The following is a 47041-nucleotide window of genomic DNA, read 5'->3' on the forward strand; positions in this document are numbered from 1 at the left end:
CAAGCCAACGCAGGGGGAAACACTACCGTAGCCGGGTGAAAGACTGAGCCATTATGAACATCATCCTGCTCCGCAACGTGTGAGGCAGCGGCATTGACCATCGTCGCAAGAAATGGACTAGAGCTATTGCGTGATATGAGTACCTCTGATGGGCCTAGATGCGTGCTATCAAAGCCCCCCATCTTTTGGGCGAATTGTGCAATGGTCTCAACAGGGCGCGAGCCCTTGCCTGCGATGGCAGAGCCAAACCAGTCAACCAGCAGGTCTTCAGCACGAGCAATCACCTCATTCGGAATGTCTTGTATCTTGAGATGAGCTGCAAAGCTAGCTAATTCTTTTGATAAGTGGGGTATCGACATAATGGACATCTACTCTGGTTAGGCTAATACTGCTATTGCTTGCATTGTGAGCCAGCCCTCGTGATCTTCCGCCCAGATCGAGATTGTTTTACCACTTGGATCTTTTTCCAAATCAGGCTTAGCGCTTACTTTGAAGATATTGATATCAAAAGTGGGGCGGATGGCGCGGAATTCAAAACGCTTGAGCTTGCAGTTGGGAATGCTTTGGCGAACGAGGTCAACCAATAAGGTGGCAATCAGTGGGCCATGAACAATTAATCCAGGGTAGCCTTCCACTTCAGTCACATATTTACGATCGTAGTGAATGCGATGGCCATTGAAGGTAAGTGCCGAGTAGCGGAATAAAAAAACATCATCTGGCGTAATAGTTTTAGACCATTTGGCATCACTTGGTGCCGGTATTGGTGCAACTGGCTTATCCTCAGGTCCGGGGGCGTCCCGATAAACAATGTCATGCTCTTCGACGAGTGCTAAACCATTTTGGTTAGATATCTCATGGCTGACTACAACAAAAATCAAATCTCCTGTGCGGCCAGCTTTATGAGTAACGGATTGAATTTTGGAAACACGTTTAATCTCATCTCCAACGGAGAGTGGCGCAAGCCATTGCACGCGACTACCAGCCCACATGCGACGGGGCAAAGGAACCGGAGGTAAAAAGCCGCCACGTTTAGGGTGGCCATCAGGACCAATTTCAGATTGGCGTGCATGCGGTAAAAAATAAAGCCAATGCCACAGTTCGGGCAGGAAACTGCCTTTGCTGGGATCAGGATCTGGCCGATCTAAAGTGGCTGCTAGCGCCTTGATTGGTGCTGCTGTAACAGTGTCTTCAAGAGACTCTGTTTTGCCGAGCCAATCTTGGAGGTGGGTGATGGTTTGGGCTTCGATTCGCATAACTTCCATTATGCCAAGCTTGAACTGCCTAGGTTCCGATCAGTGTTGAGCTGAGATACGCCAAGAGTCCAGCTAAAGCAGATCCTATTAAGACTGTGATCACCCCTTTTTGGTACTTGAAGAGAGCAAGTGCCGCCAATAAGCAAATCACCATAGAGATCCAGGAGATTGAACCTCCTAAGCCATGCGGAAGAAATACGTGATACGCAAAAAATAGGCCGAGATTGGCGATCACGCCAACAACTGCAGCCGTAATTGCAGTGAGGGGGGCGGTAAAACTGAGTTTGCCGTGAGTGGACTCAATAAAAGGGCCGCCAACCAGAATAAAAAAGAAGGATGGAATAAAGGTAAACCACGTGGCTACACATGCGCCAACCACACCAAACCAAAATGGATTGCTGTGACCAATTAAATGTTGAATGTGGCCAGCGAGATAGCCGACATAAGCCACGATCATGATCAGGGGGCCTGGAGTCGTTTCCCCCAAGGCAAGGCCATCCATCATCTGCCCTGCACTGAGCCATTGAAATTGATCAACCGCCCCTTGGTAAACGTAAGGTAGCACTGCGTATGCGCCGCCAAAGGTTAAAAAGGCTGCCTTTGTAAAGAACCAAGCGATTTGTGGATAGAGTGTTTTCCATCCAAAAAAGGTAGCGAGAGCTGTAATGGGAATCAGCCAGAAGACTGCGGCGACGACAGAATGCTGAATTGTTTTTTGAATGCTAAATTGTGCGTGCTCGGGTGTGGGTGTGTGGTCATCAATGATCGCCGGAAGATGTTGAGCGGCCCCATTTGAGCCGTGCCCCATTTTTTGTTGAAAATATTCTGGATATTTCTTGCCACCCCAAACACCAAGCAAAGCGGCGATGATAACAATGATAGGAAAAGCTAAATTCAAAATAAAGATTGCTAAAAATGACGCTAATGCAATCCATTGCAAAGCTTGGTTGTGAATGGTGCGCTTACCAATGCGAACAGCGGCATGCACAACAATGGCGGTTACAGCAGGCTTGATGCCAAAAAAGATTGCTGAGATCCAAGGAATTTGACCGAAAGTGAGATACACCCATGACAGGCCAATCAAAATAAATAGTGATGGCAGGATAAATAGTGTGCCGGCTAAAATCCCGCCCCAACTACGGTGCATTAACCAGCCAATATAGGTCACTAATTGCTGGGCTTCGGGTCCCGGTAGCAGCATGCAGTAGTTCAGGGCATGCAAAAAGCGCCGCTCAGAAATCCAGCGGCGCTTCTCGACTAATTCTTGATGCAGGACGGCAATTTGTCCTGCGGGGCCGCCAAAACTAATGAATCCTAATTTTGCCCAGAACTTTAAAGCTTCTGTCAGGCGAACTTGATTTGGTTTGGCCGACGCCTGACGCAAGTTATTCGCCCATGCCAACCGCAACTTGGCTAAAGCCATTGTCAACGTAAATAATTTCAGCGGTGATTGCGCTAGCTAGATCTGAAAGTAGGAATGAAGCTGCGTTACCCACCTCCTCGATCGTAACGTTACGACGCAATGGTGCAGTATTTTCGAAGCCACTTAAGAGCTTACTAAAGTCTTTAATGCCTGAAGCGGCTAAGGTCTTGATCGGTCCTGCAGAAATGCCATTAACCCGAATCCCCTTGGGCCCTAATGAGGTGGCGAGATAGCGCACAGAAGCTTCTAGTGAGGCTTTTGCAAGACCCATGGTGTTGTAGTGGGGCACCGTCCGCATGGCTCCAAGGTAGGTCAATGTTAATAAGGATGAGTTCTCCCTTAGCATTGGGAGGGCTGCCTTAGCCATTGCTGGGAAGCTATATGCTGAAATGTCGTGGGCGATGCGATATGCCTCGCGACTCAATCCGTCTAGGAAATCTCCCGCAATTGCCTCTCGTGGGGCAAAACCAATCGCATGGACTAGGCCATCCAGTTGCGGCCATATTTTGGCTAAATCCGTAAATACAGCCTCAATTTGCTCGTCACTACCGACATCACAGTCAAAAATGAGCTCGGAATTGAATTCCTTGGCGAAATCGGTGGTGCGCTCTTTAAAGCGTTCGCCCACGTAGGTAAAGGCTAATTCAGCCCCCTCACGATGGCAGGCTTTGGCTATGCCATACGCAATAGAGCGATTAGAAAGAAGGCCGGTAATCAGAATTTTTTTGCCGGAGAGAAAGCCCATGATGTGTCCTTTGCTTCAAATGTGGTTTGCTATCTACAATTGTTGCATATATGTTCATTCCCACCCCCTTCCGCCAAATCGCCCATTTTTTATTGCTAGCCCTGCTGGCTGGGGCTGGACTCAATACTGCACAGGCTGCACAGGGGATTTCTCAGTACGGTAAACCTAAATATCCCGACGGTTTTAGCCACTTCGACTATGTAAATCCTACGGCCCCGAGGGGTGGAACCCTTACTTTGCCCAATCCGGGACAAAGAACGAGCTTCGATAAATTTAACCCGTATACCCTGCGAGGCATTACAGCCCCGGGGATTGAGTTGATGTTTGAGTCTCTTGCTGAAGGCAGTGCCGATGAGGTTTCCAGTATTTATGGTTTGCTTGCTGAAGATATTCAGGTGGCGTCTGATCACAAGTCAGTCATTTTTCGGATTCGTGAGGGCGCGAAATTTTCCGATGGAACACCAGTTCTTGCGGCTGATGTTAAATATAGTTTTGATGTCCTGATGAGTGGCCAGGCACATCCCCGTTACAAAACCACTTTTGGCGATATCAAACAAGCTGTGGTCTTATCTGCTCGCGAGGTTCGTTTTGATTTTAAAAATACCAATACCGAGCTTCCTATTTTGGCTGGAACCTTGCCCATCTTTTCTCGCAACTGGGGTAAGAAGCCAGATGGTTCAATGACTCCGTTTAACCAGATGGCTTTCGAAACACCAATTGGTAGCGGCCCGTATTTAATTGAATCATTTAAAGCTGGTAAGTCCATCACCTTTAAAAGAAACCCGAATTACTGGGCTGATCATTTGGGCAAACCTTTAAATGTGCGTGTGGGTTTTTATAACTTTGATCGCGTACTTTATAAGCTGTATAGCGATGACGCAGTTCGTCTTGAGGCATTTAAGGCTGGTGAGTTTGATGCCTTGGTTGAGTATCGCGCCAAAATATGGGCTAAAGGTTATGTAGGTACAAAGTTCAATGACGGTACCTTGCTAAAGAAAGCGTTCCTGAATCACAATGGTGCTGGAATGCAAGGTTTTGCTATGAATCTGCGTCGCCCAATTTTTCGGGATCCGCGCGTACGACAAGCGTTGGGTTATGCACTCGATTTTGAGTGGCTAAATCGCCAAATCTTTTTTGACCAATATGGTCGCATTAATAGTTATTTTACAAATAGTGATTTAGGTGCAAACTTTGATGGACCTCGTAAGCCTACTGAAGCAGAGTTGAAATTATTAAGACCATTAAAGGCTAAATATCCTCAATGGGTGCCTGATGCAGTTTTTGATCCGATGCCGCCAGCGCCGTCTACTGCAACTCCAAGTAGTTTGCGTCAAAACTTACGCAAGGCGAGGGCTCTACTTGCGCAAGCGGGGTGGCAGTACCACGATGGGGCCTTGAGAAATATGAATGGTGAGGCATTCCGCTTCGAAATGGTTGAGGACGGACCATTTTTTTTAAGAGTCATTTCTGCTTACATTCGCAATCTAGAAAAGTTAGGAATTCAGGTGGATGTTAGAACAAGTGATTTCGCGCTCCATCAGAAGCGTATGAATGAATATGATTTTGATATGACTACCATCCGCTTCCCAGACTCTCAAAATCCTGGCAATGAGTTATATGATCGCTTTGGCAGTCAAGCTGCTAAGGAGAAGGGGTCTGATAATGTCATTGGCATTCAGTCTCCGGTAGTTGATGCTTTAGTTGATGAGATAACAAAAGCAAAAAATCGCGAGGAATTGCGGGCAGCTACAAGGTCTTTGGATCGAGTCTTGTGGAATAGTTATTTTGTTGTGCCGCAGTGGTACAACCCAACACATCGCGTTGCTTATCGTAAAGAGATGCGCTATCCCGAGCCGCCGATGTATTACTCAGCAGAGCCGTGGATTATGCAAAATTGGTGGAAAGAGGAGTCTCAATAATGCAAGGTCAAATGCGCTCTTACATCTTTAAGCGTTTGCTCTTAATGATTCCGACTTTGCTGGGTGTTTTAACACTGACTTTTGCCGTAGTGCAATTTGTGCCGGGTGGACCGGTGGAGCAGATGGTGCTTGAGTTAAAAGGCAAAGGAAATGCCTCAGTAGGAGGTACAGAGTCTTCTGGTGCTGGGGCGACGTATCGAGGACGGCAGGGGGTCGATGCACAACGCTTAGAGGAAGTTAAGGCGCTCTATGGCTTTGATAAGCCACCACTAGAGCGTTATTTCATGATGCTTGGGCGCTTTGCGACTTTCGATTTAGGTCAAAGTTATTACCAGCATGAAAGCGTATGGCATTTGGTGGTTTCTAAACTGCCAGTCTCGATCAGTATTGGCCTGTGGACCTTTTTTATTACATATTTAGTCTCTATACCGCTGGGAATCGCTAAGGCAGTGCGTGATGGTACTCGTTTCGACGCTGTAACGAGTAGCATGATTCTGGTGGGTTATGCCATCCCTGGCTTTGTCTTGGGCGTCCTGCTATTGGTGTTATTTGGGGGCGGTAGCTTCTTGCAAATTTTTCCTTTACGAGGACTTACTTCCGATAACTGGAGTGATCTCAGTTTGATGGGTAAGGTGATGGATTACTTATGGCACTTGGTTTTACCTATTACCGCATCTGTACTAGGTAGTTTTGCAGTCGTGACTATGCTCACAAAAAACTCTTTTTTGGAAGAGATTCGGAAGCAATATGTGTTAACCGCTAGGGCAAAAGGATTAACTGAGAAACAAGTACTTTGGAAACATGTATTCCGTAATGCGCTTTTACCTTTGGTTACTGGATTTCCATCGGCATTCATTGGCGCTTTTTTTACCGGTTCACTTTTGATTGAAACCCTATTTTCCTTAGATGGCTTGGGTTTGCTTTCTTATGAGTCAGTCATGCGTCGCGATTATCCAGTGGTGTTCGGTACTTTATATTTATTTACTTTAATTGGCCTATTCACGAAGTTAATTTCCGATCTTTGCTATGTTTATGTTGACCCCCGTATTCAGTTTGGTGCTGGGGGCGGTTCATGAGTCGTTGGCAACGTTTTCAATCGAGTCGGACTGGCTATCTAAGTTTATGGATCTTCATGACTTTATTTGGCTTAAGTATGTGCGCCGAATTGATTGCGAATGACAAGCCTTGGATTGTTCGGTACGAAGGCCATTTTTATTTCCCTATTATTCACAATCAAGCGGAAACCGTTTTTGGTGGAGACTTCGCGACCCCTACAGATTTTTTGGATCCCGATATCCGTCGCAACCTAACGAGTAATGGTAATTGGGCAATTTATCCCCCTATTGAATATAGCTACGAAACACTAAATTACTTTTCTCAAGTTCCCAATCCTGCGCCGCCATCTTGGGACAACTGGCTTGGTACCGATGATCGAGGGCGTGATGTTTTGGCGCGTTTGATTTACGGATTCCGTTTGTCTATCTTGTTTGGCCTGGCCCTGACTATTGTCGGCGTGAGTGTCGGCATTATTACTGGCTCATTGATGGGCTTCTTTGGCGGTAAGTTTGACCTGATATCGCAACGCTTGATTGAGATTTGGGCTGCTATGCCGGAGCTTTACCTCTTAATTATTTTTGCCTCCATCTTCAACCCTAGTATCTGGCTTTTAATTATTTTGCTGGCTGCTTTTGGGTGGATGGGTTTATCGGACTATGTTCGCGCTGAGTTTTTCCGTAATCGTGCCTTGGAGTATGTTCGAGCAGCCAGAGCGCTGGGCTTGACCAATGTGCAAATTATGCGTCGGCACATTCTGCCAAATAGCTTGACACCAGTGATTACCTTTTTACCTTTCCGCATGAGCGCAGCAATTCTTTCTTTGACGAGCTTGGATTTTTTGGGTCTTGGTGTGCCACCGGGAACGCCAAGCCTCGGGGAGTTGCTTTCACAGGGCAAGGGCAATTTAGATGCCTGGTGGATTTCGTTATCGACCTTTGTGGTGTTGGTTAGCACTTTGCTATTACTGACTTTTATGGGCGAAGCTTTGCGTGATGCGTTCGATTCTCGTAAATCAGGCCTGATGAGTGGGGGGCGCTCATGAGTTCATCACCTCAGTCCTTTAGCCCTTTGTTGCGCTATCAAGATTTCAGTATTTCTTTTGGATCTGGACGTCGAGAAAAATTTGCCGTTCATCATCTTGATTTGGAAATTGGTGTTGGCGAGCGCGTTGCCTTGGTTGGCGAATCAGGCTCTGGAAAAACCTTGACTGCACTCGCGCCTTTGCGGCTTGAACCAGAGGGTGCAAAGGTGACGGGTCAGATTTGGTGGGGCGGTAAAGAGGATGTGCAAAAGCAAACCTCTAGGGCGCCAGTTGACCTTCTTTCTTTGCCAATCGAAAACATTCGGGAGATACGGGGTCGTGAGATTGCTATGGTGTTTCAGGAGCCGATGACCGCGCTTAATCCTTTATTTACGGTGGGCAATCAAATTGTGGAAGCGGTACAGGTTTATCAACCCTTGATCTCTAAAGCAGATTCCATGGCGGCTGCCATTGAATTGCTCAAGAAGACCGGGATACCCGAACCAGAAACTCGTTTTCATTCTTATCCTCATCAACTCTCTGGTGGTCAAAGACAGCGCGCCATGATTGCGATGGCCTTGGCTTGTAAGCCGCGCCTTTTGATTGCTGATGAACCAACCACTGCATTAGATGTGAGTTTGCGTTTACAAATTTTGGATTTATTAAAAGAATTACAAGAGGAAGCTAAAGATGAGGGCGGCATGGGTATCTTGCTGATTACCCATGATCTCAATTTAGTAAAGCACTTTGCGCACCGAGTGGCTGTTCTAAATCAGGGCAACTTGATGGAGGTTGGTGCCACCAAGCAAGTCTTTGGGCACCCCGCAGATCCCTATACCCGCGCCTTAGTCAATAGTCAGCCTGTCCGTGAGATTGCCCCTGTGATGCCGCTGGCTCCCGTGCTACTTAAGGCTAATCAGTTGTCTGTTTCTTATCCAAACTCACAATCGACTTCTTGGTTTAAGAAGCAAGCCCGCCACCAAGTATTGCGTAAGGTGAGCTTTGAATTAAAGCAGGGTCAGACCATTGGAGTAATTGGTGAATCTGGCTCTGGAAAAACTACCTTAGGCATGGCTGTCCTTGGATTGCTTGGTGATTCGATGGCAGAGCTTACTGGTGAGGTCGATGTTCTAGGATATGCTTGGCAAGCATTGAAGTCTGTGGAGCGTCGTGCCCTGCGTTCGAGTTTGCAGGTGATATTTCAAGACCCGTTTGGTTCGCTTTCACCACGAATGAACGTTATGCAAATCATTTCAGAGGGTTTAGATGTGCACTTTCCTAAGCTATCTGTCGCAGAGCGTGAGTCCAGAGTATTGGATATGTTGAGAGAGGTCGGTTTAGATCGTACGGCGCTTTCTCGATATCCCCATGAATTTTCTGGTGGCCAGAGGCAGCGGATTGCAATTGCTCGTGCATTAATCTTGCGGCCCCAGATTTTGGTCTTAGATGAGCCAACCTCCGCTTTGGATGTTTCCATTCAAAAGCAAGTGCTGGCATTACTTAGCGAACTCCAGAAAAAGTACAACTTAGCTTATTTGCTGATTAGCCATGACTTGGCTGTAATTAGGGCAATGTCACACGAAGTAATGGTCCTCAAAGGCGGCAAGGTGGTGGAGTTTGGTGAAACTGAAGCCCTCATTCAAAATCCTCGGCAGGTATACACAAGAGAATTATTCACGGCTGCTGAGCTTACTTAAGAGCCAGATAGATGGTCTAAATTGGTGCATATGCCCATTATTGAGGCAAAAAAAATCTATTATAAACAAGATGTTAGCCCTAGAGTGAAGGCTTGGTTAATTAAAGGTTCTTTGTTAAACTAGTCCGATGTCACTCAAAAAAGCACCGCTCTCTTTGTTTCTGGCCACTTTTGTGCGCCTAGGCCTTGTTTTGAGTTTTGCTCTTTCATTCTCCATGGCGCAAGCTGTAGAGGGTTCAACAGAAACTGTGATTGAGGTTTCGAAGGACGCGCCCAAAGAGGGCATGTTTCAGGCGGGCAAGTCTTATTTTTCGCGTGTTTCAGATCGCTTGGTCGACTCTGTTTCCGGCAAATCTGAGGAGTTAATTAACCAGGCAATGCAAGTTATTGGCGTGCGTTACCGCTCGGATACTGAATTGCCGCAATCCGGCTTAGACGGCAGTAGTTTTGTTGGCTACGTGTTTAAAGACAAGTTAGGTTTTTTATTGCCACGTAAGTCGACTCAAATGAGCCGGGTTGGTAAGCCTATTAATCGTGAAGAGTTGCAACCAGGTGATTTAGTATTTTTTAACACCATGCGCTTAACCTTTTCGCATGTTGGCATCTACGTTGGCGATAACAAATTTATCCACTCCCCATCCAAAGGGGCAAATGTTCGTCTTGATGACCTCAGTAGTTTGTATTGGGATAAGCGCTTTGATGGCGCTCGTCGCTTAGATGGTACTGACAACCTTGGCGATCAAGAGCGCCAAGAGTTATTGGAAGAGGTCAAGAGCATTAAACGTAAGTCGCGCAGTCTTTAATTGCTAGTCTGCCTGATGATTCAATCATGGCATCATGTTTTCAAGCGAGTTCATGTTCTTTTAGCCACTCTTTGAGTGCTAAATCAATTCGTGTTTGCCACCCAGCCCCCGTAGCTTTAAATGAATCAATCACCTCGCTCGATAGACGAATAGTTGTTGAAATCTTTGTTGGTGATACTTGCGCTCCCCTAGGCTTTCGGGAGGCTAATTTTGTTTGTAAGGATTTTGGTAGGTCTGCAAACTTTTTAGCTGCCTTTAGCTCAGCAGCAGTCCATTCAAAATCTTCCTGATCAATCTTAGGCTTGCTGTGCATACTTTTTGATCTCTCGCTTATTTGCTTTTCTAAAACTAATGACTCGAATGCCCTTAGTGGTTTCTAAAAATACTAGAGCATGTAATCTCGTATTCAAGAAACCAATGGCGCGTCTGCGTAGTTCCCCATAGTTTTTTCGCACGTCAATTGAAAACTTCGCTGTTTCAAAATCGAACTCTGCCACTTCTTCAAATGAGATATTTCGTTCTTTAATGTTTTTTGCGTTTTTACTTTGGTCATAGGTAATCTCCATCTATCAAATTGTAACTACAATCTGATATAGCCAAATATACCATGTCCCCCTAAAGGTTGTGGGGGATAGAGTTTTTTATGGCTTAAGTTTTTCCTTGATGAGCGCCATTTGCGCTTGCGTGGCTGCTTCTCCCGCTAGGATTGCAGCGCTTCGAGATTTGAAGTCGCCGCTACTCATTTGTTTGAGCTGCGGCTGAATCACAATGTCAGCACTTCTCAGCTCATGCTCATTAATACTTCTTTGCATGATCGAGATAGTTTGCTGCAGGATTCCAAAAGTTCCGCTGGCATCTTGATGAACGGGTTCTGAAGAAATATTGACTGCAATAATGAAAGTGGCGCCCATCTGTCTTGCGTAATTGACAGGAACCGGTGCAACCAATCCGCCATCGACATATTCTTTGCCACTAATAACGGCTGGCTGAAAAACGCCGGGCACACTACAGGAGGCGCGAACTGCTAATCCAGTATTGCCAGTTCTAAATAAAACACCTTTGCCGGATTGGAGTTCAGTTGCGACGATTCCCAGGGGGATGCGCATCTGCTCAATCAATTTGTTTTGTACTTCACGGTTAACCATATTTTGCAGGGCGTCACCTTTAATGAGACCGCCAAAACGACCAGCAAATGGGAGGCCCCAATCAGCAATGGTGGCCTCATCCAAATTTAGGGCGAGTCTATTGAGATCATTTCCACTGGCACCAGAGGCCAATAGTGCTGCAATCACACTACCGGCGCTGCTGCCAACCACTATGTCTGGGCGAATACCTTGAGCTTCAAGCGTCTTAATCACGCCAATATGCGCAAATCCGCGAGCAGCCCCCGCTCCTAGAACAAGGCCGATAACAGGCTTTTGGCTGTTAAATACGCTGCAAGAGCTCAAGCTTGCGCTTCCTGCAATAGTTCCAAGACCAAGGCCAAAGCGTAGAAAACGACGCCTTTTTGCAGGATCGGTTGAGGATGTGAAGGTTTTTGGAGAAAATTGGTACATATAGCTATTGTATTGAGCCTACCTTATAATGGCTTAACGGTGAGCAAAGATAACTTTGTTTCAGCGCGGGCGGCTCTCCTAATTAGAATTCAAGAGATGAATTGCCCGTAGTAGCTAGATAACACCACAAACCCATTACTGAAATACATTATTAAAGTCTAATCAGGAAATTGCCTGATAGCCCGAATTTTATGGATGATCACCACAAGCGCGTAATTGAAACAGCTCTCCTGTGCGCGCAGGAACCACTCACTATTACTGATATCACTCGTTTATTTGCTGATGATGTTGTTAGTGCAGAAATAGACGATGTACTGCTAGACCTTCAACGGGAATGGCAAGACAAAGGGATGGAGTTAGTGCATATTGCAACCGGCTGGCGTTTTCAGAGTCGCTTGTCAATGCGCGAATACTTAGATCGTCTAACGCCAGAAAAGCCACCGAGATATTCTCGTGCGGTAATGGAGACCTTAGCAATTATTGCCTATCGTCAACCAGTCACCCGCGGCGAGATTGAAGAGATTCGCGGCGTTGCGGTTAGCAGTAATGTCATGAAGCAGCTGGAAGACCGCGGCTGGGTCGAGGTAATCGGTCACAAAGAAACCATTGGCCGTCCTGGTTTGTATGCCACTACCAAGCAGTTTTTAGATGACTTGAGTTTGACGAATTTACAAAGTTTGCCAATCTTAGAAGATTCAGCTCCGATGGCAGCTGCTGAACAGTTGGGGCAGGCTGTGATGGAATTTGATCCTACTGCTACTGTTGAGACAGTTGTTGAGCTTGATGAAAATGGCCAAGAGATTATCAAGATCGATTTTGAAACAGCAGAAGAAACAGCTGAAACAATGGAAGTAATACAAGAAGTTCCCCCTGAGTCTGAAGATAAAACAGACGAAACAAAATAATTATTAATGACAAGCTCTAACGAAAACGATTCATCCCCGGCAACTAATCCACCGGTAAACCCAGCAAATACTGAGTCAAATCCATCTAGCAGTGATGGTGCCCCCGCTCGGAATCGTGAGGGTGGCGAACGTCGTCCGCGCCGCTCAGGCACTGGCAAGCATCCTTTCAATAAGAAGCGCCCTTTTAATAAAGACAAGCCTCGAAGAGAGGGTGGCGATACCAATAGTCCGCGCGAAGGTAGCGGTAATCAATCAGCAAAATTAGCCCCCAATCCAGCAGAGGCTGAGGCTTTATTTGCTTCTGTGGTGTCGGGCGAGTTTGATGCCGCTTTAGATGCCCCCGAAGCGCTTGAAGCTAAAAATCCCGATGGTGTTAATGAAAGCGAAGTCTCTCATCAGACTGGTGCTGAGCGTCGCGCTCAGCGTGTGCGTCATGATGAGGATGCGGATATGCCAAGCGATGATGAGATGAGCAGTTTGCAGTTTGCAAACGTGGATGACTTGCCTCTAAGTTTGCGCGATGAAGTCTGGTCTGACTTAGATGGTTTGGATGATGATGCTGATGATGAAGACACGGTTAAGTTACACAAAGTATTAGCCGATGTTGGTATGGGTTCGCGGCGCGATATGGAAGATTTAATTATCCAAGGTCGTGTATCTGTAAATGGCTTGCCCGCACATATAGGCCAGCGTATTGGGCCTACAGATCAGGTGCGGATTAATGGTAAACAAGTCCATCGCAAGATTCAGACAAAGCCACCACGAGTAATCATGTATCACAAGCCTTCTGGTGAAATTGTTAGCCAGTCCGATCCCGAAGGTCGTCCAACGGTATTTGATCGTTTGCCTAAACCACGACAAGGTCGCTGGATTGCAGTTGGTCGCTTGGACTTCAATACGGAAGGCTTGCTGTTATTTACTACCTCAGGTGAACTGGCGAATCGTTTAATGCACCCCCGTTATGGTGTCGAGCGTGAATATGCTGTGCGCATTTTGGGCGAGTTAAGCCAAGAAAATACTGCCCAACTCAAGAGCGGTATTCAACTCGATGATGGCCAAGCTCGATTCCTGCGCTTAGCAATGGGTGGTGGCGATGGTGCGAATCGCTGGTATCAAGTTGCCTTGACTGAAGGGCGCAACCGCGAGGTACGCCGCATGTTTGAGGCTGTGGGTCACGTTGTTTCTCGCTTGATTCGTACCCGTTACGGTATGTTCTTGCTGCCTCCGCGTCTGCGTCGCGGCAAATGGGAGGAGGTTTCGCCTGATGGTGTTGCAAACCTCATGAAATCCGCAGGACTAAAGGTTCCTCAAGCTCAAGATAAGGGTCGACCAGGCGCAGGTGGGCATGGTCGTGATCGTCATGCTGGGGTTGCTGGAGGCGACTTCCAGCCAGATCCAATGCAAACTTCAGTGTCTTATTGGGGTTCCCGTGATGCTTTGACTATGGCCGATGGCCACAATGGTCTGACCCATCAAGGTAGGAGTGGCAAGTCAGCTGGTAGCGGTTCTACTGAAGGGCGCGGTTCTTTCCGCGGTCGAACTCAAGGCGGCAGACCAGGGCAAGGTGGCGGTCAAGGTGGGCAGGGTAGAAATGGGCAAAGCCGCAATAAGGGCGGGAAAGTCCATCATGGGCAGTCCGCTTTTGTAACTGCAAACCCTCAAAGTCCTGGTAACGGACCCAAACGGAGTGCACCGAAAGGGCGCAAACCGTTTAATAAGGGCCCCAGAAAGCCTCGGGATCCAAGCGAAAGCTTCTGATTTCTATCGATTTTTCTCTAAATCAGCTATAATTTTGGTCTTGCAGTAGCTTGCTGCTGTTTTTGTTGTTACCGACTGATGTTGCGATCAACGTAAGTCGGCCTGTTCTGAATTCGAGAATATGGGCTTTGAAGCCCATTTTTTTTTGCCAATTTGGCATGAGAGGTTGTCGTGAAAGATCAGCAGATTATTTCTGCAGAGCTGGAAAACTTAGGCTACGCGCTGGTGGATATCGAGCGTGAAGCAGGTGGTTTGCTACGCGTCACGATTGAAAATCTCGATTATGAGCGTTTGATTAATGTTGAGGATTGCGAAAAAGTCAGTCATCAATTGAGTTATACCTTGCCGGTTGAAAATATTCCTTACGAGCGTTTGGAGATTTCTTCGCCAGGTTTGGATCGTCCGGTGAAGTCTGCTGCTGATTTTGAGCGCTTCTCTGGAATGGAAGTAGATATGAAGTTGCGTGTTGCCGTTAATGGCCGTAAGAATTTTCGTGGTGTGTTGCAAGGTTTGCTGACTGGTGAATTGAATTCACCTGATGCGAAGTTTGGTTTGGTGTTTGAGGGTGCTGATGGTGCCGAGTCTCAATTGGAGTTTTCTTTAGCCGAGGTCGATAAGACTCGGTTGGTCCCTGTTATTGATTTCAAAGGAAGAAAGTCATGAGTCGAGAAGTTCTCATGTTGGCAGACGCCCTAGCGCGTGAAAAGAACGTTGATCAAGCCATTGTGTTCGAGGCGCTGGAGATGGCTTTGGCCTCTGCGACTAAGAAACGCTATACAACGGAAGATGTGGATATTCGCGTTTCAATCGATCGCGAGTCCGGTGAATATGAAACCTTCCGTCGTTGGCTGGTCGTGCCAGACGAAGCTGGCCTACAAGAGCCTGATAAAGAAATTTTACATTTTGAGGCTCTTGAACAGTTTCCAGATATGGAAGTTGGCGAATACATCGAAGAGCAGATTGAATCTTTAGCCTTTGGTCGCATTGGTGCGCAAGCAGCTAAGCAGGTGATTTTGCAGCGTATTCGTGATGCTGAGCGTGAGCAAATTTTGAACGACTACCTTGATCGTGGCGAAAAAGTTATGACTGGTACCGTTAAGCGCGCCGATAAGAACGGTCTCATTATTGAATCAGGTCGTGTTGAGGCGTTACTTCGCCGCGATCAAATGATTCCAAAAGAGAACTTGCGTTCAGGCGACCGTGTACGCGCCTATATTTTGAAGGTGGATCGTGAAGCACGCGGCCCACAAATCGAGCTTTCACGTACTTGCCCAGATTTCTTGATTAAGTTGTTTGAAAATGAAGTGCCTGAGATGGAGCAGGGCTTGTTAGAGATTAAGGGTGCAGCTCGTGATCCTGGTATCCGCGCCAAGATTGCTGTGGTTACTTATGACAAGCGTATTGATCCAATTGGAACTTGCGTAGGCGTACGAGGTACCCGTGTTACCGCAGTTCGCAACGAAGTGGCAGGCGAAGCGGTTGATATCGTATTGTGGTCTGAAGATCCAGCCCAGTTTGTGATCGGCGCTTTAGCGCCAGCACAAGTATCTTCTATCGTGGTTGATGAAGAGCGTCATGCGATGGATGTGGTGGTTGATGAAGAGAACTTGGCAATTGCAATTGGCCGAAGTGGACAAAACGTCCGCTTAGCGAGTGACTTGACTGGTTGGCAGATCAACATCATGACTCCTGAAGAGTCTGCTGAAAAAACTGAAAAAGAAGCTGCATCCGTGCGCCAGTTGTTTATGGACAAATTAGATGTGGATCAAGAAGTGGCTGATATTTTGATTGAAGAAGGTTTCAATACATTGGAAGAGGTTGCTTATGTGCCTCTATCTGAAATGTTGGAAATTGATTCATTCGATGAAGACACTGTAAATGAATTGCGTACTCGTGCGCGTGACTCTTTGCTGACTATGGAGTTGGCTAAAGAAGAGCGCGTTGGCGAGGTATCGCAAGACTTACGTTCCCTCGAAGGCATGACAACGGAATTGATTGCTAGGCTTGCTGACAATCAAGTTCACACCCGTGACGACCTTGCTGAATTGGCTGTTGATGAGCTAGTTGAGGCGACACAAATTGACGAAGAAACTGCGAAAACGCTCATCATGAAAGCGCGCGAACATTGGTTTACTTCATGAGAGGAAGTAGTGCATGGCAACAACAGTAAAAGTACTCGCTAAAGAATTAAAGCGTACCGCGCCAGACCTCCTAGAGCAGTTGAAGGCGGCAGGTATTGAAAAAGGTTCTGAGGACGATAACATTACCGAAAAGGACAAAACTGTCCTGCTTGAGCATTTGCAAAAAGAGCATGGTAATGCTGACGTAGGTAGTCGTAAAAAGATTACTTTAATCAAGCGTGAGAACTCTGAAATCCGTCAAGCAGACTCTGCTGGGCGTACTCGTACAGTTCAAGTTGAGGTTCGCAAGAAGCGCGTGTTAGTTAAGGCTGGAGATAAGCCTGTCCTAGAGCCTGAAGTCCAGACTCCGGTTGCAAAAGTTGAAACTAAAGACGCTCCTGCTAAGTCCATTCTTTCTGAAGAAGAATTAGAAAAACGCGCGGCGGAAGCGACTCGTCAGGCTGAATTATTGGCACGCCAAGAAGCTGAAATGAAGGCCGCTGAAGAAGTGCGCCAAAAAGAAGCTGCCGTTATAGTGGCGGAACCAGAAGGAAAACCCGATGACGCTCCCGATGCGGTTGCTATAGCTGCTGATAAAAAAGCGCAAACTGAAAAAGCATCTAAAGATTTAGCTGCTGCCAAAGAAAAAGAATTAGCAAATATTCGCGTACGTCGCGCTGCCGCTGAAGCTGAGGCATTGGCGATTCGCGACATGATGAGCGCACCAGCACGAGTGCTAAAGGCGCCAAGTGAGGTTGCTGCTGAAGAAGCTAAAAAAGGCACCCTGCACAAGCCTGCCAAGGTAGAAGGTGCGGACGATAAGAAGAAGGCTGTAGCCAAAGTTGGCGGTAAGACAATTAAGTCTGCTGAAACCTCATCTACCTGGCAAGAAGAAGGCGCCAAAAAACCAGGTGGTCTGAAGACCCGTGGTGATAGCTCTGGGGGTGTTGGTGGTTGGCGTTCAGGTGGTGGTCGTAGAAAGCAACGCCAAATTGCAGAAGCAAACGTTGATACCAACTTTCAAGTGCCAACAGAAAAAGTGGTTCACGATGTTCAGGTTCCAGAAACAATTACTGTTGCCGAGTTAGCGCATGCTATGGCCGTTAAGAGTGCTGAAGTGATTAAGCTCTTGATGGGTATGGGTCAGATGGTGACAATCAACCAAGTCCTTGACCAAGATACTGCAATGATCATTGTTGAGGAGATGGGTCACACAGCCCACGCTGCTAAGTTAGATGATCCTGATTTAGATCTCGGCACAGCTGGTCATGATGCTGAATTATTGCCGCGTCCACCAGTAGTGACCGTAATGGGTCACGTTGACCACGGTAAAACTTCCTTGCTCGATAAAATCCGCGCTGCAAAAGTTGCTACTGGTGAGGCTGGTGGCATTACTCAGCACATTGGTGCATACCACGTAGAAACACCACGTGGCATGATTACCTTCTTAGATACTCCGGGTCATGAGGCCTTTACGGCAATGCGCGCTCGTGGTGCTAAGGCAACGGATATCGTGATCTTGGTAGTTGCTGCGGATGATGGTGTGATGCCACAAACGAAGGAAGCAATCCACCATGCGGTAGCTGGTGGCGTGCCAATTGTTGTCGCTATTAATAAAATTGATAAACCAGAGGCTAATTCGGAGCGTGTTAAGACTGAATTAGTTGCCGAGCAAGTTGTTCCTGAAGAGTACGGCGGCGACGTGCCATTTATTCCAGTGTCAGCAAAAACTGGCGAAGGTATTGATGCTTTATTAGAGAACGTTCTTCTGCAAGCAGAAATTTTGGAGCTCAAAGCGCCTAAAGATGCTCCAGCACATGGCCTCGTGATTGAGGCTCGTTTGGACAAAGGCCGCGGCCCAGTTGCAACAGTGCTGGTTCAATCCGGTACGCTCAAGCGTGGCGATATGTTGTTGGCTGGCTCGACATATGGTCGTGTTCGCGCAATGTTGGATGAGAACGGTAAACCATGTAATGAGGCTGGCCCATCTATTCCGGTCGAGATTCAAGGTTTATCTGAAGTTCCCGCTGCGGGCGAGTCGGTACAGGTTGTTCCTGATGAACGTAAGGCTCGTGAGATTGCTCTTTTCCGTCAAGGCAAGTTCCGTGATGTGAAGTTGGCTAAACAGCAAGCATTCAAACTTGAAACCATGATGGAAAACATGGAAGAGGGTGCGATTGAAGCAAAACTGTTGCCGCTCATTATTAAGGCTGACGTTCAGGGTTCGCAGGAAGCCCTGTCACAATCCTTGCAAAAACTTTCGACTGCAGAGGTAAAGGTGCAGATCGTTCACGCAGCAGTAGGTGGTATTACTGAAACAGACGTGAATTTAGCGGTCGCTTCTAAGGCGGTCATTATTGGCTTCAACTCACGCGCAGATGCTGCGGCTCGTAAGTTGGCTGAAAATAATGGCGTTGACATTCGTTATCACAACATTATTTATGACGCAGTCGATGAAGTGAAATTAGCACTCAGCGGTATGCTAACACCAGACAAGAAAGAGGAAATCACCGGCATGGTTGAGATCCGTCAAGTCTTCTTGGTTTCTAAAGTTGGCGCAATTGCCGGTTGCTTAGTCGTTGATGGTGTCGTTAAACGGACTTCGAGTGTTCGTCTATTGCGTGACAATGTGGTTGTCTGGACGGGTGAGTTGGATTCTCTGAAACGCTTTAAAGACGACGCTAAAGAAGTTCGCGCGGGTGTTGAGTGCGGCTTGTCTTTGAAGGGCTATAACGATATTAAAGAGGGTGATCAGCTTGAAGTGTTCGAAGTAACTGAAGTGGCTCGCTCACTCTGAGTTAGTGTTGAATGCATAAAACCAGTCCACATCGCAACCAGCGTCTCGCCGATCAAATTCAGCGAGACCTGGCCGAACTGATTCCGCGTGAGTTACGTAGCCCAAGTTTGGGCTTGATTACCTTGCAAAGTATTGAGTTAACACCCGACCTTGCGCATGCCAAAGTGTTCTTTACTGTCTTAGGCGCTGAGCCTGAGCATGCTCTCAAGGCTTTACAAGAAAAAGCGGGTTATTTACATTCTTTGTTGTTTAAGCGTTTGCATATTCATACCGTTCCCACTTTGCATTTCCACTATGACAGCTCTGTCGAGCATGGTATTGAAATGTCTCGCTTGATTGATCAGGCTGTAGACAGTGATCGTAAAGACGAGAGCCAGTAACTTCATGTCTATACGGATCGATGGGGTTGTTTTATTGGATAAACCTGCTGGGATGAGTTCCCAGGGTGCGGTGACTGCTGTAAAGCGCGCCTTCAATGCGGATAAAGCAGGACATACTGGAACCCTGGACCCAATGGCTACTGGTTTGCTCCCCATTTGCTTGGGTGAGGCTACCAAATACTCACAAGATCTACTTGAGGCTGATAAGACATACATCGCCCAAGTGAGATTTGGCTCGCGCACCGATACTGGTGATGCCGAGGGTCTCGTGATTGAAGAGTTGCCTCTCCCTGTATTTGCCGATGAGACAGCAATTAGAATGGCTTTAAATGCATTGCTGCCAAAGTTTACCGGCCCCATTACTCAAGTGCCTCCAATGTATTCAGCACTCAAACGCGATGGCAAGCCTTTATACGAATATGCGCGAGCTGGTGTTGAGTTAGAGCGCACTCCGCGTAATATTACGATTCACGCTATTCGCTGGACGGATATCTGTTGGCCAGAAGCAACCCTAGAGGTGAGCTGTAGCAAGGGTACTTATATTCGTGTGATTGCCGAAGATCTTGGCAATGCGCTGGGTTGCGGGGCTCATTTAGTCGGCTTACGGCGCACCGAAGTAGGCCACTTAACCTTAGAGCAATCATTCACATTAGAATCTATTCAGCAAGGCTTGCAAGATAGCTCAAGCTATATCTTGCCAGTTGATGCTTTGCTGCAAACTTTGCCTCATTTGACGGTAGATGAGCAACAAGCCAAACGCTTGGAGATGGGGCAACGTGTCCCGCTTAATCTACCCTCTGTAGAAGCTTTGGTACGCATATATCGCGCTACCGCTGCTCCACATAATTTTATTGGTACTGCGGACTGGCGCTCTGGTGTGTTGCATCCTAAGCGGCTGATCTCTCAAACCAATTAAACCAATTTGACTTATTTATTGATTAACCTTATTTCAACTTCATTTCTAACTTCAGAAGCTTCACATGACTAAACGCGCACTTCGTAACATCGCCATCATCGCCCACGTTGACCACGGTAAAACAACGCTGGTTGACCAACTCTTACGCCAATCTGGCACATTCCGCACGAATGAAAAAATGACCGAACGCGTCATGGATTCAAACGATTTGGAAAAAGAGCGCGGCATTACTATTTTGTCCAAGAACTGTGCAGTTGAATACGATGGCACACATATCAACATCGTTGATACACCGGGACACGCAGACTTTGGTGGCGAAGTAGAGCGCGTGCTCTCCATGGTTGATGGTGTGTTGTTATTGGTTGATGCAGTTGAAGGCCCAATGCCTCAGACCCGTTTCGTTACTAAGAAGGCTTTGGCTCTTGGGCTTAAACCAATTGTTGTGATCAATAAGGTTGATCGCCCAGGGGCGCGTTGCGATTATGTAATTAATGCTACTTTTGAACTCTTTGACAAATTAGGCGCAACTGAAGAGCAGCTCGACTTTCCGATCGTTTATGCATCGGGCCTTAATGGCTATGCAGGTCTGACAGAAGACGTCCGTGAAGGCGACATGCGTCCTTTATTTGATGCGGTGTTGGAGCATGTTCCTGTACGTGATGATGATCCTGACGGCCCTTTGCAATTTCAGATTTCTTCTATCGACTACAACAGTTATGTAGGAAAAATTGGTATTGGTCGCGTGAACCGTGGCCGTGTTAAGTCGGGCATGGAGGTGATTTGTTTAAATGGCCCAGACGGCGTTCCATTCAAGGGTCGCATTAACCAAGTATTGAAGTTCAAAGGTCTTGAGCGTGAAATTGTTGACGAAGCAGTTGCTGGTGATATTGCTTTGATTAATGGTATTGACGAATTAGCGATTGGTACTACCGTTTGCGCGGTTGATAAACCCGATGCATTGCCAATGCTCAAAATTGATGAGCCAACCTTAACCATGAACTTCATGGTGAACACTAGCCCGTTTGCAGGTCGTGAAGGTAAGTTTGTTACTAGCCGTCAAATTCGTGAGCGCCTGGACCGCGAACTAAAATCCAATATGGCATTGCGCGTAAAAGAAACCGATGACGATACCGTATTCGAAGTATCTGGTCGCGGTGAATTGCATCTCACGATTTTGGTTGAAACTATGCGTCGTGAGGGTTATGAGCTAGCAGTTTCCCGTCCTCGCGTAGTGTTTCATGAAGAGAATGGCGTGAAGATGGAGCCGTTCGAGAATCTAACGGTCGACTTAGAAGATTCTACTCAGGGTGCTGTAATGGAGGACTTGGGTAAGCGTAAAGGTGAATTGCTCGATATGGTGAGTGATGGTAAAGGACGTACACGTCTTGAGTATCGTATTCCTGCGCGTGGCTTAATCGGTTTCCAGGGTGACTTTATGACCATGACCCGTGGTAACGGTTTAATGAGTCATACCTTTGATTCCTATGCTCCAGCTAAAGACGGTATATTGGGCGAGCGCCACAATGGCGTGTTGATTAGTCAAGATGACGGCGTGGCAGTTGCTTACGCCATTTGGAAGTTACAGGATCGCGGCCGTATGTTTGTGAAGCATGGTGACCCTGTATACGAAGGTATGATCATTGGTATTCATAGCCGTGACAATGACTTAGTCGTCAATACCATTAAAGGTAAGCAGTTAACCAACGTGCGTTCTTCTGGTACTGATGAGGCGGTTCGCTTGGTGACACCGGTTGATCTTACTTTGGAATACGCAGTTGAATTTATTAGTGATGATGAACTGGTTGAGGTTACCCCGAAGAGTGTTCGTGTTCGTAAGCGTCACCTGAAAGAGCATGATCGTAAGAAGGCTTCGCGCGAGTAATCCAGTCTGGGTTCGCTCTAATGTTTCAATAAAAGGTCACCTCTGGGTGACTTTTTATTTGTCTAATTATTCTGTAAAGAAGAACATCAATGCCATTGCCGGAAAGGCAAAACCAATCCAAGCTACTAGGCTCCAGCCGCCGTAAACATAAGCGAGGCTTGCAATAGCGGAGCCAATTGCACCGCCGGCAAAAAAGATCGCCATATAAAGACCGTTCAGCCGACTGCGTACATCAGCTCCTAGCGAATAAATTGTGCGTTGACCTAAAACGATATTGCTTTGTACGCCTAGGTCCAAGAGAATTCCTGCTATTACTAAGGCAGCCAGTGAGCCGTATCCGCCCATTTGCGCTAGCAGAAATGCGAACGCTACAGTTGCGATAGAGTACCCGGTCGCAATCTTAGTGTACCCAGAATCCGCCATTCGGCCTGCGATAGGTGCGGCAATTACACCCATTGCTCCAGCCAAAGTAAATAATGCAATACCTTGTTGCGAAAACTGAAATAAAGGCCCCGCCAACAATATGGGCGTCATTGTCCAAAAGAGAGTGAAAGAGGCAAATAGTGCGGCTTGGTAAATAGCCCGGCGCTGTAAAATTGGTGTTCCCTTCAGCAGGATCCACAAGGAGGCAATCAGGGAAAAGTAATCGTGATCAGATTTGGGTTTGCGAACCGGTAGCAAGAGCCATAGGATGACTGTCAGGATGATTAACAGTACTGCTGAAACCCCAAACACCGCTCTCCATCCAAAAAAATCAGCAATGAGACTGGAAAAGGGTCTGGCTAGCATGATACCGAGCAATAGGCCGCTCATGATATTGCCGATAGTACGACCACGACTTTCTTCTGGAGTGATGTGGGCGGCAATCGGGAGGAGCATTTGTACTGCTACAGAGCCAACGCCAATAATGAATGCGGAAAATAAAAACCAGTCGGCTGTTGGCGCTAGCATGGCTAAAAATAGCGCCAAGATTGCACCGCAAATCGTCAAGATAACTAATTTGCGATTTTCAATGAGGTCGCCTAAGGGCACTAATAGGATCAAACCAATGCAGTAGCCTAATTGCGTGAGAGTGACAATTAAACTTGCGGCAGATTCACTGAGACCAATTTCTGGGGCAATTAAGGCGATTAAGGGTTGCGCGTAATACAGATTTGCAACCACAATCCCACATGCACAGGCAAACAAAAAAATCATCCATCTAGGCATATAGTTTATTGGACTTGAGTTTTCTAAATGGCTCATGTTTGATAGTTTATTCTCTATCTTTTATATTTGCTGTCTCCTTCACTAGAAGTGTCTATGCTGCCATCGATTAAACAACGTCTTGCCCAAGAGCTCTCTTGTAAACCTGCCCAAGTGACTGCCGCTATTGTCTTAATGGACGAGGGTGCGACTGTGCCATTTATTGCACGTTATCGCAAGGAGGTCACGGGCGGCCTGGATGACACTCAGCTGCGCTTACTGGAGGAGCGTTTGAGTTACTTGCGTGAGCTCGAAGAGCGACGTAAAGTCATTCTCAGTTCGATTCAAGAGCAGGGCAAAATGACGCCTGATTTGCTCAAGGCCATCCTGCTGGCTGAAGATAAAACCCGCCTGGAAGACTTGTATCTTCCCTACAAGGTCAAGCGCCGCAGCAAAGCTCAGATCGCTCTGGAGGCTGGCTTAGAGCCCCTTGCTAACGACTTATTGCTTAACCCGAATTTAGATCCAGAGGTGGAGGCTTCTAAATATTTGAAAGAGGCATTTAAGTCTGAACAAGGCGATAACCCTGGTGTGCCTGATGCTAAGACTGCTTTAGAAGGGGCTCGTCAGATCCTAATGGAGCGCTTTGCTGAAGATGCAAGCTTGATTCAGTCCTTGAGAGCCTACTTACAAGACCATGGCGTAGTTGAGTCGAAGGTCGTAGCTGGCAAAGAACAAGAGGGTGAAAAATTTGCCGATTACTTTGACTACTCCGAACCCATTAAAGCCATTCCATCACATCGTGCCTTAGCTCTATTTAGAGGTCGTCGCGAACAGATATTGATGGTGAATCTCCGTCTAGACAGCGAGGAAGAAAAACCGAAGTGGGATGCGCCACATAATCCCTGCGAATCTCGTATTGCTAATCAATTTAAGATTAAAAATGAGGGTCGCCCAGCTGACCAGTGGTTATCGGATACTGTGCGTTGGACATGGCGTATTAAATGTTCGTTACATCTCGAGTCTGAGTTGATGAGCGCGTTGCGTGAGCGTTCTGATACAGAGGCGATTAATGTATTTGCACGCAATCTTAAAGATTTACTCTTGGCTGCCCCAGCTGGACCACGAGTGACTATCGGCTTGGATCCTGGTATGCGAACGGGGGTAAAGCTTGCCGTTGTTGATGTCACCGGCAAGGTGCTCGATACCGATGTAATCTATCCACATCAGCCTAAAAATGACTGGGTAGGAGCACTCCACACCCTGACTAGGTTAGTCGAGAAACATCAAGTCAGTTTGATTTCTATTGGCAATGGTACGGCATCGCGTGAAACTGATAAATTGGCACAAGACCTAATTAAGGCCAGGCCTGAGCTGAGCTTAACCAAGATTGTGGTGTCGGAGGCAGGTGCATCTGTTTACTCTGCCTCTGAATACGCCTCTAAAGAGCTTCCTGGTATGGATGTCTCATTGCGTGGAGCCGTCTCTATTGCTCGTCGCCTCCAAGATCCTTTAGCGGAACTGGTGAAGATTGATCCCAAATCAATCGGGGTTGGTCAGTATCAGCATGATGTAATGCAAACCCAGCTAGCTAAATCACTGGTAGCAGTTGTTGAGGATTGTGTAAATGCAGTAGGCGTGGATGTGAATACTGCCTCAGCGCCGTTGCTCTCTAGAGTATCCGGTCTTTCATCGACAGTAGCCGAAGGCATTGTCTCCTATCGCGATAGTAATGGCATGTTTAAGTCTAGGGCGGATCTACGGAGTGTGCCACGTTTGGGCGATAAGACTTTTGAACAAGCTGCAGGATTCTTGCGCATTATGAATGGTAGTAATCCATTGGACGCTTCAGCAGTTCATCCGGAGTCTTATCCCTTGGTCGAGAAGATTTTGAAGGATATTCAGAAGGGCGTTAAAGAGGTGATTGGCGATGCTTCTATCCTCAACAATCTGAATCCCGAAAAATATGCAGACGAAAAATTTGGGGTTCCGACCATCGCTGATATTCTGAAGGAATTAGAAAAGCCAGGTCGTGATCCAAGACCTGAGTTCACAACGGCGACTTTTAAAGACGGCATTGAAAAGCTTAGTGATCTCAAGCCGGAGATGATTCTTGAAGGTGTGGTGACTAATGTAGCCGCCTTTGGCGCATTCGTGGACATTGGCGTTCATCAGGATGGATTAGTACACATCTCTGCTTTATCTAATACCTTTGTTAAGGATCCTCACTCCATTGTCAAAGCAGGTCAGGTAGTGAAAGTGAAAGTACTTGAGGTGGATGAACAGCGCAAGCGAATCGCACTCACTATGCGCCTATCTGACGAAGCGCCCAAAGCTAATTTGGGAGAGCGATCCAAACAAAGAATTTCTAATGGACCTGGCGCTCATAAACCTCAGAGGGCTCAAGAAGTCAAAAAGCCCCAAGACGACCGACGGGCTGCCCCGATTAATAGCGCCATGGCAGCAGCATTTGGGAAGATTAAAAACAAAGACTAATATTAGCCTCAGATTGAAGTTTAGCGTTTATTATAGTAACATTTATACATTAGGAATTCCATTCAGGAGTCATCAATGATCACTACTTTATCTAGTCGCGAATTTAATCAAGATACTGGTAGGGCAAAGAAAGCCACAGAGGGAGGCCCGGTTTTTATTACGGACCGGGGGAAACCGGCGCATGTACTGATGACTTTTAAGGACTATCAGCGTGTTACCGGAAAGGGTAAAAACATCTTGGATCTTGTGGGAATGAAGGGTGCAGGAAGTATTGAGTTTGAAGCTGAGAAAATATCAAACTTCACCAAACCTCTTAAAGATCTTTTCTGATGTACCTACTAGATACAAATGTAGTATCAGAACTCCGAAAAGCCGCCGATGGACGAATCAATAAAAATGTGAAAGCATGGGCAGAAGAGATCTCGCCTGAACTCTTTTTTTTGTCTGCAATATCTGTCCTTGAACTTGAGATTGGAGTTTTACAGATGGAGAGGCGGGATAAGAAACAAGGTCAGATTTTGCGGAAGTGGCTTAATAAGTATGTCCTTCCGGGGTTCTCTGATCGTGTTCTTGCAGTAGACATGGCCGTAGCTCAACGCTGTGCAAGTCTGCATGTCCCCAATCCAAAATCCGAAAGAGACGCCTTGATTGCAGCTACGGCAATTGAGCATCGTATGACGATTGTCACAAGAAATGTTACGGACTTTAGTCAATCTGGTGTAAAGATTTTTGATCCTTGGCAATAAAGCAATATTCTCTCTTTATTGAATTGTAGTTCGCTTGTGTTTGTCATTCATTTGACATATATTTCGATATAATTAGAAATATGAAAAATACAGATGCTATCTCTGCCTTTCTCGCCCTTGGGCAAGAATCTCGTCTAAATATATTTCGCCTGATTATTCAGCGGGGTGATGTGGGTTTGACCCCAGGCCAAATCATTGAGAAGTTAGGTATTCCTAATGCCACATTAAGCTTTCACTTAAAAGAATTGGTTCAGGCGAATCTCTTATTGGTGGAACGTCAGAGCCGTAATCTCATTTATCGTCCTAATGCTGATTTGGTTCAAGATCTCAGTGAGTTCTTATTAGATAACTGCTGCGGTGGCAAGTCTTGCTCACCTGGTAAATCTTCCAGAAAGGTTAAAGCACTATGAAGCAATACAACATCCTCTTCTTATGCACTCATAACTCTGCAAGATCGATCCTGGGAGAAGCCCTTGCCTCAACCCATCCTAGCGGAAAATTTTTTGGCTATTCGGCTGGCTCTACTCCAGGCGATACGGTGAATCCTTTTGCTGCTGAGATTGCCAAAGAACTAGGCTATTCAGAAGAAAAGCTCAGGAGCAAGAGTTGGGATGAGTACGGTTTACCTGATGCACCTAAGATGGATTTCATCATTACAGTGTGCGATAACGCAGCCGGAGAGGTTTGCCCATTCTGGCCAGGCCAGCCAGCTACAGCACACTGGGGGTTTCCCGATCCTTCGCAAGTACAGGGTGGCGATGATGAAAAGCGTAGAGCATTTAGGGATGTCATGATTGGCCTGAAGAAGCGGATTGATTTATTGGCTGATATGCCTTTAGAAACTTTAGACTCATTGAGCCTTCATCACATTCACGAGCAAGAAAGTTCACACTCATGAACACCTTAACTAAAAAACTCTCATTCCTAGATCGTTATTTGACACTCTGGATATTTTCCGCCATGGCATTTGGTATTGGCTTAGGTTATCTCTATCCTGAGGCAGAAGATTTTATTAATGCTTTTCAAGTGGGTACAACCAATATTCCGATTGCCATTGGTTTGATCTTAATGATGTACCCGCCTTTTGCAAAGGTGCGACTTGAAGACCTGCCTGGTGTCTTTCGAGATAAGAAGATTTTCGCTATTGCCTTCTTGATGAACTGGATCGTAGCGCCATTGTTAATGTTCATTTTGGCCATTAGCTTTGTGCCAGATCAGCCTGAGTATATGGCTGGCTTGATCTTGATTGGGATTGCCCCGTGTATTGCGATGGTGATGGTGTGGAACGATATTGCTAAAGGCTCCGCTGAATATGCTGCTGGTCTCGTCGCTTTTAATGCAGTTTTTCAGGTTTTATTCTTCAGTCTTTATGCTTATCTATTCTTAACGGTTCTGCCGCCATTTTTTGGTTTGGCTGGCTCTGACGTTAGTGTCAGCATTGGCCAAATTGCACAAAGTGTATTCATCTACCTCGGCATACCATGTATTGCAGGTATTTTGACTCGCGTAGTCATGTTGAAATTCGTATCTAAAGATTGGTATCACGAGCATTTCATTCCTCGTATTGGCAAGATTACTTTGATTTCTTTGTTGTTCACAATTGTGGTGATGTTTAGTCTAAAAGGGAAGCTTATTCTTGCGCTGCCAATGGATGTGGTGACAATAGCGATCCCTCTCTTAGTCTTTTTCTTGAGCATGTTTTTATTAACTTTTTTCATTACTGGAAAGATGGGGATTGATTACAAGCGTTGTTGCACTCTATCTTTTACTGCAGCGAGCAATAATTTTGAGTTAGCTATTGCCGTCGCGATTGCCGTGTTTGGAATTAACTCTGGGGCGGCATTCGCAGCAGTCATTGGCCCACTCGTTGAGGTGCCAATCATGATTGGCTTGGTGACTGTGGCGCTATGGCTTAAAGAGAGTTTCTACTAGAAACCCTTGGAAATAAATTAAGGGCGATACTTTCTAACAAGCTCTTCAAGAGAAAAGTCATCATTCTGTTTTCTGATTTTCTGGATGTTTTTTCTGAGCACTGCAATATCTTTGAATTTCAATTTACGCAGTTTTTGTTGATCCATTCCATAGGTGTCCACGAGATACCTTATGCCCGAGCTAGAAATAATGTAGCGGATGATTGCAAAAGCAATCAGGAGTAGTGTGGAGATAAGGGCGAATAGCATTTATCTTAAAAAAGCATCATAGAAGGTTTTGAGTGTTAAGACTGTCACTGAAATGAAGAAAGCCTGACGTATAAAGCTATTGCCATGCTTTATTGCAATCTTGCTACCAATCTGACCGCCTGCAAAATTAGCTACAGCCATAAATATTCCCAGTTTCCAGTCAATGTAGCCCATATAAAAGAAGACGCATAAAGCACCTAGGTTAGAAGCAATATTTAGAAACTTGGACGGCGCAGCAGAGCGTAAGAAGTCAAAACCTAACACTCTTGTATAGAACAGTTTGTAAAAGGCGCCAGCACCAGGCCCAAGAAAACCATCGTAAAAACCAATCAGACTCGCTCCTGCTGAAGCAATGGCATTTTGTTTGTGATGTTTATGGCGTGGCGCATGAACTAAGCCAGCATTTGATTTGATATTAAAAATCAGCAAAGCTACCAAGAAGAAGGGTAATGCACTACGCAACCATTGGTTGGGAATTTGGGTAACTAGATAGGCGCCGCCAACGGATGCCAAAAAGGCTGCGGTAGAGGAAATGATGACTAGCCCCCAGGGGCTTTTGTTCGCGCGGGCATATTGCATGGCTGATCCGGCCGTTCCAATGATGGACGCGATCTTATTTACTCCTAGTAGGCTGGCCGGCGCCATGCCTGGTAATACGGAAAATAGCGCTGGGACTTGAATCATTCCGCCGCCGCCCATAATGGCATCTATTAAGCCTGCGAGCAGGGCGCATGCGGCAAGAAGGCTTAGGTCAAAGAAGGAAAGATCAAACATCTGTAATGCATTTTAATTGGATTTATTTCTTGCAGATATCTTCTGGCTCATGAGGCAACCCAATAAAAACCTTTGGGTCTTGCTTTGCGCAAAGACCCATTGGTAGTGATGCTCTAAGAGCCCAGTTGGTGGCCGATATAACGTTTTGCATATGCCAAACGAGCTTCTGACCAAGCCTCAAATAGTTGTTTCATAAGTTGTACTAGCTTTTTCATGATGTCTTCCTTTCTTGAAGGGTTATCAGTGATGTGTAATTACACCTATGGTTAGGGTTTACACCTATACAGTATGCGCCTAAATTCAAATTGATGTGTGAATCGATGCGCAAGCGCAAGCAAAAGTCATTTAACTCCTCCATGGGTCAATTCCACTGGGGCTGTGCCCAGAAGAATGGCAGTACTTGCAATTAGTACTAATTAGTACTAAACTAGTACGCATGCAGACTAAATCGAGATATTCATATGAATCACCTATTACTCATTAAGGAGTTGGTTCAGGCATATCAGGCCTTTGAGAATCATTCTGCAAGTCATATTAAAGAGATGGGCTTAACTATGACTCAGTTTGACATCGTGGCTACCTTGGGTAATCAACCACCGATGACCTGCAAGGAGTTGGGGAATAAGACGCTTGTTTCAAAGGGGACGATGACGGGCGTACTAGAAAGGCTGGAAGCTAAAGGCTTAATTGATAAATTTCCGAATACAGAGGATGGGCGTAGTTACAAAATTGGGCTCACCAAAGCGGGTGAAAAGTTATTCAAGAGGGTATTCCCAGAGCATATTGAATATCTTGGAAAAGCCTTCGGCAAATTAAGTAAAAATGAATTAGAGCAGGCGGTAACAGTTTTACGAAATATCAAAGCAATTTTTTATTAATCAAAATATCAAAAGGAAATTCACATGAAAACATATCAAAATGCACTTAATCTTTTGGGCCGACTATTAATTGTCGCTCTGTTTCTACCAGCAGGGTTGGGTAAAATCGCGGGTTTTGAGGGCACGCTAGGCTATTTCGCATCTTTAGGTATTCCAGCGCCGACCTTTGCGCTAGCAGCAACTATTGTGATTGAGGTGCTTGGAGGTATTGCTTTGCTGATAGGATTTCAAACTCGTTTAGTAGCAGGCATTATGGCCATATTTACTTTAGTGGCTGCTGTTACTGGCCATGCTTATTGGGCTGCGCCGGTTGATCAAGCATTTATTGCTCAGCTCCTATTCTTTAAGAACATTGCTGTAATGGGCGGATTATTGGTTCTAGCCTCTGCTGGCGCGGGTGGTTTTAGCGTTGATGGTCGCAAAGAGTCGAAGTAATTTAATTTCTCAAGGAAAAGATAATGACAAAAGTAGCCGTTGTATTTCATAGTGGTTATGGCCACACGGTAAAGCAGGCTGAGGCGGTAGCAAAAGGAGCTAATGGCACATTAGTAGCGATTGATGCCGAAGGCAATATTAGTGATACACAGTGGGAAATTTTGCATTCTGCTGATGCAATCGTATTTGGCTCGCCTACTTATATGGGTTCGGTAAGCTGGCAATTTAAGAAATTTGCCGATGCAAGTTCTAAGCCTTGGTATTCGCAGCAATGGAAAGATAAGTTATTCGGCGGTTTTACTAATTCTGCAACCATGAATGGTGATAAGCACTCCACTCTGCATTACTTTTTTACCTTAGCGATGCAGCACTCGGGTATTTGGGTTGGCACGGGACTTATGCCATCAAATGCAAAATCAGCCAAACGTGATGACGTCAACTATGTTGGTTCGTCTGCCGGAGCTATGATGCAAACCCCCTCTGATGCTAGTGCCGACGAAGTCAATCCTGGAGATTTGGAAACGGCTCGACTCTATGGAGAGCGGATCGCTAAGATTGCAAGTCAATTGAAGCGCAGTTAAGCTTTCACTTACTGCTTTCCAAGCCACCCTTCGGGGTGGTTTTCTTTATCTGACCGATAGTTGGCAGGTGTTTTAAAGCATCCCTGATCTTCGTTTGATATAGATCAAGAAGAAGATTTAAGTCCTCAGCATAATGAAGTCTCATACTTAAATGCAGGGGTATTGTGATGTTGAAGAATTTAATGGTGCACTTAGATCAAGGGTCTCGATCAACGGTTCGCCTGGAGATTGCCATCTCTTTGGCAAAAAAGAATAGCGCTAGATTGGTTGGTGTATTTGGTCAGCGCGCCAATTACAAGGGCAGTGGACTTATTTCTACATGGCCCTCTGACGAGCATCTTGCAGCAGGGCAGGCGAGTAAAAAAGCATTTGAACAGGCGACTAAAGGGCTGAGGTCAGAATGGATTGATATTAATAGCGGAGATGATTCAGAAATGTTGGCATTGATTTCTGAAAAAGCGCGTTATTTCGACTTGGTAATCATGGGGCAGCATGATGAATCAGTCAATACTGTTACTCCTGCTGAGTTGGTTGATGAGGTGCTCAGTACTTCTGGTCGCCCAGTGCTTGTGATTCCATATGTTGGAAATTTTTCATGTGAATTTAAGCGACCATTGATTGCATGGAATGCCTCCCGTGAGGCTGCCCATGCTTTAAATGATGCTTTGCCATTAATAGTGGGTTGTGAAGAGGCAATCATATTGTCGTTTGACTCAAGCGTTTCAAGAGCAGAAAAATCCTGCAAGGAAATTGCCATCCAACTCGCATGTCATGAAATTGCTTCGAAGTTGGAAGTCATGGCAATCGAAAATATAGGCATCATGGATATGCTGCTTAATAATGCTTGCGATCAAGGCGCTGATCTCTTGGTGATGGGGGCGCATAGTCACTTTGGATTTCCATTGATGAGTAGGGGTGCAGGTACTCGCCATATATTGAAAACAATGGTTCTGCCAGTGCTGATGTCTAGCTAAAATATCCTATTGGTTTGGCTGGTTGTTTTATTCAGTCGGCTGAACCGTAACCGCTACCTTCATGATGTGATCGGCACCACCATGAATCACTCCACGTACTGGCGATACATCCGAATAATCCCTGCCTTGCGCTAAGTGGATATAGTCTTCACCGGGAGATCCATAACCCCAGCGATTATTAGTTGGATCAAGATCACACCATACCCCTTGAGATAGATTGCCATCGGAGTCTCTCAGGGGAATATAGATGGAGACCCAGGCATGCGAGGCATCGCTGCCAATGAGACGGGGTTGACCTGGGGGAGGGTTAGTCAGGATGTACCCGCTAATGTATTTCGCTGGCAGACCAATGCTCCTTAATGATGCAATGAGGATGTGCGCAAAATCTTGGCAGACGCCCTCACGTTTGGCGAGCGCTTCATGAGCTGGAGTATCGATATCCGTGCTTTTACTGACGTAATGAAATTCCTTATATATACGCTCAGTGAGTTCAATGGCAGCTTCTAAAATTGGTCTATTACTCGCAAAATTAACTCTGGAAAAGTCAATGAACTCTTGCCGTAAAGTTACAAATGGTGAGATGAACAAAAATTCTGAAGCGGGGTCCCAATGTGTTTTGGAGTGATATCGAAAATACTCACGGACATCTTCCCAGTGAGGAGTTTCCAATGGTGCAGGACCTATCTGTGGATTTTGCTTAGTCTCCACTACAGACTTTGCAGAAATCAATAGCTCACTATGGCGATTTTCTAGAGAGAAGAAAGTGCAAATATTGCCATAACTATCGACACGTTCTTCTTGCCAAGCAGGTTTTGGCTCAATGACAACGTTCGAGTTAATCACGACTTGTGTACCTGTAATCGCTGGTTTGAGGTGCGCATAGTGCTGCGCGATCTCGACATTAGGATCGTAGGAATAGTGAGTGTCGTGAATGATCTCAAGCAGCATGTTTACAGCACCTTAAGTCTGAACACTATATTCATTGTGATGAATCAAGTTGAAATAACGGGCGCTGATTTCATCAGAAACATTCCATGCCGCCTGCGAACAATTTGCCAGACAATTTCTGAGGTTTTGTAACTCATTATTCTGGTTAATAGTGATGAGAAGGTCTAAAGAGTAATCTTGGAGATTGGTAACGCTACGCGTGAGTTCGTCGGGAGCATTGCGCTCGGTACCAGCCAGTTTTGAGAGTCTGGATCTTAAGGCCTTGCTTACCCAGGCTAAGGAGCGAGGATTTTCATCGTCCATGACAAGTAGGTCTACTAGGGCACCAATTTCACGGCTCTGTTGATGCTGCGCATGAAAGGTAATAGTGCTATCAAAAAGCGTCAACAGGGCAATATAGCCAGAGTCGTCAATATGAGGATTAAATAATAGGCTAGAGGTAATTGCCATATCGAGTGCAGAGGTTAGAAAGGAGAGGCGCTCAATATGTCGGCCAATCGCCAGTAACTGCCAGCCATCATCACGCGTCATGCGATCAGTCTGGGCCCCAGTAACAGCTGCAAGTGCCTGACTAGCCCGGGTGAGTGCATCAATGGCAAGTGAAGATGAAAAGTCTTGGTAGGCGGTGGCTTTATGATAATCAGCCTGAAAGTTATCAATACAGTGGTTGATAGTACTCCATTGTTCAGGGGAGAGGCGCTCCCTGACATTCGATGCAGTGCGCTTCATGGCGCTAAGATTGAAGCCAACACTGGTAGCATGATCAAGACTATTTAAGCTATCAATGAGGGTTCTCTCGTAAATTCTGTGGCGCACTTCATCGTGGTCAAAGTTGGTGGGAACACCATCGGGAACGAGTCCATATTGCTCGCATAGACTCTCGAGCCAGGTCCACAGGGCTTTTGAAGGCGTGTAGTCGCTATTAATGTTTTCGAGATAAAGTTTTGCAAGGCGCAAAATATTTTCACTGCGTTCCGTGTAGCGTCCGAACCAGTAGAGATTTTCAGCGGCGCGGCTGGTAACTAAGCGTTTTCGCCCTGCATATTTTGTATTTTGAGTTTGCTGAGGTGTGAAATCAGGCGCTTGATTGCTAGCGGCGCTTTGTACCCAAACATCGGCACTACTACCGCCTCTTTGCATAGAGGCAATACCAGAGTCAGTGGTAGAGATGCGCGCTAATCCGCCAGGCAGAACTTGCCACTTATCAACCCCGTTACTTAAGGCAAATACGCGTAACATGTATGAGTGCGGCTCAATCAATGAAGCATCGTTAATATTAAAAGCATTGAGCCAAGTGGGCATCTGTGCTAAAGGTATATAGGTTTGAACGGTGTGTTCATCTGGCTGACGCGTGATTTTTCCTACCCACTCATCGAGTTGCGCCTGACTTAGGCTTCCACCTAGTTCAGACTCATAATTTTCATGTCCAAATGATTGGGGGTAGGTTGGTTTAATGGCACTATGCCCAAGGTTGGGTATAGCAGATTCTAATGCTGCTCGCTCACCGCACCACCAAGTGTCCATCGCTGGAAGTTGGATCTTTTCATTCAGTAGGTATTCACTGATGCCGGGTAAGAAGCCCAATAATGCAGGGGACTCTAAAAAAGCTGATCCTGGCGCATTGGCCATAATGACATTACCTGCCCGAATGGCTTGCAGCAGTCCTGGTATCCCTAAAGTTGAATCCGATCGCAGCTCTAAGGGATCTAAAAACTCGTCATCTAAGCGTTTTAATAAAACATGTACTGGCTCTAAGCCGCGTACTGTTTTTAGGAATAGATGTTGATCCCGAACGGTAAGATCGCCGCCTTCTACCAAGGTAAGACCTAAGTAGCGCGCAAGGTAGGCATGTTCGAAGTAGGTTTCGTTATAAGGTCCAGGCGTTAACAGGGCGATATGTGCATTGCTCCCAGCCGAACTCTGTAATTTCAAAGTATCAACGAGATCCCGATAGGCATTGGCTAAGGGTGCAATGCGCATTGACTCATACGCCTTGGGAAATTGCCGCGCAATCAAGTTACGGTTCTCTAATAAATAGCCAAGTCCAGATGGTGCCTGGGTTCGTTGAGAGATGACTGACCACTTTCCATCTGGCGCTCTAGCCAAGTCAAAGGCAATGATGTGAAGGTGCTTATTGCCTGCCGGATTAACGCCATGCATAGCACGCAGATATCCAGGATGTCCTTGGACTAGCGCCGGAGGAATCAGACCTTCTTTAAGTAAATTTTGCTGACCATAGACATCGGTAATGATGGCCTCAAGTAAACGAGCGCGTTGCAAAATGCCGGATTCGATTTCTTGCCAAGCATCAGCTGCAATAATGAGCGGGAATAAGTCTACTGACCAAGGTCTTTGTGGACCATTTTCATCGGCATAAACATTGTAGGTAATGCCATTGTCGCGAACTTGTCGGTTTAGTTCTTGGGTTCGTTGATCTAAATCGGCAAGTCCCGTTGGCTCTAATTGCTCAAAAAAATTTTTCCAATGAGTAAGTAGATCTTCTGCATTACCCCGCAATTCGTCATAGTGGCCATCTTGGGCCTTAGGCGATAGCTTGCCAATCTCATCCAAAAGCGATGAGGCAGAGTTAATATTCAAGGGTTCGGCTTGCGATGAGTCCACGCCTTATTGTCTCATTGACGCATATCAAGTGTGAATGGGAATTCACGACTCACTTGCAGGCCAATATTGGGCTGAATATCCTTCATGGTCCCGGGGGTATGACCCATCCGGAAGAAGCGAGATAGACGCCTACTTTCAGCCTCGAAAGCATTAATTGGGAAGTTGTCATAGTTTCGACCTCCAGGGTGGGCGACATGATATTGGCAGCCTCCAATAGAGCGCTTCATCCAAGTATCGACAATGTCAAAAATTAACGGAACATGCACGCCAATACTCGGGTGCAGGCTTGATGGTGGATTCCAAGCTTTATAACGGACGCCTGCGATATATTCCCCAGCAATCCCCGTTGGTTGCAGAGGGAGAGGTTCGCCATTGCAGGTGACCGAGTAACGGCTTTGATTTAAGCCTGTTACCCGAATTTCTATTCGCTCTAGAGATGAATCGACATAGCGAGCTGTCCCGCCAGCCGAATTTTCTTCGCCCATCACATGCCATGGCTCTAGTGCATTGCGTAAAGTAATTTCTGTACCCATAGCTTGCACCTGACCAATCAATGGGAAGCGGAACTCTAAATGGGGATCAAACCATTCAGTCTTAAATGCATAGCCATGCATTTGCATTTCTTCAATGACATCCGCAAAGTCCATCTTGATAAAGGTTGGCAATAGGCAGCGGTCATGTAGTTCTGTACCCCAACGAGTTGCCGGTGCAAGATAGGGCTCATCCCAGAACCGCGCAATCAGAGCTCGAATTAAGAGTTGTTGCACGATACTCATTTGTGCGTGTGGCGGCATTTCAAAGGCGCGTAATTCTAGCAAGCCTAAGCGACCTGTTTGGCTATCGGGTGAGTACATCTTATCGATGCAGAACTCACTGCGATGGGTGTTGCCAGTTACATCAATCAAGATATTACGCAAGGTTCGATCGACCATCCATGGCGGCATGCTTTGACCATACTTCTTGCGATTCTCATGAATCTCTTTAAGTGCAATCTCTAACTCATAGAGTTGATCATTTCTAGCCTCATCAACTCGTGGTGCTTGACTGGTAGGTCCGATAAACATGCCGCTAAATAAATAGCTCAGGCTAGGGTGGTTATGCCAATACAAAATTAAGCTGGCCAATAATTCCGGGCGACGCAAGAAAGGGCTATCAATTGGTGTGGCTCCACCCATCACAAAGTGATTGCCACCGCCAGTGCCTGTATGTCGCCCATCAGCCATAAATTTTTCTGCGGATAAGTGTGATTCAAAAGCGGCTTGGTATAAAAACTCAGTATGGTTAACTAGTTCACTCCAGTTGTGCGCTGGATGAATATTGACTTCGATCACGCCTGGATCGGGCGTTACTTGCAAGAGTTTGAGTCTTGGGTCGCGTGGTGGAGGGTAGCCTTCGAGAACAATTTTGAATTGCAATTCTTCAGCGGTAGTCTCTACTGCATGCAAGAGATTAAGGTAATCCTCAAGGCGTGCCAATGGTGGCATAAAGACATAGAGCACACCATTTTTCCCGCCATGCTCAGTTTCTGCTTTGGGGCCGTTCGAGCGCATTGGGTCGCGCGTTTCAACACACAATGCAGTTCTCGTAATCCATGCGGCTGACTCTTGCCTTTGTGGATGGCGTACTTCTTGTGACTGACTCCAAATAGTGTTCTTTGTGGAAGATGTCTTATGGGATAGGTTAGAGTCGTATCCTGAAGTCGAGCCAGAACTGGACCCTCCAGTTCCTAACTCTTGAAATTGTCTGCGTATTGGTGTGCTAGTAGGCAGTGGCGCTCTTGGTGCGAACGGATCCTCTTCAATCAGATAAGGGTAGTCAGACTTGTTTGCCCATGGGAGGGAGTCGAGTGGCAAGCGATAACCCATTGGGGAGTCGCCCGGTAACAGATAAAGGCGGTCATCACGGTAGAGCCACGGACCGGTCTTCCATTGGGTATCTAGATAGTTTTGACCATGAGCAGCTTCAATCGGCAGTACATAACCAATGACAGAATCCAACTTTTGCGTGAAGACGCGCTTGAGGCGTGTGCGCTCCATCTCATCTTCAAGATTGGATTTAAAGGGGTCAACGTTGACAGGGAGTTTCGATTCTCGCCAGAGGTAATAAAACACGTCCTCATAAGCTGGCTCAATAAATTTGTCCGCCAATCCTAATTTTCTAGAGAGTGTGTGAATAAATTTCTCAGCATCTTTGCTGGTGTACTTGATGGGGTCAGCTTCATTACAAAACAAAGCAGGATTTGACCAAATAGGATTGCCATCTGCCCGCCAATAAATAGACAAGGCCCAGCGCGGCAATTGCTCGCCTGGATACCATTTGCCTTGGCCAAAGTGGAGGAAGCCACCATCGCCATATTCTTTGCGAAGCTTATCAACCAATTCAGTCGCATACGCACGTTTCGTGGGTCCAAGCGCATCCACATTCCATTCTCGTTCATCACGACCATTGATTGAAACAAAGGTGGGTTCTCCACCCATCGTGAGTCGTACATCTCCATCTTGTAGCTCTTGATCAACCTTGTTGCCAAGCTCGAGGATCTCTTGCCATTGGACATCGGTGTAGGGTTTAGTAACACGTGGTGATTCATAAATACGCGTTACTTCCATGGAGTGTGCAAACTCCACTTCGCACTCATCTACGCCGCCTTCAATCGGCGCGGCGCCTGATGGTTCGGGCGTGCAAGCCACGGGGATATGACCTTCGCCAGCAAATAAACCAGAGGTGGGATCAAGACCAATCCAGCCTGCTCCCGGTAAATATACTTCGCACCAGGCGTGTAAGTCGGTGAAGTCTACTTCAGTACCGCTTGGGCCATCAAGCGCTTTAACATCCGGCTTAAGCTGAATCAGGTAACCAGAAACAAAACGCGCAGCGAGACCGCAGAGGCGCAATAAGTTCACCATTAACCAGGCAGAATCACGGCATGAACCACTACGCAAATCTAAAGTCTCATCTGGGGTTTGAACCCCAGGCTCCATGCGAATAGTGTAGTTGATATCACATTGAACTTGCTGATTGAGCTTGACCAGAAAGTCAATCGTACGCATTTCGCTACGATCAATCGTTCTGAAGTATTTATTTAAAGTCGCATTGCGCATTCTGCCTAGATAAGGGCGCAATTCTTTTTTGAGATCAGAGTTGTAGGTGAAGGGGTAATTTTCTGCATCTGGCTCTAAAAAGAAATCAAAAGGGTTGTAGACCGCCATCTCAGTGACTAAATCAACCGTAACTTTGAAATGCGTCGTTGGCTCGTGGAATACCAAGCGAGCCTGATAGTTGGCGTATGGATCCTGCTGCCAGTTAATAAAGTGAGCTTCTGGCTCAATCTTGAGAGAGTAAGAAAGGATATGACTGCGACAGTGAGGGGCGGGTCGCAGGCGAACCACCTGCGGTCCCAGCTTAACTGGACGGTCATAGTGATATTCGGTGACGTGGTGGAGGGCGGCGTGTATAGACATGACTCAAAGTCTATGAGTTCCGCACCAAATAAGTCCCACCCTTCGCCCAAATTTAGTGCGTAAAAGGGGTCAAAGCCCTTATTTGGGTAAATCTGGGCTGAAATAGGGCACGAGGATAAATATCTAAGTTTTGGAAGGAATAAGTTGTAGTTAAGCTAAACAGAAAGTTGATATGTCTAAGAACACTACCCTGACGATTAGTAGCAAAAACTACTCTTCATGGTCACTGCGCGGTTGGTTGATGCTGAAATTCTCTGGCATTCCATTCCAAGAGTTGCAAGTGGCTCCGGATGATGTTGATAACCGTGCTGAGTTACTCTTGCTATCACCTTCTATTCTGGTGCCACGCTTAGATCATGAAGGCTGCAAGGTCTGGGATACCTTGGCCATCGGAGAGTACCTCAACGAACATCAGCCTAAAGCCCATCTACTGCCAAGCGATCCAGTTGCTAGGGCTTATTGCCGATCCATTTGTGGAGAAATGCACTCCGGTTTCTCGGCATTGAGGGCTTCCTTGCCGATGAATATCAAGGGTAAGTTTGAGTCATTCAAAGTGTGGTCAAAAGCTCAAATTGATATCAACCGCATTCTGGTGATTTGGCAAGACTGCCTTAAGACTTATGGCGGCCCCTTCTTGTTTGGTAAATCCCCGACTTTGGCTGATGCGATGTTTGCGCCAGTCGTTACTAGATTCCTGACTTACAGCATTGATCTTGATGCCGCTTCGCAGAAATATTGTGAGCACATCATGGCGATGCCGGAGATGAAGGAATGGGTGATGGGCGCCCTTGAAGAACCCGATGACATTGAAGAACTTGAAGTGGAGTTTTAATCATGAATGCACCAGTGATGTTCAAAAGCGATACTGATTTTTCTCATGTAAAACCTAGCGATACGCAATTTTTACCAGGTGGACTCAGAGATTTTTTTCTCTATCGAGATCTGGGTATAGCCAAAGCAACGCGTGGAAAAGTAATAGCCCATTTGGTAAAGGCCAATAAGCCACCAGTGGATGGAACTGGTTGGCATTATCACGTAGCCGAGTTTCAGATTGTCATTATGACTAAGGGCTGGGCGCGCTTCATGTATGAAGATAAGCCAACCTTAGTGGAAGCGGGTGATGTAGTGCATCAAATGCCAGGCATCGTTCATTATTTATTTGATTACTCGCCTGATATGGAGTATCTCGAGATTGTTGGTCCGGCAGATTTTGGTAGCGTGCCTGTAGAGATAGGCCCAGCAGCCGTTCCTGGAGTAACGCCATGGAAATGACCAAGATCAAAACGGATAAACCTTTGGCATCTGATTTTGCTGTGCTCTTTCAAAGAATTATTGGCCTGGCAGATGAGGTTGATGGTATGCGTCAACACTATCGCAAGCTGTTCGAGAGAATGGAGTCGGGGGAGATTAATGCTGATGATCAAAGTACTCAAGATTTATTAAAGACATTTAATGTCTCCGGCTTTGTGCATCTTTCTATTGTGGCGGCAAGAGCAGCCCAAACTGCTGCCATTGTGGCCAATGATGTTTCTCTCAGTAGAGTCTTTGATCCCGCACTGAAAGATTCAGAGCGCGCCTTACGCCACATTGAAAGTCGAGAAATTGAATGATGTATCGAGCCTACCAAACCTTTGCCAACTTGCATGATCCAGTGCGCCTCTTTGCGAGCGCTTCTGAGCGTGTCTCTAAAAACTGGTTTGGTAATTTTTCGCTCAACCCAATGCAGCGCTTGGCGGCTCATTATGAGCAGATATCACTTTTGGGATTTACCCACGCTAGACCAGACTTCAAGATCAATTCGATCATTGATTCTCTTGGGGCGGAGCAAAAAGTGCGCGAAGAGTTAGTTTATTCAACCCATTTTTGTAATTTAGTCAGATTTAAAAAGGAAGATATAGAAGGACAGCCTAAGATTCTATTGGTTGCCCCAATGTCCGGCCACTTCGCAACGCTATTAACTGGAACGATTAAAACGCTCTTAAAGGATCATGAAGTGTATGTCACGGATTGGCTCAATATCCGTGATATCCCTCTAAGTTGCGGAGATTTTGATTTTGATTCTTATGTAGAGCACATCATTAACTTCTTAAAGGTCATTGGCCCTGAGACCCATCTGATGGGTGTATGTCAACCTACAGTTGCTTGTTTGGCTGCTACTGCCATCATGTCCGAGGATAAAAGTTCCTATGCGCCAGCAAGTATGACACTCATGGCTGGCCCTCTTGATGTGCGGATGAGTCCAACCAAAGTGAATGAACTTGCTACCAGCAAACCTATTTCATGGTTTGAAGAGAAATTAATTGGCGTGATTCCAAGTCAATTTAATGGCACTGGCCGCCGAGTGTACCCTGGATTTTTGCAGCTCATGGCATTTATGAGTATGAACCCCGACCGCCATGCAGAGTCCTTTAGAAAGCTCTATGAGTATCGCGTGAACGGTGAAACTGAAAAGGCGGATGCTATTCATGAATTTTATGAAGAGTATTTTGCCATTATGGATTTATCTGCCCCTTTCTATTTGGAGACTATTCGCAAAGTCTTTCAGGACTGTGATTTACCGAATGGCAAACTAACTTATCAGGGGCGGCTGGTTAATCCCAAGTTGATTAAAAAAACATTCCTACTGACCGTTGAGGGTGAGAGGGATGATATTTGTGGTATCGGTCAAACCTTAGCGGCACAAGACTTGTGTAGTGGACTAGCGGGATACAGAAAATCCCACCACTTACAGGCGGGTGTGGGTCACTATGGCGTATTTAATGGGAAGCGCTGGGAAGCCCAAATTTACCCAGTAGTTCGCAATCATATTCAGTCGGCACTTTAACTATCGGAGGATATATGCAAGTCTATGTCACTAGAAACATTAGCGCCAGAATGCGTCGTAATGATGGAACTGATAACGGCTACAAACCACTCATCCCTGGTAAGTATGAGGCTAACAAGACCATTGATGGTGCCTTGGAAATTTTGCAATCCCAAGGCGAGCCGCTATATCTTCTGCCGTTCATTTGGTGGGAAAGGATGGAGTTAGGCGACATCATGATCGCTGTCTGAGAAGTTGGCGGGCAAGTCTATCCACTCTCTACGGTCCCGCCATACTCTCTTTAATGGGCTTTTAGCCTAGGCTATTCATATCTATCACAAAGCGATATTTGACATCGCTTTTAAGCATGCGCTCATATGCTTGATTAATTTCTTCCATCTTAATAATTTCAATCTCAGAAACAATACTGTGCTTGGCGCAAAACTCTAGCATCTCTTGAGTTTCTTTGATTCCGCCGACCAGCGATCCTGCGACACTCTTGCGACCAAAAATGAGCGGTCCTGTGTTGAGTTCGGCCGTAGGTCCAACAGAACCTACGATACACATCGTGCCGTCGACTTTAAGCAAGGGCATGTAGTGGTTAAAGTCATGAGGTACTGGAATAGTGTTGAGCAAAAAATCAAATTGATTGCCCATTGCCTGCATTGCGGCTGCATCGGTAGAGATCAGTACTTCATCGGCCCCAAGCTTCATTGCATCGGCTGCTTTATTTTTAGAGGTCGTAATCATCACAGTTTTGGCACCCATGGCATGTGACAGCTTGACGCCCATGTGCCCAAGGCCGCCCAAGCCGATAATGCCAACGGTCATCCCAGGTTTTACATCCCAATGACGCAATGGTGAGTAGGTAGTGATACCGGCGCACAGCAGTGGTGCCGCACCAGCTGGATCCAGTCCATCTGGAAGAGTTAAGACAAAATGTTTGTCGACCACAATGCTTTTCGAATAGCCGCCATAGGTAAATCCGCCTGGGTCCTTGGTTGCGCTATTGTAGGTCGCCGTAAAGCCATTAAGACAGTATTGCTCTAGGTCTGCTTTGCAAGAAGAGCAGGTATGGCAAGAGTCGACAAAGCAACCAACAGCAACTTGTTGCCCTAGTTTGAGATGTTTAACCTCGGAGCCTAGCGCACTGACCTTGCCAACGATTTCATGTCCGGGAACAATGGGATAGTTGCTTGCACCCCAATCATTTCTCGACTGGTGTATGTCGGTATGGCATACGCCGCAATACTCAATCGCAATTTGTACATCCTTGGGCCCAAGTGCTCGACGATCTATTTGGTGTGGAGCAAGGGGTGATGTGGCGGATTGGGCTGCAAAACTAGATGTGAATGGCATGAGTCTCTCCTGATGGTTGTCGCCATGGTATACCAATAAGATGAATTTTTCATTTAGTATCCCATTACCTATTTAATCGATTTATGCGTTAGTAAATATACTTGACACTAAAGCGCCCTCGGGCAATCAATCCATGCTACCAATTTTGTATTCTTACCGAAGATGCCCTTATGCAATGAGAGCTCGTATGGCCTTGAAATATGCCGGCATCCAAGTTGAGCACAGGGAGATTGTATTAAGAAACAAGCCGCAATCTATGCTGCTACTATCTCCCAAGGGCACGGTGCCAGTATTGTGCGTTGATGGATTTATCCTGGAGCAAAGTTTAGATATCATGCGATGGGCATTGACTCGGTCAGATCCAGATGAGTGGGCTGCAGTCGACGAGAGCATGGCCCAAGCTTGGATTGAAAAGAATGACGGCCCGTTCAAAAGCTTATTAGACCAATATAAGTATCCGAATCGATTTCCTGAGCTTGCTCAGGAGGGGGTTTTGGCTCAAGCCATTGAGTTGATGCTAAAGCCGATGGAACTTACCTTGCAATCCAATCAGTTTTTAATGGGAAGCAAAATGGCTTGGGTGGATGTGGCTATTTTTCCATTCATTCGGCAGTTTTCAATGGTCAGTCCACAAAAGTTTGCAGACTTACCATTCCCCTCTGTTAAAAAATGGCTAGATCACCATCTTCAATCTGAGTTATTTAATTCAGTGATGGATCAATATCCAGCCTGGATAGATTAAGTGGAGCCATTGCATGCAAGTTAATTCTGAAGGCGTCTCCGCATCACGCGTGTATTTGCCGGCTAATCTCACTCATGAAACTCTCTTAGATTTTTTTGTGGATCATTTTCCCCATATCGAGGCTGATGAGTGGTTAGCGCGCTTTAGCGAAGGTTTAGTGATGACTGCAGATGGGCAGCCACTAGCTGCTAGCGATGCTTATCAATCCAATACTCATTTACTATATTTTCGGCGCTTAGTGCGCGAGCCACAGATTCCTTTTGAGGAGCAGATCCTATATCAGGACGACCATATTTTAGTGGCAGATAAACCGCATTTTTTACCGGTAACACCAAGCGGCCTCTATTTGCATCAGACTTTACTCAATCGTCTTAAGAAAAAAACAGGTTTGCAAACATTAAGCCCCATACATCGAATTGATCGAGATACCGCTGGGCTGGTGATTTTTTGTATTCAGCCTCATGAGAGATCTGCTTATCAGAATCTCTTCCGAGATCGAGTGGTTACTAAAATATATGAGGTAGTGGTGCCTTACTCAGAAGCGCTCTGTGCAAAATTACCAATGAACTATTGCAGTCGATTAGAAGAGTCCGAACATTTTTTGCAAATGTGCGAAGTGGAGGGTGAACCTAATGCCAATACCTATATTGAATTAATTGAGATCATGAAGCCTTGGGCTAAATATCGCCTTACCCCGATTACCGGCAAGAAGCACCAGTTACGGTGTCACCTTAATGCGCTAGGCGTTCCCATTAAGCATGATCAGATATACCCAATCCTAACGCCTTATCAAGAGTATGACTTGGACTTTTCAAAGCCTCTACAACTCTTGGCAAAGCAGATTACCTTCATAGATCCTGTGACTGGTGAGGGTAGATCTTTTATGAGCCCAAGGGAGGTGTGCTTGATCTAGGTCAAAAGGCTATTGAATATGCGTTTTATTCGCATCGAAATGCTGTAATTGGCAGAATATAGGAGTAGGGTGTAAGAACCAGCAATAAATAAAAAAGGTTCATATGTCACTAAATCACGCAGTTATCTGGATTGACCACCAAGAGGCGCATGTGATGTTCCTCAGTCAAGAGGCCAGCGAGGCTGAAATCATCAAAACCAAGTCTACCCACTCCCATTTACACCATAAGGCTAATGAAGTTGGTAGTGGTAAGTTGGCATTAGATTCAAAATACCTTCACTCAGTCATTGAGGCTGTCAAAGAATCAAAGGAAATTTTGATCCTAGGTCCTGGCTCAGCAAAACTAGAGTTGATTAAACATGCTCATCACTACGACCAGCAAATTGCCGCAAAGATTGTTGGTGTGGAAACGGTGGATCACCCAAGCGATAAAGAGATTCTGGCTTACGCGCGCAAGTTTTTCTACAAAGTAGATCAAATGCTCTAAGAGTAATGAGGATGCCGAACATGACTAAAGAAACCAAAGGGGTGCTGGATTCAGATGGACTGCCAAGCCATGATTATTTTTTGGATGCTGTAAATCATATTGATGATGCGGTAGGTAATAAGACAATTGCAATAGGTGCCGCCAAAGGCATTGTCTACAGCCTAGTCGAAACACTCGGATCCATGGTCGGTGACCCTGATTTACCTAGCCATCTGAAGTCTGGCTATATGGGGGCTCTTGATCTGGCCGTGGAATTGGAAGCAAAGTTAAGCAAGTAAGATAAATCTTTTTGGCTCGAATCAAGGGTAACTTCGGTTGCCCTCGGGTATTTAAAATGATTTGCAAATCGCCGCTGAATTAAAGTTGATGACCAATACCTCCAACGCTTAGCAGTTGCCCGCATGGTGGATGGGGCGATATAGTCATCTGAGGCATATAAATAATGGATCCTAGTTAAATAATAGGGAGGCACATGTCGATCAACGTCAAATTATCAGATTCCTTAGTTGAACAGGCTAATGTCTATGGCCATATTGAGCATCGCTCAGTGCCTAAGCAGATTGAGTACTGGTCACAGATCGGCAAGATTGCCCAAGAAAACCCAGACTTACCGTTTTCTATGATTCGTGAGATCTTGATAGCAGATCAAGAGCCTGTCATCGGTGAATACGTGTTTAACTGATGCGTTTACTTGTTACTGCCTCGTTTGTTAAGGCTACAAAAAAACTACATCCTTCACAAAAAACAGAATTAGATGCCGCAGTAAAGATGATCAGCTCAAGCCCATCTATTGGGGAGGCGAAGGCTGGAGATTTGCTGGGAGTTCGCGTTTACAAATTCAAACTATCGCAGCAACTATGTTTGCGAGGCTATCGAATTTTGGATGAAGAGAATATTAAGCTTTTGACCTTTGGGCCTCATGAGAATTTCTATCGAGACTTGAAGCGGCAGGGTGACTGAGGGGGTCTGGCGTCTCAAATCGGCCAGATGCAGCCATCGCACCGCCTACACAATTTCATATGTCAGCAGTAAGACGGCTGCACCCATGCAGAGCAATGCGAGCATAAAGAACTTGTCCGCAATATCTTCAAAATAAACCTTTCTTGAATTGCTTCGAATGGATAGGTATGAAAAGATAGAGCTTGCTAGAAAGATGAGGGCATCTAGAGCTAGGAGGTCATCTACCCAATAGGCAATGCCACGGTTGGTCTGAGTGAGCTTCACAATGCT

The 47041-nt window shown here is 46.1% G+C and carries 48 protein-coding genes and 1 pseudogene (1 of these 49 running past the window's edge); 34 read left to right on the forward strand and 15 right to left on the reverse strand.

Annotated elements, in window-relative coordinates:
• The 4 genes in view from ICN46_RS08135 to fabI are tightly spaced (at most 19 nt apart) and all read right to left on the reverse strand, a layout consistent with a single transcriptional unit that may run on beyond the window.
• Nucleotides 1-359: the start of an MmgE/PrpD family protein gene (locus ICN46_RS08135; protein ID WP_216207139.1), read on the reverse strand. 1036 nt of this gene lie to the left of the window's left edge; the window shows 359 of its 1395 coding nt (coding positions 1-359); the start codon lies at nucleotides 357-359; the stop codon falls past the left edge of the window.
• A gap of 18 nt (nucleotides 360-377) precedes the next feature.
• Nucleotides 378-1262 carry an HTD2 family dehydratase gene (locus ICN46_RS08140; protein WP_216207144.1) on the reverse strand — a complete coding sequence of 295 codons (885 nt, stop codon included), beginning with the start codon at nucleotides 1260-1262 and terminating at the stop codon, nucleotides 378-380.
• 19 nt (nucleotides 1263-1281) lie between these two features.
• Nucleotides 1282-2676: a chromate efflux transporter gene (chrA, locus tag ICN46_RS08145; protein ID WP_216207147.1), complete on the reverse strand. Its 1395-nt coding sequence runs from the start codon at nucleotides 2674-2676 to the stop codon at nucleotides 1282-1284.
• Nucleotides 2639-3421: an enoyl-ACP reductase FabI gene (gene fabI / locus ICN46_RS08150; protein WP_216207149.1), complete on the reverse strand. Its 783-nt coding sequence runs from the start codon at nucleotides 3419-3421 to the stop codon at nucleotides 2639-2641. Before fabI ends, chrA begins: the two co-directional genes overlap by 38 nt.
• 50 nt (nucleotides 3422-3471) lie before the next feature.
• Between fabI and ICN46_RS08155 the strand changes: the two genes are divergently transcribed.
• From ICN46_RS08155 to ICN46_RS08175, 5 genes are all read left to right on the forward strand, one after another.
• Nucleotides 3472-5340: an extracellular solute-binding protein gene (locus tag ICN46_RS08155; RefSeq protein WP_216207152.1), complete on the forward strand. Its 1869-nt coding sequence runs from the start codon at nucleotides 3472-3474 to the stop codon at nucleotides 5338-5340.
• An 11-nt stretch (nucleotides 5341-5351) separates the two neighbouring features.
• Nucleotides 5352-6416 carry a microcin C ABC transporter permease YejB gene (locus ICN46_RS08160; RefSeq protein ID WP_216207277.1) on the forward strand — a complete coding sequence of 355 codons (1065 nt, stop codon included), beginning with the start codon at nucleotides 5352-5354 and terminating at the stop codon, nucleotides 6414-6416.
• Nucleotides 6413-7438, forward strand: a complete 1026-nt coding sequence (locus tag ICN46_RS08165) for an ABC transporter permease (RefSeq protein WP_216207156.1) — start codon at nucleotides 6413-6415, stop codon at nucleotides 7436-7438. The genes ICN46_RS08160 and ICN46_RS08165 overlap by 4 nt, the downstream gene beginning before the upstream one ends.
• Nucleotides 7435-9114: an ABC transporter ATP-binding protein gene (locus tag ICN46_RS08170; RefSeq protein ID WP_216207160.1), complete on the forward strand. Its 1680-nt coding sequence runs from the start codon at nucleotides 7435-7437 to the stop codon at nucleotides 9112-9114. The genes ICN46_RS08165 and ICN46_RS08170 overlap by 4 nt, the downstream gene beginning before the upstream one ends.
• Nucleotides 9115-9241: 127 nt before the next feature.
• Nucleotides 9242-9916 carry a C40 family peptidase gene (locus ICN46_RS08175; protein ID WP_216207162.1) on the forward strand — a complete coding sequence of 225 codons (675 nt, stop codon included), beginning with the start codon at nucleotides 9242-9244 and terminating at the stop codon, nucleotides 9914-9916.
• A 40-nt stretch (nucleotides 9917-9956) separates the two neighbouring features.
• Here ICN46_RS08175 and ICN46_RS08180 read toward each other — a convergent pair whose 3' ends face one another.
• From ICN46_RS08180 to ICN46_RS08190, 3 genes are all read right to left on the reverse strand, one after another.
• A complete protein-coding gene (locus tag ICN46_RS08180; RefSeq protein ID WP_216207166.1) occupies nucleotides 9957-10229 on the reverse strand; it encodes a BrnA antitoxin family protein in 273 nt (90 codons plus the stop codon).
• On the reverse strand, nucleotides 10213-10482 hold the full coding sequence (locus tag ICN46_RS08185; protein WP_216207168.1) for a BrnT family toxin: 270 nt from the start codon (nucleotides 10480-10482) through the stop codon (nucleotides 10213-10215). Before ICN46_RS08185 ends, ICN46_RS08180 begins: the two co-directional genes overlap by 17 nt.
• A 75-nt stretch (nucleotides 10483-10557) precedes the next feature.
• A complete protein-coding gene (locus ICN46_RS08190) occupies nucleotides 10558-11472 on the reverse strand; it encodes a patatin-like phospholipase family protein (protein ID WP_216207171.1) in 915 nt (304 codons plus the stop codon).
• Between the two features lie 191 nt (nucleotides 11473-11663).
• Here ICN46_RS08190 and scpB point away from each other — a divergent pair, with 191 nt between their 5' ends.
• The 8 genes from scpB to typA all read left to right on the forward strand — a co-directional run bounded on the left by scpB (nucleotide 11664) and on the right by typA (nucleotide 22230).
• Nucleotides 11664-12377 (forward strand): SMC-Scp complex subunit ScpB, encoded by a 714-nt coding sequence (scpB, locus tag ICN46_RS08195; RefSeq protein WP_216207174.1) that lies wholly within the window; start codon nucleotides 11664-11666, stop codon nucleotides 12375-12377.
• A gap of 6 nt (nucleotides 12378-12383) precedes the next feature.
• Complete coding sequence (rluB, locus tag ICN46_RS08200) at nucleotides 12384-14135, forward strand: 23S rRNA pseudouridine(2605) synthase RluB (RefSeq protein WP_216207177.1); 1752 nt, start codon at nucleotides 12384-12386, stop codon at nucleotides 14133-14135.
• A 171-nt stretch (nucleotides 14136-14306) separates the two neighbouring features.
• Complete coding sequence (rimP, locus tag ICN46_RS08205; RefSeq protein ID WP_216207180.1) at nucleotides 14307-14798, forward strand: ribosome maturation factor RimP; 492 nt, start codon at nucleotides 14307-14309, stop codon at nucleotides 14796-14798.
• Nucleotides 14795-16276, forward strand: coding sequence for a transcription termination factor NusA (nusA, locus tag ICN46_RS08210; protein WP_216207184.1), 1482 nt, complete (start codon nucleotides 14795-14797; stop codon nucleotides 16274-16276). Before rimP ends, nusA begins: the two co-directional genes overlap by 4 nt.
• Before the next feature lie 13 nt (nucleotides 16277-16289).
• Nucleotides 16290-19052, forward strand: a complete 2763-nt coding sequence (gene infB / locus ICN46_RS08215; protein ID WP_216207186.1) for a translation initiation factor IF-2 — start codon at nucleotides 16290-16292, stop codon at nucleotides 19050-19052.
• Between the two features lie 11 nt (nucleotides 19053-19063).
• Nucleotides 19064-19432 carry a 30S ribosome-binding factor RbfA gene (gene rbfA, locus ICN46_RS08220; protein ID WP_216207189.1) on the forward strand — a complete coding sequence of 123 codons (369 nt, stop codon included), beginning with the start codon at nucleotides 19064-19066 and terminating at the stop codon, nucleotides 19430-19432.
• Nucleotides 19433-19436: 4 nt separating this feature from the next.
• Nucleotides 19437-20348: a tRNA pseudouridine(55) synthase TruB gene (gene truB / locus ICN46_RS08225; protein WP_216207191.1), complete on the forward strand. Its 912-nt coding sequence runs from the start codon at nucleotides 19437-19439 to the stop codon at nucleotides 20346-20348.
• Between the two features lie 64 nt (nucleotides 20349-20412).
• Nucleotides 20413-22230 carry a translational GTPase TypA gene (gene typA, locus ICN46_RS08230; protein ID WP_216207196.1) on the forward strand — a complete coding sequence of 606 codons (1818 nt, stop codon included), beginning with the start codon at nucleotides 20413-20415 and terminating at the stop codon, nucleotides 22228-22230.
• Nucleotides 22231-22296: 66 nt separating this feature from the next.
• On the opposite strand, the gene ICN46_RS08235 is transcribed toward typA, so the two are convergent.
• Nucleotides 22297-23439 carry an MFS transporter gene (locus ICN46_RS08235; RefSeq protein WP_255538805.1) on the reverse strand — a complete coding sequence of 381 codons (1143 nt, stop codon included), beginning with the start codon at nucleotides 23437-23439 and terminating at the stop codon, nucleotides 22297-22299.
• A 93-nt stretch (nucleotides 23440-23532) separates the two neighbouring features.
• On the opposite strand from ICN46_RS08235, the gene ICN46_RS08240 reads away from it, so the two are divergent.
• From ICN46_RS08240 to arsB, 6 genes are all read left to right on the forward strand, one after another.
• The gene (locus tag ICN46_RS08240) at nucleotides 23533-25911 is read left to right on the forward strand and encodes a Tex family protein (RefSeq protein ID WP_216207201.1); all 2379 of its coding nucleotides are present in this window, start codon (nucleotides 23533-23535) and stop codon (nucleotides 25909-25911) included.
• 75 nt (nucleotides 25912-25986) lie between these two features.
• Nucleotides 25987-26241 (forward strand): type II toxin-antitoxin system Phd/YefM family antitoxin, encoded by a 255-nt coding sequence (locus tag ICN46_RS08245; RefSeq protein ID WP_216207204.1) that lies wholly within the window; start codon nucleotides 25987-25989, stop codon nucleotides 26239-26241.
• Entirely contained in the window at nucleotides 26238-26657 is a 420-nt protein-coding gene (locus ICN46_RS08250; RefSeq protein ID WP_216207280.1) for a type II toxin-antitoxin system VapC family toxin, read from the forward strand. The genes ICN46_RS08245 and ICN46_RS08250 overlap by 4 nt, the downstream gene beginning before the upstream one ends.
• 80 nt (nucleotides 26658-26737) lie before the next feature.
• Nucleotides 26738-27067, forward strand: coding sequence for an ArsR/SmtB family transcription factor (locus ICN46_RS08255; RefSeq protein WP_216207207.1), 330 nt, complete (start codon nucleotides 26738-26740; stop codon nucleotides 27065-27067).
• A complete protein-coding gene (locus ICN46_RS08260) occupies nucleotides 27064-27555 on the forward strand; it encodes an arsenate reductase ArsC (protein WP_216207211.1) in 492 nt (163 codons plus the stop codon). The genes ICN46_RS08255 and ICN46_RS08260 overlap by 4 nt, the downstream gene beginning before the upstream one ends.
• A complete protein-coding gene (gene arsB, locus ICN46_RS08265) occupies nucleotides 27552-28589 on the forward strand; it encodes an ACR3 family arsenite efflux transporter (RefSeq protein WP_216207214.1) in 1038 nt (345 codons plus the stop codon). Before ICN46_RS08260 ends, arsB begins: the two co-directional genes overlap by 4 nt.
• 17 nt (nucleotides 28590-28606) lie before the next feature.
• Here arsB and ICN46_RS08270 read toward each other — a convergent pair whose 3' ends face one another.
• Together ICN46_RS08270 and ICN46_RS08275 are read right to left on the reverse strand one after the other, a co-directional pair.
• Complete coding sequence (locus tag ICN46_RS08270; protein ID WP_216207217.1) at nucleotides 28607-28837, reverse strand: hypothetical protein; 231 nt, start codon at nucleotides 28835-28837, stop codon at nucleotides 28607-28609.
• A complete protein-coding gene (locus tag ICN46_RS08275; RefSeq protein ID WP_216207220.1) occupies nucleotides 28838-29611 on the reverse strand; it encodes a sulfite exporter TauE/SafE family protein in 774 nt (257 codons plus the stop codon).
• A gap of 461 nt (nucleotides 29612-30072) precedes the next feature.
• On the opposite strand from ICN46_RS08275, the gene ICN46_RS08280 reads away from it, so the two are divergent.
• From ICN46_RS08280 to ICN46_RS08295, 4 genes are all read left to right on the forward strand, one after another.
• The gene (locus tag ICN46_RS08280) at nucleotides 30073-30489 is read left to right on the forward strand and encodes a MarR family winged helix-turn-helix transcriptional regulator (RefSeq protein ID WP_216207223.1); all 417 of its coding nucleotides are present in this window, start codon (nucleotides 30073-30075) and stop codon (nucleotides 30487-30489) included.
• 24 nt (nucleotides 30490-30513) lie between these two features.
• Complete coding sequence (locus ICN46_RS08285; RefSeq protein WP_216207226.1) at nucleotides 30514-30924, forward strand: DoxX family protein; 411 nt, start codon at nucleotides 30514-30516, stop codon at nucleotides 30922-30924.
• Between the two features lie 23 nt (nucleotides 30925-30947).
• Nucleotides 30948-31505, forward strand: coding sequence for a flavodoxin family protein (locus ICN46_RS08290; protein ID WP_216207229.1), 558 nt, complete (start codon nucleotides 30948-30950; stop codon nucleotides 31503-31505).
• A gap of 167 nt (nucleotides 31506-31672) precedes the next feature.
• Nucleotides 31673-32479 carry a universal stress protein gene (locus ICN46_RS08295; RefSeq protein WP_216207232.1) on the forward strand — a complete coding sequence of 269 codons (807 nt, stop codon included), beginning with the start codon at nucleotides 31673-31675 and terminating at the stop codon, nucleotides 32477-32479.
• 27 nt (nucleotides 32480-32506) lie between these two features.
• On the opposite strand, the gene ICN46_RS08300 is transcribed toward ICN46_RS08295, so the two are convergent.
• From ICN46_RS08300 to ICN46_RS08310, 3 genes are read right to left on the reverse strand one after another with little or no spacing between them, the layout of a single operon-like run.
• Nucleotides 32507-33427 (reverse strand): transglutaminase family protein, encoded by a 921-nt coding sequence (locus ICN46_RS08300; protein WP_216207233.1) that lies wholly within the window; start codon nucleotides 33425-33427, stop codon nucleotides 32507-32509.
• Between the two features lie 12 nt (nucleotides 33428-33439).
• Complete coding sequence (locus ICN46_RS08305) at nucleotides 33440-36049, reverse strand: circularly permuted type 2 ATP-grasp protein (protein WP_216207236.1); 2610 nt, start codon at nucleotides 36047-36049, stop codon at nucleotides 33440-33442.
• 11 nt (nucleotides 36050-36060) lie between these two features.
• Nucleotides 36061-39507 carry a transglutaminase family protein gene (locus ICN46_RS08310; protein WP_216207239.1) on the reverse strand — a complete coding sequence of 1149 codons (3447 nt, stop codon included), beginning with the start codon at nucleotides 39505-39507 and terminating at the stop codon, nucleotides 36061-36063.
• 172 nt (nucleotides 39508-39679) lie between these two features.
• Here ICN46_RS08310 and ICN46_RS08315 point away from each other — a divergent pair, with 172 nt between their 5' ends.
• The 5 genes from ICN46_RS08315 to ICN46_RS08335 are packed head-to-tail and all read left to right on the forward strand — an operon-like array spanning nucleotide 39680 to nucleotide 42561.
• Nucleotides 39680-40339, forward strand: coding sequence for a glutathione S-transferase family protein (locus ICN46_RS08315; RefSeq protein WP_216207242.1), 660 nt, complete (start codon nucleotides 39680-39682; stop codon nucleotides 40337-40339).
• Between the two features lie 2 nt (nucleotides 40340-40341).
• Nucleotides 40342-40779 (forward strand): cupin domain-containing protein, encoded by a 438-nt coding sequence (locus tag ICN46_RS08320; protein WP_216860325.1) that lies wholly within the window; start codon nucleotides 40342-40344, stop codon nucleotides 40777-40779.
• Nucleotides 40770-41117: a hypothetical protein gene (locus ICN46_RS08325; protein ID WP_216207245.1), complete on the forward strand. Its 348-nt coding sequence runs from the start codon at nucleotides 40770-40772 to the stop codon at nucleotides 41115-41117. Before ICN46_RS08320 ends, ICN46_RS08325 begins: the two co-directional genes overlap by 10 nt.
• Nucleotides 41114-42331: a polyhydroxyalkanoate depolymerase gene (locus ICN46_RS08330; protein WP_216207246.1), complete on the forward strand. Its 1218-nt coding sequence runs from the start codon at nucleotides 41114-41116 to the stop codon at nucleotides 42329-42331. The genes ICN46_RS08325 and ICN46_RS08330 overlap by 4 nt, the downstream gene beginning before the upstream one ends.
• 14 nt (nucleotides 42332-42345) lie before the next feature.
• Nucleotides 42346-42561, forward strand: a complete 216-nt coding sequence (locus ICN46_RS08335) for a hypothetical protein (protein WP_216207248.1) — start codon at nucleotides 42346-42348, stop codon at nucleotides 42559-42561.
• Between the two features lie 61 nt (nucleotides 42562-42622).
• On the opposite strand, the gene ICN46_RS08340 is transcribed toward ICN46_RS08335, so the two are convergent.
• Nucleotides 42623-43669 carry an NAD(P)-dependent alcohol dehydrogenase gene (locus ICN46_RS08340; RefSeq protein ID WP_216207251.1) on the reverse strand — a complete coding sequence of 349 codons (1047 nt, stop codon included), beginning with the start codon at nucleotides 43667-43669 and terminating at the stop codon, nucleotides 42623-42625.
• 133 nt (nucleotides 43670-43802) lie between these two features.
• Here ICN46_RS08340 and ICN46_RS08345 point away from each other — a divergent pair, with 133 nt between their 5' ends.
• The 6 genes from ICN46_RS08345 to ICN46_RS08370 all read left to right on the forward strand — a co-directional run bounded on the left by ICN46_RS08345 (nucleotide 43803) and on the right by ICN46_RS08370 (nucleotide 46771).
• Nucleotides 43803-44411 (forward strand): glutathione S-transferase, encoded by a 609-nt coding sequence (locus tag ICN46_RS08345; protein ID WP_216207254.1) that lies wholly within the window; start codon nucleotides 43803-43805, stop codon nucleotides 44409-44411.
• 13 nt (nucleotides 44412-44424) lie between these two features.
• Complete coding sequence (locus ICN46_RS08350; protein WP_216207257.1) at nucleotides 44425-45324, forward strand: pseudouridine synthase; 900 nt, start codon at nucleotides 44425-44427, stop codon at nucleotides 45322-45324.
• A 103-nt stretch (nucleotides 45325-45427) separates the two neighbouring features.
• The gene (locus ICN46_RS08355; RefSeq protein WP_216207260.1) at nucleotides 45428-45811 is read left to right on the forward strand and encodes a translational machinery protein; all 384 of its coding nucleotides are present in this window, start codon (nucleotides 45428-45430) and stop codon (nucleotides 45809-45811) included.
• 20 nt (nucleotides 45812-45831) lie between these two features.
• Nucleotides 45832-46089 (forward strand): hypothetical protein, encoded by a 258-nt coding sequence (locus tag ICN46_RS08360; RefSeq protein WP_216207263.1) that lies wholly within the window; start codon nucleotides 45832-45834, stop codon nucleotides 46087-46089.
• Nucleotides 46090-46283: 194 nt separating this feature from the next.
• The gene (locus ICN46_RS08365; RefSeq protein WP_216207265.1) at nucleotides 46284-46493 is read left to right on the forward strand and encodes a TA system antitoxin ParD family protein; all 210 of its coding nucleotides are present in this window, start codon (nucleotides 46284-46286) and stop codon (nucleotides 46491-46493) included.
• Nucleotides 46493-46771, forward strand: a complete 279-nt coding sequence (locus ICN46_RS08370) for a type II toxin-antitoxin system RelE/ParE family toxin (protein WP_216207267.1) — start codon at nucleotides 46493-46495, stop codon at nucleotides 46769-46771. The genes ICN46_RS08365 and ICN46_RS08370 overlap by 1 nt, the downstream gene beginning before the upstream one ends.
• Before the next feature lie 45 nt (nucleotides 46772-46816).
• On the opposite strand, the pseudogene ICN46_RS08375 reads toward ICN46_RS08370, so the two are convergent.
• Nucleotides 46817-47041 (reverse strand): annotated as a pseudogene (locus tag ICN46_RS08375) (hypothetical protein); the annotation flags it as partial.

This window comes from Polynucleobacter sp. Latsch14-2 (assembly GCF_018881925.1).
Classification (GTDB): domain Bacteria; phylum Pseudomonadota; class Gammaproteobacteria; order Burkholderiales; family Burkholderiaceae; genus Polynucleobacter.

Bases quoted from the DNA above. Each gene is read 5' to 3' on its own strand.
- ICN46_RS08140 (WP_216207144.1), bottom strand. From the start codon at position 1,262: ATGGAAGTTATGCGAATCGAAGCCCAAACCATCACCCACCTCCAAGAT.
- chrA (WP_216207147.1), bottom strand. From the start codon at position 2,676: ATGGCTTTAGCCAAGTTGCGGTTGGCATGGGCGAATAACTTGCGTCAG.
- fabI (WP_216207149.1), bottom strand. From the start codon at position 3,421: ATGGGCTTTCTCTCCGGCAAAAAAATTCTGATTACCGGCCTTCTTTCT.
- ICN46_RS08155 (WP_216207152.1), top strand. From the start codon at position 3,472: ATGTTCATTCCCACCCCCTTCCGCCAAATCGCCCATTTTTTATTGCTA.
- ICN46_RS08160 (WP_216207277.1), top strand. From the start codon at position 5,352: ATGCGCTCTTACATCTTTAAGCGTTTGCTCTTAATGATTCCGACTTTG.
- ICN46_RS08165 (WP_216207156.1), top strand. From the start codon at position 6,413: ATGAGTCGTTGGCAACGTTTTCAATCGAGTCGGACTGGCTATCTAAGT.
- ICN46_RS08170 (WP_216207160.1), top strand. From the start codon at position 7,435: ATGAGTTCATCACCTCAGTCCTTTAGCCCTTTGTTGCGCTATCAAGAT.
- ICN46_RS08175 (WP_216207162.1), top strand. From the start codon at position 9,242: ATGTCACTCAAAAAAGCACCGCTCTCTTTGTTTCTGGCCACTTTTGTG.
- ICN46_RS08180 (WP_216207166.1), bottom strand. From the start codon at position 10,229: ATGCACAGCAAGCCTAAGATTGATCAGGAAGATTTTGAATGGACTGCT.
- ICN46_RS08185 (WP_216207168.1), bottom strand. From the start codon at position 10,482: ATGGAGATTACCTATGACCAAAGTAAAAACGCAAAAAACATTAAAGAA.
- ICN46_RS08190 (WP_216207171.1), bottom strand. From the start codon at position 11,472: ATGTACCAATTTTCTCCAAAAACCTTCACATCCTCAACCGATCCTGCA.
- scpB (WP_216207174.1), top strand. From the start codon at position 11,664: ATGGATGATCACCACAAGCGCGTAATTGAAACAGCTCTCCTGTGCGCG.
- rluB (WP_216207177.1), top strand. From the start codon at position 12,384: ATGACAAGCTCTAACGAAAACGATTCATCCCCGGCAACTAATCCACCG.
- nusA (WP_216207184.1), top strand. From the start codon at position 14,795: ATGAGTCGAGAAGTTCTCATGTTGGCAGACGCCCTAGCGCGTGAAAAG.
- infB (WP_216207186.1), top strand. From the start codon at position 16,290: ATGGCAACAACAGTAAAAGTACTCGCTAAAGAATTAAAGCGTACCGCG.
- rbfA (WP_216207189.1), top strand. From the start codon at position 19,064: ATGCATAAAACCAGTCCACATCGCAACCAGCGTCTCGCCGATCAAATT.
- truB (WP_216207191.1), top strand. From the start codon at position 19,437: ATGTCTATACGGATCGATGGGGTTGTTTTATTGGATAAACCTGCTGGG.
- typA (WP_216207196.1), top strand. From the start codon at position 20,413: ATGACTAAACGCGCACTTCGTAACATCGCCATCATCGCCCACGTTGAC.
- ICN46_RS08235 (WP_255538805.1), bottom strand. From the start codon at position 23,439: ATGCCTAGATGGATGATTTTTTTGTTTGCCTGTGCATGTGGGATTGTG.
- ICN46_RS08240 (WP_216207201.1), top strand. From the start codon at position 23,533: ATGCTGCCATCGATTAAACAACGTCTTGCCCAAGAGCTCTCTTGTAAA.
- ICN46_RS08245 (WP_216207204.1), top strand. From the start codon at position 25,987: ATGATCACTACTTTATCTAGTCGCGAATTTAATCAAGATACTGGTAGG.
- ICN46_RS08255 (WP_216207207.1), top strand. From the start codon at position 26,738: ATGAAAAATACAGATGCTATCTCTGCCTTTCTCGCCCTTGGGCAAGAA.
- ICN46_RS08260 (WP_216207211.1), top strand. From the start codon at position 27,064: ATGAAGCAATACAACATCCTCTTCTTATGCACTCATAACTCTGCAAGA.
- arsB (WP_216207214.1), top strand. From the start codon at position 27,552: ATGAACACCTTAACTAAAAAACTCTCATTCCTAGATCGTTATTTGACA.
- ICN46_RS08270 (WP_216207217.1), bottom strand. From the start codon at position 28,837: ATGCTATTCGCCCTTATCTCCACACTACTCCTGATTGCTTTTGCAATC.
- ICN46_RS08275 (WP_216207220.1), bottom strand. From the start codon at position 29,611: ATGTTTGATCTTTCCTTCTTTGACCTAAGCCTTCTTGCCGCATGCGCC.
- ICN46_RS08280 (WP_216207223.1), top strand. From the start codon at position 30,073: ATGAATCACCTATTACTCATTAAGGAGTTGGTTCAGGCATATCAGGCC.
- ICN46_RS08285 (WP_216207226.1), top strand. From the start codon at position 30,514: ATGAAAACATATCAAAATGCACTTAATCTTTTGGGCCGACTATTAATT.
- ICN46_RS08290 (WP_216207229.1), top strand. From the start codon at position 30,948: ATGACAAAAGTAGCCGTTGTATTTCATAGTGGTTATGGCCACACGGTA.
- ICN46_RS08295 (WP_216207232.1), top strand. From the start codon at position 31,673: ATGTTGAAGAATTTAATGGTGCACTTAGATCAAGGGTCTCGATCAACG.
- ICN46_RS08300 (WP_216207233.1), bottom strand. From the start codon at position 33,427: ATGCTGCTTGAGATCATTCACGACACTCACTATTCCTACGATCCTAAT.
- ICN46_RS08310 (WP_216207239.1), bottom strand. From the start codon at position 39,507: ATGTCTATACACGCCGCCCTCCACCACGTCACCGAATATCACTATGAC.
- ICN46_RS08315 (WP_216207242.1), top strand. From the start codon at position 39,680: ATGTCTAAGAACACTACCCTGACGATTAGTAGCAAAAACTACTCTTCA.
- ICN46_RS08320 (WP_216860325.1), top strand. From the start codon at position 40,342: ATGAATGCACCAGTGATGTTCAAAAGCGATACTGATTTTTCTCATGTA.
- ICN46_RS08325 (WP_216207245.1), top strand. From the start codon at position 40,770: ATGGAAATGACCAAGATCAAAACGGATAAACCTTTGGCATCTGATTTT.
- ICN46_RS08330 (WP_216207246.1), top strand. From the start codon at position 41,114: ATGATGTATCGAGCCTACCAAACCTTTGCCAACTTGCATGATCCAGTG.
- ICN46_RS08335 (WP_216207248.1), top strand. From the start codon at position 42,346: ATGCAAGTCTATGTCACTAGAAACATTAGCGCCAGAATGCGTCGTAAT.
- ICN46_RS08340 (WP_216207251.1), bottom strand. From the start codon at position 43,669: ATGCCATTCACATCTAGTTTTGCAGCCCAATCCGCCACATCACCCCTT.
- ICN46_RS08345 (WP_216207254.1), top strand. From the start codon at position 43,803: ATGCTACCAATTTTGTATTCTTACCGAAGATGCCCTTATGCAATGAGA.
- ICN46_RS08350 (WP_216207257.1), top strand. From the start codon at position 44,425: ATGCAAGTTAATTCTGAAGGCGTCTCCGCATCACGCGTGTATTTGCCG.
- ICN46_RS08355 (WP_216207260.1), top strand. From the start codon at position 45,428: ATGTCACTAAATCACGCAGTTATCTGGATTGACCACCAAGAGGCGCAT.
- ICN46_RS08360 (WP_216207263.1), top strand. From the start codon at position 45,832: ATGACTAAAGAAACCAAAGGGGTGCTGGATTCAGATGGACTGCCAAGC.
- ICN46_RS08365 (WP_216207265.1), top strand. From the start codon at position 46,284: ATGTCGATCAACGTCAAATTATCAGATTCCTTAGTTGAACAGGCTAAT.
- ICN46_RS08370 (WP_216207267.1), top strand. From the start codon at position 46,493: ATGCGTTTACTTGTTACTGCCTCGTTTGTTAAGGCTACAAAAAAACTA.